General features: G+C 73.6%; 47 protein-coding genes and 1 pseudogene (2 of these 48 running past the window's edge). 24 read left to right on the top strand and 24 right to left on the bottom strand.

Going from position 1 to position 57,671, the window contains the following annotated elements; translation table 11 throughout:
• The 4 genes from BLR33_RS08765 to BLR33_RS08750 form a co-directional block, all read left to right on the top strand.
• Window positions 1–122, top strand: the 3' portion of a protein-coding gene (locus BLR33_RS08765; protein ID WP_093783705.1) for an isoprenyl transferase. 640 nt of this gene lie to the left of the window's left edge; only the last 122 of its 762 coding nucleotides appear in the window; its start codon lies beyond the left edge, outside the window; it ends in the stop codon at window positions 120–122.
• A gap of 276 nt (window positions 123–398) precedes the next feature.
• Complete coding sequence (locus tag BLR33_RS08760; protein ID WP_093783704.1) at window positions 399–1,718, top strand: PhoH family protein; 1,320 nt, start codon at window positions 399–401, stop codon at window positions 1,716–1,718.
• A gap of 422 nt (window positions 1,719–2,140) precedes the next feature.
• Entirely contained in the window at window positions 2,141–2,815 is a 675-nt protein-coding gene (locus BLR33_RS08755; RefSeq protein WP_245771265.1) for an aggregation-promoting factor C-terminal-like domain-containing protein, read from the top strand.
• A gap of 145 nt (window positions 2,816–2,960) precedes the next feature.
• Window positions 2,961–4,403, top strand: coding sequence for an AI-2E family transporter (locus BLR33_RS08750; RefSeq protein WP_093783702.1), 1,443 nt, complete (start codon window positions 2,961–2,963; stop codon window positions 4,401–4,403).
• Window positions 4,404–4,529: 126 nt separating this feature from the next.
• Here BLR33_RS08750 and BLR33_RS08745 read toward each other — a convergent pair whose 3' ends face one another.
• The 11 genes from BLR33_RS08745 to BLR33_RS08695 all read right to left on the bottom strand — a co-directional run bounded on the left by BLR33_RS08745 (window position 4,530) and on the right by BLR33_RS08695 (window position 18,851).
• Entirely contained in the window at window positions 4,530–6,950 is a 2,421-nt protein-coding gene (locus BLR33_RS08745; RefSeq protein WP_093783701.1) for an ABC transporter permease, read from the bottom strand.
• Window positions 6,947–7,636 (bottom strand): ABC transporter ATP-binding protein, encoded by a 690-nt coding sequence (locus BLR33_RS08740; protein ID WP_176930180.1) that lies wholly within the window; start codon window positions 7,634–7,636, stop codon window positions 6,947–6,949. The genes BLR33_RS08745 and BLR33_RS08740 overlap by 4 nt, the downstream gene beginning before the upstream one ends.
• Window positions 7,633–8,157, bottom strand: coding sequence for a PadR family transcriptional regulator (locus BLR33_RS08735; RefSeq protein ID WP_093783699.1), 525 nt, complete (start codon window positions 8,155–8,157; stop codon window positions 7,633–7,635). The genes BLR33_RS08740 and BLR33_RS08735 overlap by 4 nt, the downstream gene beginning before the upstream one ends.
• 84 nt (window positions 8,158–8,241) lie before the next feature.
• Complete coding sequence (locus tag BLR33_RS35975; protein WP_093783698.1) at window positions 8,242–8,589, bottom strand: hypothetical protein; 348 nt, start codon at window positions 8,587–8,589, stop codon at window positions 8,242–8,244.
• Window positions 8,586–9,545 carry an SPFH domain-containing protein gene (locus tag BLR33_RS08725; RefSeq protein WP_407639651.1) on the bottom strand — a complete coding sequence of 320 codons (960 nt, stop codon included), beginning with the start codon at window positions 9,543–9,545 and terminating at the stop codon, window positions 8,586–8,588. The genes BLR33_RS35975 and BLR33_RS08725 overlap by 4 nt, the downstream gene beginning before the upstream one ends.
• A 203-nt stretch (window positions 9,546–9,748) precedes the next feature.
• Window positions 9,749–11,206, bottom strand: coding sequence for a catalase (locus BLR33_RS08720; protein WP_093783697.1), 1,458 nt, complete (start codon window positions 11,204–11,206; stop codon window positions 9,749–9,751).
• A 169-nt stretch (window positions 11,207–11,375) separates the two neighbouring features.
• Complete coding sequence (locus BLR33_RS08715; RefSeq protein ID WP_322987147.1) at window positions 11,376–13,202, bottom strand: ATP-binding SpoIIE family protein phosphatase; 1,827 nt, start codon at window positions 13,200–13,202, stop codon at window positions 11,376–11,378.
• A 711-nt stretch (window positions 13,203–13,913) separates the two neighbouring features.
• Window positions 13,914–14,603 carry a class I SAM-dependent DNA methyltransferase gene (locus BLR33_RS08710; protein ID WP_245771264.1) on the bottom strand — a complete coding sequence of 230 codons (690 nt, stop codon included), beginning with the start codon at window positions 14,601–14,603 and terminating at the stop codon, window positions 13,914–13,916.
• A gap of 329 nt (window positions 14,604–14,932) precedes the next feature.
• Window positions 14,933–15,616 carry a cytidylyl-2-hydroxypropylphosphonate hydrolase gene (fomD, locus tag BLR33_RS08705; RefSeq protein WP_093783695.1) on the bottom strand — a complete coding sequence of 228 codons (684 nt, stop codon included), beginning with the start codon at window positions 15,614–15,616 and terminating at the stop codon, window positions 14,933–14,935.
• Between the two features lie 23 nt (window positions 15,617–15,639).
• Window positions 15,640–17,046 carry a class II fumarate hydratase gene (locus tag BLR33_RS08700; protein WP_093783694.1) on the bottom strand — a complete coding sequence of 469 codons (1,407 nt, stop codon included), beginning with the start codon at window positions 17,044–17,046 and terminating at the stop codon, window positions 15,640–15,642.
• Between the two features lie 125 nt (window positions 17,047–17,171).
• Window positions 17,172–18,851: a fumarate hydratase gene (locus BLR33_RS08695; protein WP_093783693.1), complete on the bottom strand. Its 1,680-nt coding sequence runs from the start codon at window positions 18,849–18,851 to the stop codon at window positions 17,172–17,174.
• Between the two features lie 213 nt (window positions 18,852–19,064).
• Here BLR33_RS08695 and BLR33_RS08690 point away from each other — a divergent pair, with 213 nt between their 5' ends.
• On the top strand, window positions 19,065–19,727 hold the full coding sequence (locus BLR33_RS08690) for a DUF1707 SHOCT-like domain-containing protein (protein ID WP_093783692.1): 663 nt from the start codon (window positions 19,065–19,067) through the stop codon (window positions 19,725–19,727).
• Window positions 19,728–19,935: 208 nt separating this feature from the next.
• Complete coding sequence (locus BLR33_RS08685) at window positions 19,936–20,289, top strand: WhiB family transcriptional regulator (protein ID WP_093783691.1); 354 nt, start codon at window positions 19,936–19,938, stop codon at window positions 20,287–20,289.
• Window positions 20,290–20,581: 292 nt separating this feature from the next.
• Here BLR33_RS08685 and glpX read toward each other — a convergent pair whose 3' ends face one another.
• Window positions 20,582–21,613, bottom strand: coding sequence for a class II fructose-bisphosphatase (glpX, locus tag BLR33_RS08680; protein WP_093783690.1), 1,032 nt, complete (start codon window positions 21,611–21,613; stop codon window positions 20,582–20,584).
• Window positions 21,614–21,773: 160 nt separating this feature from the next.
• Between glpX and BLR33_RS08675 the strand changes: the two genes are divergently transcribed.
• Window positions 21,774–22,316: a DUF4245 domain-containing protein gene (locus tag BLR33_RS08675; protein ID WP_245771263.1), complete on the top strand. Its 543-nt coding sequence runs from the start codon at window positions 21,774–21,776 to the stop codon at window positions 22,314–22,316.
• Window positions 22,317–22,325: 9 nt separating this feature from the next.
• Here BLR33_RS08675 and BLR33_RS08670 read toward each other — a convergent pair whose 3' ends face one another.
• The 3 genes from BLR33_RS08670 to xseA all read right to left on the bottom strand — a co-directional run bounded on the left by BLR33_RS08670 (window position 22,326) and on the right by xseA (window position 27,133).
• Window positions 22,326–22,574, bottom strand: coding sequence for an exodeoxyribonuclease VII small subunit (locus BLR33_RS08670; protein WP_093783688.1), 249 nt, complete (start codon window positions 22,572–22,574; stop codon window positions 22,326–22,328).
• Window positions 22,575–22,617: 43 nt separating this feature from the next.
• Window positions 22,618–25,740, bottom strand: a complete 3,123-nt coding sequence (locus BLR33_RS08665; RefSeq protein ID WP_176930179.1) for a glycosyltransferase — start codon at window positions 25,738–25,740, stop codon at window positions 22,618–22,620.
• 178 nt (window positions 25,741–25,918) lie between these two features.
• Complete coding sequence (gene xseA / locus BLR33_RS08660; RefSeq protein ID WP_093783686.1) at window positions 25,919–27,133, bottom strand: exodeoxyribonuclease VII large subunit; 1,215 nt, start codon at window positions 27,131–27,133, stop codon at window positions 25,919–25,921.
• 56 nt (window positions 27,134–27,189) lie between these two features.
• On the opposite strand from xseA, the gene BLR33_RS08655 reads away from it, so the two are divergent.
• Window positions 27,190–28,173: a 4-hydroxy-3-methylbut-2-enyl diphosphate reductase gene (locus BLR33_RS08655; protein WP_093783685.1), complete on the top strand. Its 984-nt coding sequence runs from the start codon at window positions 27,190–27,192 to the stop codon at window positions 28,171–28,173.
• A 48-nt stretch (window positions 28,174–28,221) separates the two neighbouring features.
• Complete coding sequence (ppgK, locus tag BLR33_RS08650; protein WP_093783684.1) at window positions 28,222–28,959, top strand: polyphosphate--glucose phosphotransferase; 738 nt, start codon at window positions 28,222–28,224, stop codon at window positions 28,957–28,959.
• Here ppgK and BLR33_RS08645 read toward each other — a convergent pair.
• The gene (locus BLR33_RS08645) at window positions 28,880–29,665 is read right to left on the bottom strand and encodes a DUF6542 domain-containing protein (protein WP_093783683.1); all 786 of its coding nucleotides are present in this window, start codon (window positions 29,663–29,665) and stop codon (window positions 28,880–28,882) included. The two genes, ppgK and BLR33_RS08645, sit on opposite strands and share 80 nt — an antisense overlap.
• 258 nt (window positions 29,666–29,923) lie before the next feature.
• On the opposite strand from BLR33_RS08645, the gene ychF reads away from it, so the two are divergent.
• A complete protein-coding gene (gene ychF / locus BLR33_RS08640) occupies window positions 29,924–31,012 on the top strand; it encodes a redox-regulated ATPase YchF (protein WP_093783682.1) in 1,089 nt (362 codons plus the stop codon).
• Window positions 31,013–31,232: 220 nt separating this feature from the next.
• On the opposite strand, the gene BLR33_RS08635 is transcribed toward ychF, so the two are convergent.
• From BLR33_RS08635 to BLR33_RS08620, 4 genes and pseudogenes are all read right to left on the bottom strand, one after another.
• A complete protein-coding gene (locus BLR33_RS08635) occupies window positions 31,233–31,865 on the bottom strand; it encodes a DUF6000 family protein (RefSeq protein ID WP_176930178.1) in 633 nt (210 codons plus the stop codon).
• A 3-nt stretch (window positions 31,866–31,868) separates the two neighbouring features.
• Window positions 31,869–32,237 carry a hypothetical protein gene (locus BLR33_RS08630; RefSeq protein WP_245771262.1) on the bottom strand — a complete coding sequence of 123 codons (369 nt, stop codon included), beginning with the start codon at window positions 32,235–32,237 and terminating at the stop codon, window positions 31,869–31,871.
• Between the two features lie 179 nt (window positions 32,238–32,416).
• Window positions 32,417–32,788 (bottom strand): antibiotic biosynthesis monooxygenase family protein, encoded by a 372-nt coding sequence (locus BLR33_RS08625; protein WP_093783681.1) that lies wholly within the window; start codon window positions 32,786–32,788, stop codon window positions 32,417–32,419.
• Window positions 32,789–32,958: 170 nt separating this feature from the next.
• Window positions 32,959–33,336: pseudogene (locus BLR33_RS08620) on the bottom strand (VOC family protein); the annotation flags it as partial.
• A 109-nt stretch (window positions 33,337–33,445) separates the two neighbouring features.
• Here BLR33_RS08620 and BLR33_RS08615 point away from each other — a divergent pair.
• Complete coding sequence (locus tag BLR33_RS08615; protein WP_245771294.1) at window positions 33,446–34,414, top strand: Lrp/AsnC family transcriptional regulator; 969 nt, start codon at window positions 33,446–33,448, stop codon at window positions 34,412–34,414.
• A gap of 215 nt (window positions 34,415–34,629) precedes the next feature.
• On the opposite strand, the gene BLR33_RS08610 is transcribed toward BLR33_RS08615, so the two are convergent.
• Window positions 34,630–36,147: an endo-1,4-beta-xylanase gene (locus BLR33_RS08610; RefSeq protein WP_143031657.1), complete on the bottom strand. Its 1,518-nt coding sequence runs from the start codon at window positions 36,145–36,147 to the stop codon at window positions 34,630–34,632.
• A gap of 586 nt (window positions 36,148–36,733) precedes the next feature.
• Between BLR33_RS08610 and BLR33_RS08605 the strand changes: the two genes are divergently transcribed.
• The 6 genes from BLR33_RS08605 (at window position 36,734) to BLR33_RS08580 (ending at window position 42,956) form a co-directional block, all read left to right on the top strand.
• Window positions 36,734–38,188, top strand: a complete 1,455-nt coding sequence (locus BLR33_RS08605) for an extracellular catalytic domain type 1 short-chain-length polyhydroxyalkanoate depolymerase (protein ID WP_093783678.1) — start codon at window positions 36,734–36,736, stop codon at window positions 38,186–38,188.
• A gap of 343 nt (window positions 38,189–38,531) precedes the next feature.
• Window positions 38,532–39,392 (top strand): class II fructose-bisphosphate aldolase, encoded by an 861-nt coding sequence (locus BLR33_RS08600; RefSeq protein WP_093783677.1) that lies wholly within the window; start codon window positions 38,532–38,534, stop codon window positions 39,390–39,392.
• Window positions 39,393–39,398: 6 nt separating this feature from the next.
• The gene (locus tag BLR33_RS08595; RefSeq protein WP_093783676.1) at window positions 39,399–40,268 is read left to right on the top strand and encodes an HAD-IA family hydrolase; all 870 of its coding nucleotides are present in this window, start codon (window positions 39,399–39,401) and stop codon (window positions 40,266–40,268) included.
• Window positions 40,269–40,282: 14 nt separating this feature from the next.
• A complete protein-coding gene (gene dhaL, locus BLR33_RS08590) occupies window positions 40,283–40,942 on the top strand; it encodes a dihydroxyacetone kinase subunit DhaL (protein WP_093783675.1) in 660 nt (219 codons plus the stop codon).
• A gap of 43 nt (window positions 40,943–40,985) precedes the next feature.
• Window positions 40,986–41,981 (top strand): dihydroxyacetone kinase subunit DhaK, encoded by a 996-nt coding sequence (gene dhaK, locus BLR33_RS08585; RefSeq protein WP_093783674.1) that lies wholly within the window; start codon window positions 40,986–40,988, stop codon window positions 41,979–41,981.
• Between the two features lie 183 nt (window positions 41,982–42,164).
• Window positions 42,165–42,956 (top strand): hypothetical protein, encoded by a 792-nt coding sequence (locus tag BLR33_RS08580; RefSeq protein ID WP_093783673.1) that lies wholly within the window; start codon window positions 42,165–42,167, stop codon window positions 42,954–42,956.
• A 341-nt stretch (window positions 42,957–43,297) separates the two neighbouring features.
• Here BLR33_RS08580 and BLR33_RS08570 read toward each other — a convergent pair whose 3' ends face one another.
• Window positions 43,298–44,236 carry a LysR family transcriptional regulator gene (locus tag BLR33_RS08570; protein ID WP_093783671.1) on the bottom strand — a complete coding sequence of 313 codons (939 nt, stop codon included), beginning with the start codon at window positions 44,234–44,236 and terminating at the stop codon, window positions 43,298–43,300.
• Between the two features lie 117 nt (window positions 44,237–44,353).
• Between BLR33_RS08570 and BLR33_RS08565 the strand changes: the two genes are divergently transcribed.
• From BLR33_RS08565 to BLR33_RS08540, 6 genes are all read left to right on the top strand, one after another.
• Entirely contained in the window at window positions 44,354–45,184 is an 831-nt protein-coding gene (locus BLR33_RS08565) for an oxidoreductase (RefSeq protein ID WP_093783670.1), read from the top strand.
• 127 nt (window positions 45,185–45,311) lie between these two features.
• The gene (locus BLR33_RS08560; RefSeq protein ID WP_093783669.1) at window positions 45,312–46,334 is read left to right on the top strand and encodes a DUF4190 domain-containing protein; all 1,023 of its coding nucleotides are present in this window, start codon (window positions 45,312–45,314) and stop codon (window positions 46,332–46,334) included.
• Between the two features lie 129 nt (window positions 46,335–46,463).
• Window positions 46,464–47,216: a GntR family transcriptional regulator gene (locus BLR33_RS08555; protein ID WP_093783668.1), complete on the top strand. Its 753-nt coding sequence runs from the start codon at window positions 46,464–46,466 to the stop codon at window positions 47,214–47,216.
• Window positions 47,217–47,368: 152 nt separating this feature from the next.
• Window positions 47,369–47,623: a hypothetical protein gene (locus BLR33_RS08550; RefSeq protein ID WP_093783667.1), complete on the top strand. Its 255-nt coding sequence runs from the start codon at window positions 47,369–47,371 to the stop codon at window positions 47,621–47,623.
• A gap of 238 nt (window positions 47,624–47,861) precedes the next feature.
• Window positions 47,862–50,339, top strand: coding sequence for a SpoIIE family protein phosphatase (locus tag BLR33_RS08545; protein WP_093783666.1), 2,478 nt, complete (start codon window positions 47,862–47,864; stop codon window positions 50,337–50,339).
• A gap of 379 nt (window positions 50,340–50,718) precedes the next feature.
• Window positions 50,719–53,271 (top strand): SpoIIE family protein phosphatase, encoded by a 2,553-nt coding sequence (locus tag BLR33_RS08540; RefSeq protein WP_093783810.1) that lies wholly within the window; start codon window positions 50,719–50,721, stop codon window positions 53,269–53,271.
• 48 nt (window positions 53,272–53,319) lie between these two features.
• Here BLR33_RS08540 and BLR33_RS08535 read toward each other — a convergent pair whose 3' ends face one another.
• Together BLR33_RS08535 and BLR33_RS08530 are read right to left on the bottom strand one after the other, a co-directional pair.
• Window positions 53,320–54,033 (bottom strand): PspA/IM30 family protein, encoded by a 714-nt coding sequence (locus tag BLR33_RS08535; protein ID WP_093783665.1) that lies wholly within the window; start codon window positions 54,031–54,033, stop codon window positions 53,320–53,322.
• Window positions 54,034–54,500: 467 nt separating this feature from the next.
• Entirely contained in the window at window positions 54,501–56,657 is a 2,157-nt protein-coding gene (locus tag BLR33_RS08530) for a TPM domain-containing protein (protein ID WP_245771261.1), read from the bottom strand.
• A gap of 742 nt (window positions 56,658–57,399) precedes the next feature.
• On the opposite strand from BLR33_RS08530, the gene BLR33_RS08525 reads away from it, so the two are divergent.
• A protein-coding gene (locus BLR33_RS08525; RefSeq protein ID WP_093783663.1) for an ABC transporter family substrate-binding protein crosses the window boundary here: on the top strand, window positions 57,400–57,671 show its start. 1,525 nt of this gene lie beyond the right edge of the window; the window shows 272 of its 1,797 coding nt (coding positions 1–272); it begins with the start codon at window positions 57,400–57,402; its stop codon lies off the right edge, out of view.

Genomic DNA, 57,671 nt, shown 5'->3' with positions numbered 1-57,671 from the left:
TCTGGCAGAGCGCGCACTCCGAGTACTACTTCTGCGAGGTCTTCTGGCCCGCCTTCCGCAAGGTGGACTTCCTGCGGGCGCTGCGCGACTACTCCGCCCGGCACCGCCGCTACGGGTCCTGAGGCCGGCGCCGCGCCGCCGCCGGCCGGACGGAGCCCGGAAGTGCCGGGAAGGAGCCTGAAAAAGGCCCGGAGAAGGCCCGGGAAGGGCCCCGGCGTGCGCCTCGCCGGGCCGTGGGTGGCCGGTGAGCGGGCCGTGACCAGGCGATGACGGTCCGGTGTCCGTCCTGGCCGCTCGCATGGCGGCATGATTTCCAGGGCATACCACTGGCAGACCGGCATCCGGACCGCGGGCGCCGGGACGCAAGACTCACCTCTCCCGAGGGGGTTCGTCCACACGTGGTGACCAGCAAGAATCGCCGTGATCACGACCGGCGTACGTACGTACTCGACACCAGCGTGCTGCTCGCCGATCCCGGCGCCCTCACCCGTTTCGACGAGCACGAGGTCGTGCTGCCGGTCGTCGTGGTGTCGGAGCTGGAGGCGAAGCGCCACCACCCGGAGCTCGGCTACTTCGCGCGCCAGGCGCTGCGGATGCTCGACGAGCTGCGGATCCGGTACGGCAGGCTCGACGCGCCGATCCCGATCGGCGACGTCGGCGGCACCCTGCGGGTCGAGCTGAACCACTCGGACCCGGGCGTGCTCCCGGCCGGCTACCGGCTCGGGGACAACGACGCGCGGATCCTCGCCGTCGCCCGCAACCTGCAGGCCGAGGGGTACGACGTGACCGTCGTCTCCAAGGACCTGCCGCTGCGGGTCAAGGCGTCCTCGGTGGGCCTGCTCGCCGAGGAGTACCGCGCCGAGCTCGCCGTCACCTCCGGCTGGACCGGGATGGAGGAGCTGCACATCGCGGCCGAGGACGTGGACGCCCTCTTCGCCCAGGAGACGGTCGACCTGCCCGAGGCGGCGGGCCTGCCGGTGCACACCGGCCTGGTGCTGCAGTCCGAGCGCGGCAAGGCGCTCGGCCGGGTGACCGCGGACGGCAGCGTGCGCCTGGTGCGCGGCGACCGCGAGGCGTTCGGCATCCACGGCCGCAGCGCCGAGCAGCGGATCGCGCTCGACCTGCTGCTCGACCCGGAGGTCGGCATCGTCTCGATGGGCGGCCGGGCAGGCACCGGCAAGTCGGCGCTGGCGCTGTGCGCGGGCCTGGAGGCCGTGCTGGAGCGCCGGCAGCACCGCAAGGTGATGGTCTTCCGCCCGCTGTACGCGGTGGGCGGCCAGGAGCTGGGCTACCTGCCGGGCACCGAGGCCGAGAAGATGAGCCCCTGGGCGCAGGCGGTCTTCGACACCCTCTCGGCGGTGACGTCCAAGGAGGTCATCGAGGAGGTGGTGGCCCGCGGCATGCTGGAGGTGCTGCCGCTGACCCACATCCGGGGCCGCTCGCTGCACGACGCCTTCGTGATCGTGGACGAGGCGCAGTCGCTGGAGCGCAATGTGCTGCTGACCGTGCTGTCCCGGATCGGCGCCGGCTCGCGGGTGGTGCTCACCCACGACGTGGCCCAGCGCGACAACCTGAGGGTGGGCCGGTACGACGGCGTGGTCGCGGTGGTGGAGAAACTGAAGGGCCATCCGCTCTTCGCCCACGTGACGCTGAACCGCTCCGAGCGCTCGCCGATCGCCGCGCTCGTCACCGAGATGCTGGAGGACGGCGTCGGCTGACGCACTGCCCCAATCTGTCCGATATTCACATGAGTTGAGGCTGCTGTGCCCGGTGGAACGGGCGCAGCAGCCTAGCGTTTCTCGGGCTCCCGCGCGGAGATTTACCGCCGTCCGCAGCATGTGAAGTTTGCCACTCAACCGGAAATTGCCGCAGCGCGTCCCCGTACGGCAGGGTGTGAGGCTGTCAGGCCCCGCTCATGGCACTCCTGCGCCCCCTCGGGGGAGCCGGACGGCACCACCACAAATCCACATCGCACGCCATGAGCCGCCCGAGCAGTACGCGGAATCCGCAACGGACTTCGCACCGGGCCCGCACCCCCGTGACCGACCGGCCCGTACGGCGGACCGGCCCGAGGGGTCAGCGCCAGGGGCACGATTGCGTCCGTGCGGTCACCAAGCGGGCGCTTCCGGAAGGAAACCGTGTGAGCCGGATCTCGGTCCGGGGACTCGCGGTGGCTTCGGCCACTGCGGTCACCACTGTGGGCGCCGTCGTGGGCGTCGCGTCGGGTGCGGAGAACAGCGGGCCTGCCGAGCAGCCCGTCGAAGCCGCCGGTACGACGACCCTCCTTGCCGACATCCCCGCTGGACAGCAGGTGCAGCAGGCTTCGTTGACCGAGCAGATCCAGGCTCAGTCCGACGCCGCTGACGCGTCCGCCCGGCAGTCGGCAGAGCAGGCCGCCCGCGTCCAGGCCGCCAAGGACGCCGCCAAGAAGAAGAAGGCGGAAGACGAGGCGGCCAAGCAGAAGGCGGAGGCGGCAGCCGACCACGGCAACCCCGACGCCAGCTTCCCGGTGAGCGCGTCGTACACCATCGCGCAGGTCCAGGCGATGGCCAAGCAGATCGTGGGCTCGGGCCAGTACGCCTGTTTCTCCAACATCGTGACGCGCGAGTCCGGGTGGAACTACACCGCGACCAACGCCTCCTCCGGCGCCTACGGCCTCGTCCAGGCGCTGCCGGGCTCCAAGATGTCCTCCGTCGGCGCCGACTGGCGGACCAACCCGGCCACGCAGATAAAGTGGGGCCTGAACTACATGAACAGCCGCTACGGCAGCCCCTGCGGCGCCTGGCAGTTCTGGCAGGTCAACCACTACTACTAGGCCGACAGGCCGCGTAGCGGGCCGAGTTGCTCCCCTGCCGGTGACGGGATCGGGCCGCCCCCGCGCGGCCTGATCAACCTCCGCCCCGGGTAACGTCGTCCTTCACAGCAATACGACAGACGGCACCACGGGTCAGGGGAGAGCCATGCCGGACAAGCGCCACTGGAGCGCAGCGCTCGCTTCCGGGTTGGCGAACCTCGCCGGGCGCCTCGACGAACGGCACGCGACCATTTCGGCCCGCGACGCCGCCGACCGCGGGGAGGACACCGAGGACCCCTCGGCGGCTCCCGCCGAGGCCGGCCCCACCGAGCCGCCCGAGCGCGCTGCCGCACCCGCCGCCGCTCCCGCTGTCAGGCGCGAGCGGCCCGCGGTGCCCGTGCAGCGCGCCAAACCCGCCATGGACCCGGTCGCCGTGGTCCCGTGGAGCATGCGGGTCGCCGCCGAGGTCGGCTGGCGGCTGCTGGTGCTGGCCGGCACCGTCTACGTGCTGATGCGGGTGATCGGCGCGGTCCGGCTGGTCGTCCTCGCCTTCGTCGCCGCCCTGCTCATCACCGCGCTGCTGCAGCCCTTCGTGGCCCGCCTCAAGCGCCGCGGGGTGCCGCGGGGACTGGCCACCGCGATGGTCTTCATCGGCGGGTTCGTCGTGATGGGGCTGGTCGGCTGGTTCGTCGTCTGGCAGGTGATGGACAACATCGACAACCTGTCCTCCAGCCTCCAGGACGGCATCAACCAGGGGAAGCGCTGGCTGCTGCACAGCCCCTTCCACGTCACCGACGACCAGATCAACCAGGTCGCCAACAACCTGAGCAACGCGCTGAGCCACAACACCAAGCAGCTCACCGACGCCGGCCTGCAGGGCGTCACCGTTATCGTGGAGTTCCTGACCGGCGCCCTGCTGGCGATGTTCAGCACCCTCTTCCTGCTCTACGACGGCGCCAACATCTGGAACTGGGTGCTGCGGCTCTTCCCCGAGGGCGCCCGGGACGGGCTGGCCGGCGCCGGGCCCCGCGCCTGGCGCACCCTCACCCTCTACGTCCGCGGCACCGTCATCGTCGCCCTCATCGACGCGATCTTCATCGGCATCGGCATCTTCTTCCTGCGGGTGCCGATGGCGGTGCCGCTCGCCGTGGTGATCTTCCTGTGCTCCTTCGTGCCGCTGGTCGGCGCGGTCGCCTCCGGCGCCATCGCGGTGGTCGTCGCCCTGGTCACCCAGGGCCCGTTCACCGCGCTGATGGTGCTGGTGGTGGTGCTCGCCGTGCAGCAGATCGAGGGTCACATCCTGCAGCCCTTCATCCTGGGCCGCGCGGTCCGCGTCCACCCGCTGGCCGTCGTGCTCTCCGTGGCGGCCGGTTCGCTCATCGCGGGCATCGGCGGCGCCATCAGCGCCGTGCCGCTGGTCGCGGTCCTCAACACGGTGGTCGGCTATCTGCGCCAGCGCGCCAAGGACATCGCGGCCCTCCAGGAGGAGACGGAACTCGCCGAGAGCGCCGAGGAGGCCGCGCCCGCCGAGAAGAGCGCCGGCGAGCCGCCCGAGGACGGCTCCCCGGAGGAGCCCGCCTCCGACGAGCAGCCGGCGTCCGTGAGCTGACCCCGCGCGAGGCCCGGGAGAAAACTCCCGGGCCTCGCGCGTGTGCGCTGGCGGGTGCCGGTCGGGGCGCTCGAGTACCCGCCGGGGCCGGCGCGGTCGGCCGCCCGCCGAGCGGCCGGCCGACGCCTATTCGGTCCGCAGCCCGTCCGGCCGCATCATCCGCCACAGCGGCGGGAGGCTGACCAGCGTCACGGCGAAGACCACGCCCGCCCCGACGAGGGAGAGCAGCCCCACTTCAGGCCAGTCCGTCCGGAACGGGTGCCCGACCATCGCCAGCAGCGCGGCCCCGAGGGCCGTGCCGCCGCCGACCGCCAGCAGCAGCCCCAGGACGACCGGCACCGCCGTCTGCCACAGCACCGACCAGGCCAGCGCCGAGCGCTTGGTGCCGAAGGCGACCAGCACCGCCAGCAGTTTGCGCCGCTCGCGCAGCTGCTCAAGCATCGTCACCAGCAGGCTCGCCCCGATCAGCGCCATCGTCAGCGTCGCCCCGGCGAACAGGCCCCGCCGCAGTTGCGTGTACTGCGACTTGGCGTGGGTGTTGCTCAACTCGTAGACATAGGTGCCGATGCCGAACCCGGCCGCGGTGTTGCGCACGTACTCGATCGCGTCCGGCTGCTTCGGCGCCAGGGCGACCATGATCTGGGCGTTCGGCGCGCGCAGCCGGGCGGCGTCCAGCGCCTGGGGAGCGGCGAAGATCCCCCACTCCTTGTCGCCCGCCGGGTCGGTGCGGCCCGCGACGGTGGGCGTGCCGGCCGGGACCGTCCACAGCCGGGGCGTGCCCGTGTAGCCGCTGCCTTCCGGCGGGTTGAGGTCGATCCGCATGCCGGGCCTGGCGTACCGGGCGAGGTCGTCGCCGAAGTCGCCCGGCGGCGGCACGACGAAGGTGCTCGTCGGGGTGCACCGGGTGATGCGGGCCAACTGGCGCAGTGTCGCGCAGTCGCCGACGACCACCGGGAGGTAGGCGGCGTCCGCCGTGTCCTTCAGCTTGCTCGCCCCGCCCTGGGTGGCCTCGGACTGGGTGTAGCCGAAGACCTCGGCGGCCCCGCGGGTCGCCTTCAGCCTGCGGACATCGGCCGCGGTCTGGGCGCCGTCGGTGATCCGGGTGCTCACGTGCACCTGCGCGCGGCTGACGTCGGCGCCGGTGGAGGTGACGAACTCGCCGTTCACGCTCTGGAAGAGCATCTGCAGCGCTATCGCCCCGGCCACCGCCACGGTGACACCGCTGACCATGCGCGCGGCGGCGTTGCTGCTCAACTGCAGCCTGCGGGTGGCCAGCTGCCAGGCCACCGGGCCGCCGCGCAGCCGGCCCACCACCGCCTCGACGATCCACGGCAGCACCGCCGTCACCCCGAAGAGCATCAGCACCGCGCCGGCGGCGACCTGGTACTGGTTGATGTGCCCGGTGCCCTGCGCCTTGCCGAACAGCGGGGCCAGCAGCGCGAGTCCGACCGCGGGCAGCAGCAGCCGCCACCACAGCCGGCGCGGCCGCCCCACGCCCTGGCGGACCACGCCCAGCGGCTCGACCACGGTGCCGCGCAGGCTCAGCAGGGTGACCGCGACCGAGGCGGCGGGGACCGCCACCGCGATCAGCACCGCGAGTCCGGTGCCGGGCCGCAGGTCCGAGGGGTAGGCGGAGATGTCCCGTATCGTGACGTGCGGGGCAAGGTGCCGGCCGACCAGGAAGAAGAGCGAGCCGAGGGCCAGGCCGAGGAGGGCGCCGAGCAGCGCCTCGCCGGCCGCGATCCTGCGGGTGGTCCGGATGTCGGCGCCGACCAGCCGCAGCGCGGCCAGCCGCCGGTCCCGGCGCTCGCCGCCGAGCCGTACCGCGGTGCCGACGAAGATCGCCACCGGCAGCAGCAGCACCACCAGCACCATCACCAGCAGCAGGTCGAAGACGGGGCCGAGCACCTCGGGGCTGCTGCCGCGGCCGAAGCCGGTGGCGCGGTCGGCGTTGCCGCCGTTGTCGGCATCGCCGGCGGTCAGCCGGCTGTCGCCCGCGTAGAAGTAGAGTTCGGCCGGGCCCAGCAGCCCGGCCGGCTCGATGGTGCCGGTGATCCGGTACGGGATGCGCTCGCGCAGCAGCGGTGAGGCGGCCAGCAGCTTGCGCAGGGCGGGGGAGACCACCATCCGGCCCGGCCCCGGCAGCTGTTCGACCCCGGGCGGGCGTTCGGGGGCCGGGCCCTCGGGCCGTAGGAGCACGCCGGTGATGTCCCGGCCGTGGTACTCGGTGTTGGCGTCGGCCACCAGCAGGGAACCGGGCGTGGGGTGCTGCAGCGTGGCGGTGACCGAAGGCGTCCGGTCGGTCTCCTTGCGGTCGCGGGTGTGCAGCATCGCCGGCGCGGCTGCCGCGAGCAGCAGCAGCGCCACGCCCATCGCGACGCCCACGGCGGTCAGCGCCGTACGGGTCCAGCCCTCGCGGCCGCTGACGGCGAAGCGTGCGCCCAGGGCGAGGTCGCGCGCCCAGGTGCGCAGGTCCGGCTGCGGCTCCCGGTCGCGGGCCCCCGAGGTCGTGTCGGAACCGGCGAACGGCTCGTGCGGGGCGCTCATGACACCTGTTCCAGGTCGCGCGACTTCCCGTCCCGCACGACGATCTCCCGGTCGGAGTAGGCGGCCACCCGCGGCTCGTGGGTGACCAGGACGACAGCGGCGCCGGTGTCGTGCGCGGCATCGGTCAGCAGCCGCATCACCCGCTCGCCGTTGAGGGAGTCCAGGGCGCCGGTCGGCTCGTCGGCGAAGACCACCCGGGGGCTGCCGACCAGCGCGCGGGCCACTGCGACCCGCTGGCCCTGGCCGCCGGAGACCTCGCCGGGCCGCTTGCCGGCGATCTCGCCGACCTCCAGCCGCGCCAGCCACTCGGCGGCCTGCGCCTCCGCGGCCCGCCGCCGGGTGCCGGCCAGCCGGGCAGGCATCGCCACGTTCTCCAGGCAGGTCAACTCCGGCACCAGCTGGCCGAACTGGAAGACGAAGCCGAAGTCGGTACGGCGCAGGGCGCTGCGCTCGGCGTCGGACATCGCGGTGAGGTCGCGGCCGCGGTAGCACACCCGGCCGGAGTCGGCCTGCACGATCCCGGCGAGGCAGTGCAGCAGGGTGGACTTGCCCGAACCGGAGGGGCCCATCACCGCCACCACCTCGCCCGCGCGCACGGTCAGGTCGGCCCCGTCGAGGGCGGGGGTCCGGCCGTAGGACTTGCGCAGCGCGGTGGCCTGGAGCAGCGGCTCCGCGGCGGCGGTCACGATGTCACCGCCTTCGCGAGTTGGTCGAGCCGGGCGGCGGTCAGCTCCAGCCAGCGCAGGTCCGCCTCCAGGTGGAAGAGGGCGTGGTCGCAGATCAACTGGTCGGCCAGGTCGCCGGACTTCTTGCGGCGGGTCAGCTCCCGCATCAGCCGCAGGTGCTCGGCCCGCTGGGTGTCCAGCAGGTCGGCGGCCGGGCGGCCGGTGAGCAGCGCGAGGACCACCTTGGTGTAGAGGGTGGTCTGCAGGTACGGCTCGGGCTTCTCGGGCTGCCGCAGCCAGGCGTCGACATCGGTGATGCCGGCGTCGGTGATGGCGTACCGCTTGCGCTCCGGGCCGCCGCCGGGCTCTATCCCGTCGACCTCGACCAGGCCGTTTTTCAGCAGCCTGGCCATCGTCGAGTAGACCTGGCCGTAGGCGAGCGGCCGGTCGTGTCCGAAGCGTTCGTCGAAGGCGCGCTTGAGGTCGTAACCGTGGCGCGGCCCGGACTCCAGGAGCCCGAGCAGAGTGTGGCCGATTGACATGCAGCGCACACTACACCACGGGTATACATCGCGTGTATACCCGCTGTGGATAATCGGGATCCGGGCTGTCCCCGCAGGTCGTGACTACCCGTCGGCTGCCCTCTCGGCGCCCTTGCCGTCCTGGTCGGCCCCGCCGTTCCGGTCGTCCTGGCTGTCCTTGTCGTCCTTGCCGTCCTGGTCGGCCCGGCTGCTGCGGCCGTCCTGCGCCGGGACCGCGCTCGCGGGGTCCTTGGGCGGGCGGCCGCGGCGCGGGATCGGGCGGGCGCCGGCCGGCAGCCGGCCGGCGTCGGCGAGCGCGCGCCGCAGCAGGTACTCGATCTGCGCGTTGGTGCTGCGCAGTTCGCCCGCCGCCCAGGCGGCCAGGGCGTCGTGGACGGCCGGGTCGAGCCGCAGCAGCACCTGCTTGCGGGCCGGGCGGCCGGTGTCGGTCACTGGTAGAGCGTCCCGGTGTTGAGGACCGGCTGGGCGGCCCGCTCACCGCAGAGCACCACGAGCAGGTTGCTCACCATGGACGCCTTGCGCTCCTCGTCCAGGTCCACGATGTCCTGCTCGGCGATCCGCGACAGCGCCGCCTCCACCATGCCCACCGCGCCGTCCACGATGGTGCGGCGCGCCGCGACGATGGCGCCCGCCTGCTGCCGCTGGAGCATCGCCGAGGCGATCTCGGGCGCGTAGGCGAGGTGGGTGAAGCGGGACTCGATGATGCGCACCCCGGCCGACTGCACCCGGGCGGCGATCTCGGCGGACAGCCGCTCGGTGATCTCCTCGGCGTTCTCCCGCAGGGACAGCCCGTCGGTGTCGTAGCGGTCGTAGGGGTAGCTGGTGGCGATGTGCCGGACGGCGGTGTCGGTCTGGAAGGAGACGAACCGCGGGAAGTCGTCCACCTCGAAGACCGCCTGCGCGGTGTCCTCGACCTGCCAGACCACCACCGCGGCCAGCTCGATCGGGTTGCCGTAGGCGTCGTTGACCTTCAGGGCCGCGGTCTCGTGGTTGCGCAGCCGGGTGGAGATCCGCCGCCGGCTGGTGAAGGGGTTCACCCAGCGCAGGCCGTCCTGCCGGATGGTGCCCTGGTAGCGGCCGAACAGCTGGCAGACCCGGGCCTGGCCCGGCGCCACCTGGGTCAGCCCGAACAGCGCGGTGAAGGCCGCGAGCAGCAGCACCACCCCGACACCCACCAGGCTCCCGGCGGTCGCCCCGCTCTGCCCGGCGCCGACCGCGATCAGTGCCACCCCGCCCGCTGCCACCAGCAGCGAGACCAGCAGCACCGGCAGTCCGGGCGTGCCGGCCGCCCGCCGCTCGTGCACCCGCGGCCGCGGCATCTCCGGCACGTCCTCGCGTACCGCGGCCAGCGCGTCCCGGCTCGGACCCCGGCCTGTTCCCTCGTCCATGGCATTTCCCCCATCACAGTGATTGCTCTTTCTATCTAAGTGTAATCACATTACCGTGGGTGGGGAAGGGAGGTGCCGACTCACAGGATGCGAGCAGCCCCGGGCCACGGGAGGACACACGTGGCCCGGGGCTGCGCCTTCGGGGGCGTTCGCCAGGGCGGAACCTGCACGGATCCGCGACGGTGACGGCCGCAGGGGGCGGCTCAGGGCCGCTTGACCGCCGCCGCGATCCGGTCGCCGATCTGCTGGTCGATGCTGCGCCAGTACGCCAGCGCCCGCTCCAGCACCGGCGCGCTCACCCCGTCGCTCAGGTGCCCGGCGACGTTGCCGACCAGCCGGTCGCGGGCGGCGTCGTCCAGCACCTCGCGCACCATCGTGCCCGGCTGCCCGAAGTCGTCGTCCTCGCGGTGCCGGGTGTACGCCTCGCGCACCATCTCGCCGGCCGCCTGCCAGCCCGCGATGTCGCCGTACGCCTGCGCGGACGCGGCCGGCCCGCCGTAGGAGTTCGGCGCGTACGGGGCGCCGGTGCGGGCCGGCTCGAAGCGCATGGGCCCGTCCTTGGCGTAGGAGTGCACCGGCACGTGCGGCCGGTTCGGCGGCAGCTGGGCGTAGTTGGGCCCGATCCGGTAGCGGTGGGTGTCGGGGTAGGAGAAGAGCCGGCCGAGCAGCATCTTGTCCGGCGACGGGCCGATGCCGGGCACCATGTTGGACGGCTCGAAGGCCGCCTGCTCGATGTGGACGAAGTAGTCCTCGGGGTTGGTGTCCAGCGTCATCCGGCCGACCTCGATCAGCGGGTAGTCGCCGTGCGGCCACACCTTGGTCAGGTCGAACGGGTTGAACCGGTAGTCCGGCGCGTCCTCGAACGGCATCACCTGCACATAGAGCGTCCAGGACGGGTGGTCGCCGCGCTCGATCGCCTCCCACAGGTCCTGCCGGTGCGCGTCGGCGTTCTGCCCGGCGAGCTCGTCGGCCTCGGCCTGCGTGAGGAAGTCGATGCCCTGGTCGGTCTTGAAGTGGTACTTGACCCAGAACCGGGTGCCGGCGCCGTTGACCCACATGTAGGTGTGGGAGCCGTAGCCGTTCATGTGCCGGTAGGTGCGCGGGATGCCGCGGTCGCCCATCAGCCAGGTCACCTGGTGGGCGGACTCCGGCGACAGGGTCCAGAAGTCCCACTGCATGTCGTTGTCACGCAGGCCGTTGTCCGGGCGGCGCTTCTGGCTGCGGATGAAGTCCTGGAACTTGATGGTGTCGCGGACGAAGAACACCGGGGTGTTGTTGCCGACCAGGTCGTAGTTGCCCTGCTCGGTGTAGAACTTCAGCGCGAAGCCGCGCGGGTCGCGCCACGTGTCGGGGCTGCCCTGCTCACCGGCGACGGTGGAGAAGCGGGCCAGCATGCGGGTGGTCCGGCCGGGCTGGAAAAGGGCGGCCTTGGTGAACTGGCTGACGTCGTTGGTGACCTCGAACCGGCCGTAGGCGCCGCTGCCCTTGGCGTGCACGACCCGCTCCGGGACGCGCTCCCGGTTGAACTGCGCCATCTTCTCGATCAGATAGTGGTCCTGGAGCAGGATCGGGCCGTCCGGGCCGACCGTCAGCGAGTGCTCGTCGCTCTCCACGGCGATGCCGGCGTTGTTGGTGGTGTGCTGGACGTCGGGTGTGCTCATCGGGATGATTCCTCCCGTACGGCGCGGGGACGCCGTGACTCGGGTCGTGTACGCGGGGTCTGCTACCCAGACTGGGCGCTTTTGCCCCCGCGTGCCTCCCCGGCGCGGCCCCCGCCGCCCCGCGTCACCCCGGTGCCGGTACCGGCACCGCTCCCGGCTCTGCTCCCGGTCACAACCCCAGCTCGAACCAGACGACCTTGCCCGCGCCCAGACGGGTGGCGCCCCAGCGCTGCGCCATCCGGTTGACCAGGTACAGGCCGCGGCCGCCCTCCTCCTCGGGCGCCGCGTGCCGCATCCGGGGCAGCAGCGGCGCGTCGTCGCCGACCTCGCAGCGCAGCACGTCGGTGCGCAGCAGCCGCAAGGTGACCGGGCGTTCGGCGTACCGCACCGCGTTGGTGACGACCTCGCTGACCAGCAGCTCGGCCGCGTCCACCTGCTCGTCCAGGCCCCAGCGGCGCAGCGCCTGGCGGACCAGGCGGCGGGCCCGCCCGGCCGTTTGCGCCTGCGGCTCCAGGAACCAGTAGGCGACGTCGCTGGGCGCGATCCCGGCGAACCGCGCCGCCAGCAGCGCGATGTCGTCGTCGCGGTCGCCGGGGCCGAGGATCTCCAGCACCTCGTCGCACAGCGGCTCCAGCGGCGGCGGGGAGACCACGGTCGCGGCGTCGTGCAGCCGCTCGCGCAGCAGCTCGATGCCGCCCCACACGTCCCGGCTGCGGGACTCGACCAGGCCGTCGGTGTAGAGCAGCAGGGTGGCCCCGGCCGGGGCGGGCAGCTCGACCGCCTCGAAGGGCACCCCGCCCACGCCGATGGGGGCGCCCGGCGGCACCCGCAGCACCTCGGCCAGGCCGTCCGCGTGCAGCAGCACCGGCGGCGGGTGCCCGGCGTTCGCCACCACCAGGCGGTGCGCGATCGGGTCGTAGACGGCGTACACGCACGTTGCCATCCGGTCCTGGCCGAGCCGCTGGGCCTGCTCGTCCAGGTGGTAGAGCACCTCCTGCGGAGCGAGGTCCAGGCCGGCCAGGGTCTGCACGGTCGTGCGCAGCTGGCCCATGATCGCCGCCGAGGTCATGGAGTGGCCCATCACGTCGCCGACCACCAGGGCCACCCGGCTGCCGGGCAGCGGGATCGCGTCGTACCAGTCGCCGCCGACCCGGGCGGACTCCGCCGCCGGCAGGTAGCGGCTGGCCAGTTGGACGCCGGTGGGCTGCGGCAGCGAGTCGGGGAGCATCTCGCGCTGCAGGGCGTCGGCGATGTACGCCTCGCGGCCGTAGAGCACCGCCTTGTCGACGCCGAGCGCGGTGTGGGTGGCCAACTGCGCGGCCACCAGCAGGTCGTCGGCCTCGAAGGCCGGGCGGTCGGCGCGGCGCAGCAGCACCGCGGCGCCGATCACCCGGCGGCGGCCGCGCAGGGGCGCGAGCAGGGCGCGCCGCCCGGTCGGCAGCGGGCTCTCGGGGTAGCCCAGGAGTTCGGCGAGCGCGTCGGCGGCCCGCGGCGACTCGGCGAAGACCGGCCGCACCCCGCGCAGCACCTCCGCCAGCGGCCCGTCGCTGAGCACCCCGATCGACTCCGGCGCCCCGGTGTACGGGGTCTCCAGCGCCGGGAGGGTGCCCACCGGCACCTCCTCGTCCTCGCCGGGCCCGTCCAGGCCGCCGTCGGCCCGGCGCAGCCGCAGCCGCAGCGGGCCCGAGGGGCGCTCGTCGCCGACCGGCAGCGGCTCGCGCAGGTAGACCAGGATCGCGTCGGCGAAGGCCGGCACCGCCGAGCGGCACAGGCCGAGCAGGATCTCGTCCAGGTCGAGGCCGCGGGCGATCCGGCGGGTCGCCGCGCCCACGTAGCGCAGCCGGTCGGCCTCGGGCCCCGTCTGCACGGGCATCGGGATGCGCATGCCCACCGAGTCCTCGTCGCCGGGGTGCCCGGCCGCCTCCAGCGGCGTGCCCCGTGGCGGCGTGCTGACATACGCGCCCAACGCCTCGCTCCCCTCCGTCACTCGCGGCATCCATCCCGTTCCGTGCCCCGGGGCCGGAGGCGGTGGCTGGCCCTCGCCCAGCGGTCCGCCGGAGGCCCCTTCCGGCGGCGGCTGCGGGCTCGGCGGCGCCTCCTTGGCCCCACCGGGCGCTCGTCCCCGGCCGGGCGCCGGGGTGCCGTCGCTCCGCCGTGCACTGTACGCCCCGGCGGCACTCCCGCGCGGGCCGGCGGCGCCCGGCCCGGTCCCGGGGCGGCCCGTGGCGGGGGGCGATCCGGCGCCGTCCGGGCTCTCCGCCGGGTGCGCGTCGTGGCCGCGGGCGGCGTCGGGCCGGGTGTCGCGGTCGTGGTGGTCGGGCTCGGGCACGGCGGGGCCGGCGGGCGCGCCGGGCACCCCGGCCGGCTCCGCGGGATCCGCCTGCTCCTGCTCCGCCGGTCCGGGCGCGCGCAGGCCGAAGCCGCCGCGCGGGTCCTGCGGGGGCGGCGCGGCGGGCTCTCGGGGCGGGCGGGGCGGGTCCGTGGTCACGCGTGTCGGTCCATCCGTCGGTGCTCGGCCGTCGGCGTACGGCGGGAGGCGCGGGCCTGTGCGGGGGTCGGGTCGGGGTCGGTGAGGGTCTGCGAGGGTCTGTGAGGTCTGTTGCGTTCTGCCGGGGAGCGGGAAGCCGGGGCTCGGCGCCTCAGCCGGGGGACCGGGCCGGTCGGACCGGTGCCGGCGGGAACCGGCGCCGCCGGCGGGCGGCCGGGGTCACACGCGCCGGCAGTAGAGGAAGATCTGCTCCTCCGGCGGCACGTCGGCGCTCGCCGGCGCGTACGCGTACGACTCCTCCTTGATCACCTCGAAGCCCGCGTCGGTGACGACGTGCTGCAGTTCGTCGCGCAGGTAGCCCGAGACGCGGATGGTGCGGCCGAGGAAGGGGATCGACATGTCGTCCACGTCGGCCTCGACCATGCCGAGCGCCAGCAGGCCGTGGGGCACGAGCAGGCCCCGCACCGCGGCCAGCGCGGCCGGGATCTCGGCCCTGGGCAGCATCAGCAGGGTGAAGAAGGCCGCCACGGCGTCGAAGGAGCCCAGCGGCAGCGGCCCGCCCTCGACCAGGTCGAGCACATCGGCCTGGAGGAAGGCCGCGCCCGGCACATTGGCCCGGGCGAGCTCCAGCATGCCGGCCGACAGGTCCACCCCGGTGACGTCGAGCCCGGCGTCGACCAGCCGGCGGGCGGTGGGCAGGCCGGTGCCGCAGCCGAGGTCGAGCACGGCCGCGCCCTGCGGCAGCGACGCGGTCAGCCAGCCGCCGGCCGCGATCTGGCCCTCCTTGTGCGGGAACGCCTCGTCGTAGCGGTCGCCGATGGCGTCGAACGCCTCGGCCTGGCCGCTGCGGTCCCGGTCGGGGACCCCGGCAGGGGGTGCCTCGACGTACTCCTGGCCGCCGTTGTCCACTGCTCGAAGCCTCCCTGGCTGCGCTGTGCGAATCGTGGGGGTACGGGTGTGCCGCGGCCCTGCCGGACCGTGACGTGCCGTGCCGGGCCTCGCGATGGCGCCGTGGGGGGACGGGGACCGGGCCGGCACAGGCATGGCATATGCCGGACGCGGCACTCGTTTGTACCCCCGTGACGTGGCGTCAAACTCTAGGCCGTGCCAGGCAATTGTGCAGTCTTCCCGGGCCGATCCTACGGTTGCGGCCCCGCGCGGCGGCAAGGGGCCGCGCGGCGCGTCCCGCCCGCCTGCCGGGACGGCCCCGCGAGCGGCGGGGCCGTCCCCGCGCGGGCTCAGCGGGCCGGGCGGTCCCAGTCGGCGGGCAGCGCCGGCACCGTCCAGGAGGGGTCCGGGCGCCAGTCCTGCCAGCCGTCGCGGAACGGCGGGCCCCAGCGGCGCAGCACGGCGACCGCGGCCCGGCCGGCCTCGCGCACCCGCGCGGCCAGCTCGGCCGGCATCAGCCCGTCGGCCTGCGCCTGGGCGAACTCGTCCTCGTCGCGCCACTGCCAGCTGCGGTCGGGGTGCACGGAGATGTCGAGGAAGTGGTCCTCGGAGTCGACCCCGCCCGACCAGCGCCGCAGCGGCTCCTCCAGGTTCACGTACCAGCTGCGGAACTGCCAGCCCTGGTCCCAGAAGAGCCACACCGACCACGGGTCACCCGGTCGGGCGAGCTTGAGCACGCCGCCACCGAACCACTCCTCCACCGTCCGGGTACGCGGCTTGACGTACCGGGTGGCCAGCGGCTCGCGGTGCACCGGCGTGCCGTCGGCCATCACCGGCCGCACGCACGGGGTGCCCGGGGCGAGCCACACCGCCAGCAGTTCGGCGTCGTCGCGGACCACTGTCACCGGGCGGCAGATGTGCACCTCGTCCGAGCCGTTGCCGCGATAGCGCCAGAGCACGTGCTCGCCGGGGGCCCAGTAGCGCGCGGGCGGACGGGACCGGTCGGACGGGGTGGGGTCGAGGTCGGCTGTCATGGACGGAGTTTACGGACGCTCCGTCAGGGACGGGTCATCCGCAGGACGTCCAGCGCCTCGTCGAGCTGCGTTTCGGACAGCTGCCCGCGGTCGACGTACCCCTCCTCCAGCACCACCTGCCGGATCGTCTTGCGCTCGGCGAGCGCCTTCTTGGCGACCTTGGCCGCCTCCTCGTAGCCGATGTAGCGGTTGAGCGGGGTGACCACCGAGGGCGAGGACTCGGCGTACTCGCGGGCCCGCTCGGTGTGGGCGGTGATGCCCTCGACCGTACGGTCGGCCAGCAGCCGGGAGACGTTCGCCAGCAGCCGCACCGACTCCAGGATGTTGCGGGCGATCACCGGCAGCATCACGTTCAGCTCGAAGTTGCCCGCCGCGCCGGCCACCGTGATCGCCGTGTCGTTGCCGATCACCTGGGCGGAGACCATCAGCACCGCCTCGGGCACCACCGGGTTGACCTTGCCCGGCATGATCGAGGAGCCCGGCTGCAGGTCGGGCAGGCTGATCTCGGCCAGGCCGGTGCGCGGGCCCGAGGACATCCAGCGCAGGTCGTTGGCGATCTTCGTCAGGCCGACGGCGATCGTCCGCAGCTGGCCCGAGGTCTCCACGATGGCGTCCCGGGCGCCCTGTGCCTCGAAGTGGTTGCGGGCCTCGGTCAGCGGCAGCCCGGTGGTGCGGGCCACCTCGGCGATCACGGCCGCCGGGAAGCCGGGCGGGGTGTTGATGCCGGTGCCCACCGCGGTGCCGCCCAGCGGCAGTTCGGCCAGCCGCGGCAGCACCGCCGCCAGCCGCTCGATCCCGTAGCGGACCTGGGCCGCGTAACCGCCGAACTCCTGGCCGAGGGTGACGGGGGTGGCGTCCATCAGGTGGGTGCGGCCGGCCTTGACCACCTCGGCGAACTCCGCGGACTTCGCCTCCAGCGCCTCGGCCAGGCGGGTGAGGGCGGGGACCAGGTCGCGGGTGACCGCCGCGGTGGCCGCGATGTGGATGGAGGAGGGGAAGACGTCGTTGCTCGACTGCGAGGCGTTGACGTCGTCGTTGGGGTGCACCCGGCGGCCCAGTCGCTCAGTGGCCAGGGCCGCGATCACCTCGTTGGTGTTCATGTTGGACGAGGTGCCCGAGCCGGTCTGGAAGACGTCGATCGGGAAGTGCGCGTCCCAGTCGCCGGCGGCCACCTCCTCGGCGGCGGCCTCGATCGCGGCGGCGACGTCCGCGTCCAGCACGCCGAGCCCGGCGTTCACCTTGGCCGCGGCCGCCTTGATCCGGGCCAGCGCCTGGATGTGCGCGCGCTCGATCCGCTGCCCGGAGATCGGGAAGTTCTCCACGGCCCGCTGCGTCTGCGCCCCCCAGCGCGCCTCCGCCGGCACCCGCACCTCGCCCATCGAGTCGTGCTCGACCCGGTACTCCCCACCACTCTGCGTCTGCTCGTCCATACCCCCTACAGTGCCCCGCCCGTCCCCTTTGTTCCCCGCGTCGTTCGCCGGGGCGCCGCCGCCGCGGCCCGCGAGCAAGCGGGCACACGGACGGGCGCGGGAGTGAAGGGGACGGGCGGCGCGGGCTACGCGCCCTGGCGGACCGGGATGGAGGTGAAGGTGGGGGAGGGGGCCGGGTCCTGGAAGAAGTCGTTGCCCTTGTCGTCCACCACCACGAACGCCGGGAAGTCCTCGACCTCGATCTTCCAGACGGCTTCCATGCCCAGCTCGGGGTACTCCAGCACCTCGACCTTCTTGATGCAGTCCTGCGCCAGCCGGGCCGCGGGGCCGCCGATCGAGCCGAGGTAGAAGCCGCCGTGCGCGCGGCACGCGTCGGTGACCTGCTTCGAGCGGTTGCCCTTGGCGAGCATCACCAGGGAGCCGCCGGCCGCCTGGAACTGCTCGACGTAGGCGTCCATGCGGCCGGCCGTGGTGGGGCCGAAGGAGCCGGAGGCGTAGCCCTCGGGGGTCTTGGCCGGGCCGGCGTAGTAGACGGCGTGGTCGCGCAGATACTGCGGCATCTCCTCGCCCGCGTCCAGCCGCTCCTTGATCTTGGCGTGCGCGATGTCGCGGGCCACGACCATCGGGCCGGACAGCGACAGCCGGGTCTTGACCGGGTAGCGGGTCAGCTCGGCGCGGATCTCGTCCATCGGCCGGTTGAGGTCGATGCGCACCACGTCGTCGTCGAGGCCCGCGGCGGAGCCGCCGGTGAGCGCAGCATCGGTCGTCTCCGGCAGGAAGCGCGCCGGGTCGGTCTCCAGCTGCTCCAGGAAGACGCCCTCGGCGGTGATCTTCGCCAGCGCCTGGCGGTCCGCCGAGCAGGACACCGCGATCGCCACCGGGCAGGAGGCGCCGTGCCGCGGCAGCCGCACCACCCGCACGTCGTGGCAGAAGTACTTGCCGCCGAACTGCGCCCCGATGCCGATCTTCTGGGTCAGCTCGAAGACCTTCTGCTCCAGCTCCTTGTCCCGGAAGCCGTGCCCGGCCGGCGATCCCTCGGCCGGCAGCTGGTCCAGGTAGTGCGCGGAGGCGTACTTGGCGGTCTTCAGCGCGAACTCCGCGCTGGTGCCGCCGACCACGATCGCCAGGTGGTAGGGCGGGCAGGCGGCCGTGCCCAGCGAGCGGATCTTCTCCTCCAGGAAGCGCATCATCGACGCCTCATTGAGCACCGCCTTCGTCTCCTGGTAGAGGAAGGACTTGTTGGCGCTGCCGCCGCCCTTGGCCATGAAGAGGAACTTGTAGGCGCCGCCGTCGGTCGCGTACAGCTCCACTTGGGCCGGCAGGTTGGAGCCGGTGTTCTTCTCCTCCCACATCGTCAGCGGGGCCATCTGGGAGTAGCGCAGGTTGAGCTTGGTGTAGGCGTCGAAGATGCCCCGGGACAGGGCCTCCTCGTCGCCGCCGGAGGTGAGCACGTTCTGGCCGCGCTTGCCCATGACGATCGCGGTGCCGGTGTCCTGGCACATCGGCAGCACGCCGGCGGCCGCGATGTTGGCGTTCTTCAGCAGGTCCAGCGCCACGAAGCGGTCGTTGGGGCTGGCCTCCGGGTCGTCCAGGATGCGGCGCAGCTGGGCGAGGTGGGCCGGGCGCAGGTAGTGCGAGATGTCGTGCATCGCCTCGGCCGCGAGCCGCCGCAGCGCCTCGGGCTCGACCTTCAGGAAGGTGCGCCCGCCCGCCTCGAAGGTGCTCACGCCTTCGGCGGTGATCAGGCGGTACGGCGTGGGGTCCTCGCCGAGGGGGAGCAGATCCGTGTAGGCGAACTCGGGCATCAGGGGCAGTCCTCACTCGGCAGCGTCGATGCGGTGAAAGCCCCTTCAGGGTAGAACGTGGCCGCCCCGCCGCCGCTGTGAGGTCCCCCGCACCCGGCCCGCACCCGGCCGCCACTCGCCCCGCGGTGGGGGACGGGCGGGGGTGTCCCCTAGGGGAACGCGGTGCGGACTTCGGGGTAGTCGCGATCTATCGCGTCTGTGTACGGTGGTGCGGTGGACGAATCCCAGCTCCAGAAGCGCTCCCAGCCGCCGTCCGCCCCGGTCGCCGAGGGCGAGTTGAGGGCGTCGGACGCCGACCGGGACCGCGTCGCCGACATCCTGCGCGAGGCCCTGGCCGAGGGCCGGCTGGACTCCGCCGAGCACGCCGAGCGGCTCGACCGCCTCTACGCCTCCAAGACCCTCGGCGAACTGGAGCCGCTCGTCCGCGACCTGCCCGGCGTCCGCGGCCCGGCGCCGGCCCCCGGGCCGGTCGCGTACACCGCCGACCCCACCGGTGAGAACCCGCACCTGGTCGGCATCCTCGGCGGCGCCGAGCGCAAGGGCCGCTGGCGGGTGGGCAGCCGCATCACCGCCGTGGCGATCATGGGCGGCGTGGAGATCGACCTGACCGAGGCCACCTTCACCTCGCCCGAACTCGTCATCCACTGCACGGCGATCATGGGCGGCATCACCATCAAGCTGCCGGAGAACGTCACCCTGCGCGGCGGCAGCGTCGTCGGCATCATGGGCGGCTCCGACGTCAAGGCGTTCGAGGCGCCCGAGCCGGGCGCGCCCTCGGTCCGGGTGGACGGCATCGCGTTCTGGGGCGGTGTGGAGGCCAAGGCGAAGCGCGGCAAGAAGGTCGCCGACTGGACGAAGAAGCGACTGGAGAAGTAGCCCGGGACGCACGGGGAGCGTGCGCGGGATGCGAACACCGGGCGAACACGGTGCGCATGAAGTCGCGCACAGCGGGTAGGGGAAACGCACGCCGCCGCACGGCACTTCCGGCCCACCCTCGCCCGGATGCGCCGGCGACAGGCAAGCGTGGCAATGGCCCCCAGAGCTGCGCCTGGGGGTACCCGAACGCCGTCGTCAGGAGTATCCCGTGCTTCAACCGATCGAGCCCGTCAAGGAGACCGCGCTCCCGCCTGGCCATCCGCGGGATCTGGGCGGCCCATGGCACTCGGAGGCCGCCTGCCGCAGCGACGAGGCGGGGATGTTCTTCGCTCCCTCCAAGGAACCCACCGCGGCCCGGCTGTCACGCGAGGAGGCGGCCAAGCGGGTGTGCGCCCGCTGCCCGGTGATGCTGGAGTGCCGCGAGCACGCGCTGCTCCTGCCCGAACCGTACGGGGTGTGGGGCGGGATGACCGCGGCGGAGCGCCGGGTGGTGCTCGCCCGCCGCCGGCGCCGCGAGGTCGAACTCCAGCGCCCGGCCGCGCGGATAGCCGCCGCGGGCTGAGCGCAGGCCGAGGGGGGCCGCCCCGGGCCGGGCACGCCGGGGGAGGCCGAGGGAATGCCGAGGGAAGCACGTAAGAACAGAGGGAAGCCGTAAGGGAGTGCGTCCCGCCGGGTGCCGGCGCACCCGGCACCGCGCGGGACCTGCGCGCCCCGGCCGCCCGCCGCCGCTGCCCGGGATCACGGGGCCCGGGCAGCGGCCGCACAGCCGGCTGTGTGCTCTCCCGTGCTCTCCTGTGCTCTCCCGCGCGTCCGCGACTGCCCCGGCCCGGGGGCCGACGGGCGCAGGGGAGCGGTCAGTTGGCCCGGTCGAAGTCGATCGAGCTGTACGCGCGCAGCTTCGACAGCCGGTGCACGGAGTCGATCTGCCGTATGGTGCCGGACTTCGAGCGCATCACCAGGGACGAGGTGGTGGCCGTCTCCGCGCGGTAGCGCACCCCGCGCAGCAGCTCCCCGTCGGTGATGCCGGTGGCCACGAAGAACACGTTGTCGCCGTCGACCAGGTCGCGGGTGTGCAGGACCCGGTCCAGGTCGTGCCCGGCGTCCAGCGCCTTGCGCCGCTCGGCGTCGTCCTTGGGCCACAGCCGGCCCTGGATGGCGCCGCCCAGGCAGGCCATTGCGCAGGCGGTGATGATGCCCTCCGGGGTGCCGCCGATGCCGAGCAGCAGGTCCACGCCGGTGCCCTCGCGGGCCGCCATGATCGCGCCGGCCACATCGCCGTCCTGGATGAACTTGATCCGCGCGCCCGTCTCGCGGATCTGGCGGGCCAGCTCGTCGTGCCGGGGCCGGTCGAGCAGCACCACGGTGACGTCCTCGGGCGAGCCGCCCTTGGCCTTGGCGACCCGGCGGATGTTCACCTCCGGCGGCGCCGTGATGTCCACGAACTCGGCCGCCTCCGGGCCCACCACCAGCTTGTCCATGTAGAAGACGGCCGACGGGTCGTACATCGCGCCCCGCTCGGCCACCGCGAGCACCGAGACCGCGTTCGGCATGCCCTTGGCGGTCAGCGTGGTGCCGTCCACCGGGTCCACGGCGACGTCGCACTCCGCGCCGCTGCCGTCGCCGACCCGCTCTCCGTTGTAGAGCATCGGCGCCTCGTCCTTCTCGCCCTCGCCGATGACGACCACGCCGTTCATCGACACAGTGTGCACCAGGGTGCGCATCGCCTTCACCGCGGCGCCGTCGGCGCCGTTCTTGTCGCCGCGCCCCACCCACCGGGCGGAGGCCATGGCGGCGGCCTCGGTGACGCGGACCAATTCCAGGGCCAGGTTGCGGTCAGGGTCCTCCGGGCTCACTTCGAGCTGGGGCGGCAAGTGCTGTTCGGTCATCGCAGCGCACCTTTCTGTACGAGGACGGCCGGAAATGAGGGTGCTGCGACCCTATCGGCAGACCGCGAGAATGAGCAGGGCGTGTGTCACATGAGCGGAGCTTCCCTGTGCGGGTACCCGGCAGCCGGAACACAAACGCCCATGGGGGACCATGGAGGGCGTGGCAGCGGACAAGCGTGGCAACAAGACGGTGCGGGACCTGGCCCTGTCGATGGTCGTGCTGGGCGTCGTCGTCTTCGGGATCTACCTGTTCGTCCCGCACGGCAACGGCAAGCGGGACCCGGTGAAGACGGAGACGGTCAGCTACAACGTCGAGCTGGAGCAGGCCCGCAGGGACGCCCCCTACCCGGTGCTCGGCCCCACCGGGCTCGGCGCGCGGTGGCGGGCCACCTCGGTGCAGTACAGCGGCGCCGACCGCCGCAACGTCACCTGGCACCTCGGCTTCGTCGACCCCGAGGAACAGTACGTGGCCCTGGAGCAGACCAACGGCGCCGCCAAGGCGTTCGCCGCCCAGGTCACGATCGGCTCGCACCCCGACCCGGGCAGCGGCGTGGCCGTCGCCGGTGCCACCTGGCAGCACTGGTCCGGCGGCCGCTACGACGCGCTGGTCCGCACCGACAAGGGGGTCACCACGGTGGTCATGGGCACGGCGCCGCAGAGCCAGCTGGTCCGCCTGGCGACCTCGCTGCGGCCGACCGGCTGAGGCCGCCGCCTACTCCTCGCCCTCGGCGCCTTCCTCCTGCGCTTCCTCCGCCTCCTCGGCGGCCAGCGCGGCGTCCAGGCGGGCGCGGGCGCCCTCCAGCCAGCGGCGGCAGATCCGGGCCAGCTCCTCGCCGCGCTCCCACAGGGCGAGCGACTCCTCCAAGGTGGCGCCGCCCGCCTCCAGCCGGCGGACGACGTCGATCAGCTCGTCCCGCGCCTGTTCGTACCCGAGCGTCGCCCGGGCGTCCTGGTCAGCCATGCCCGCAAGAGTAGGGGGTGCGTCGGACACGCCGGGCGACCCCTCAGGCGGAGCCGCGCATCCGGCGCAGGGCGCGGGCCAGCGGATTGCGGGTCCGCGGCGGCGCGGGCTGCCGGGGCTGCGGCGGCTTCGGACGGCCCACGCGCAGCGAGAGGTCGCTCCCGGGGGTCGTCCAGTAGGGGGTGACGCGGCGGTCGGAGCCGTCCGGGTGGGGGCGCCAGGACAGGGCGTCCGTCACCTCGGGCAGGCGGCCGGAGCCCAGGCGGGCCGACGCCGTCCAGCCCAGGGCGGTGAGGCGGACGTGGAAGTCCCAGGCGCCGTCGCCGAGGACCGTACCGGGGACGACGGCGCCCGGATCGAGGACCGCGGTGCCGGTGACGGCGAGGGTGTCGAGGGCTTCGGCGCCGCCGTCCGCGGGCACCGGCTCCCGGACGGCCTCGTACGCGGTGGGCAGCGGGTACTGCGCCCCGGTCGCCCGCTCCCGCAGCACCAGCACCGCCGTGGCCCGCGCGGGCTCGGCCGCGCCGGTCAGCGACTCGGCGGCAAGCCGGCCGCGCAGCTCGGGCGGCAGGCCCGTAGGACTCAACCGGTCCTGTCCCGCGAGGAGTTCCAGCGGGCGGCCGTCCGCGGCCGGCCGGGCGGTGAACGCGACCGCCAGGGTGCCGTCGTCCCGCCACTCCACCGAGCGCAGCAGCGGCAGGCACGCCACCGTCCGCTCCCAGCCGGACAGCGCCAGCAGGTCTGCGGTGCGGCCCTCGGCCAGGAGCGCGAGCGCCAGCCGCTGCCGCGCGGGCAGGCCCGCGGCCGCGGTCGGCGACAGGTGCGGCAGCGTCTCGCGGATCTGCCCCAGCAGCTCCTCGCGGTCCGCCTCGGCCATCTCCGCCAGCCGAGTGCCGCCGATCCGGTCCAGGACCTCCACCCGCAGCCACCGCCGGTGCAGCCGGTCCCGGGCCGGCCCCGGCACGGTCAGGCCGTCCGCGACCGCGGCAAGCTCGCGCAGCCGTGCGTAGAAGGGCCCGGGCCGCACCGGCTCGGCCTTGGCGAGCGGGGCGTAGGAGCAGCACACGTAGGAGCCGAGGACCGCGGTGCGGCGGGCGTGCAGCAGCGCCCGGACGGTGTACTCCTGCTCCCGCAGCGGCCGTCCGTCCGGGCCGAAGCGCAGGCCGTGCCGCTGCGCCATGGCCCGGTCGACGAGCTTGTCCGCGGTCAGGCTGTCGCCCAGCGGGTCCTTGGCCAGGCTCGCCGCGGGCCGGTCGCGGGCGTACAGCTCCTTCGGCACCGGGCGCCCCTTCGCGCCGGCGAGCCGGCCCGCGACGACATCGGCGTCGTGCTCCAGCCCGTAGCCGTACAGCCGCTCCAGTGCCTCGGGTCCCAGGCGGTCGCCCGGCCGCAGGAAGTAGAGGTAGTCGCCGCGGGCCGCGGCCGCGCCGGTGTCCCGCCGGTCGCCGCCGCCCTCGTGCCGCACCACGCGCACCCCGGCCGGCAGCGGGTCGGGCACGGCCTGGACGGCGTCGGCGACCAGCACCGTCTCGAACCGCTCCGCGGGCCAGGACTGCCCGGCCAGCGACGCCAGGCTCGCCGCCAGCAGCTCCGCGTCCTCGCCCGCGGGCAGCACGACACTGACCGAGGGGGCCGCGGCCCTTGGGGACGGCTCGACGCCGGTCTGCGTGGCGAGGACGAGTACGCCGTCACCCGCCGCCTGCGACACGCGGGTGCCGGCCGCCGCACCGGCCGGGACGGCGGGGGCGCCGCCCGGGACCGCGAGGTCGGTGGTGCGGTCCAGCCCCGGACCGAGCACCCGCACCTGCAGGTCCCACTCGCCGGCGGGCAGCGGCTGCCCGCCCGCGGCCCGGCGCGGGTCCACCGCCACCGTGCCGCGGACCACCGGCGCCACCCCGCCGCCGGGCTGCTCCTCCCACACCACGTCGAGGTCGCGCGGCAGCATCCACTTCACGGCGGTCTCCCGGTTGTGCAGCAGCACGTCCACCCGGAAGCGCGTCAGCTCCTCGCTGACGTCCACCCGCTCCACGCCGAGCCCCTCGGTCAGCGCCGCGGGCAGCAGGTACCGCCCGCCGTCGCGCTCCAGGGCCAGCGGCTCGCCGCCGTAGGTGAAGGACGCGTCGAAGGACAGCCGCAGCCGCTCGCGGTGCCAGTAGGCGCCCGTCAGTTCGGCCCGCGCCCCCATCCGGGCCGCCCGCGCGGCCAGTTCGGCGACTTCGGCGGTGCGGCCCGCCCGCACCAGCGCGGCCCGCGGCCGCTCCAGGCCGAGCAGGCCCGCGTACACACCCTCGGTCAGGTACTGCGCCGCCACCTCGCGGAGGGCCTGCAGGAGCCGGTCGCGGTAGTCGTCGTCGGGGTAGGCGGGGAAGATCGGTTCGCTGAGGTACTTCACCATGTCCGCGCGCCAGAAGCGCCGCAGCCACGTGTCGCGCGCCGGACCCGGCTCGGTCTCGGCGAGCAGCGCGTCGAGGATCTCCCGCAGGTTGCGCGCGTAGCTCGCCGGGTCCAGCAGGTCGGGCGTGGCGTGCCCGCCCTCCTCGCGCTCCAGGTAGAAGTAGCAGGGGTAGTCCCCGACGATGGACACCGACCGGGCCCGCAGCACCGCGGGCACCATGAACAGCAGGTCCTCGCCCACGTAGTGGCCCACCGGGAAGCGGATGCCCTGCTCGCGCAGGAACTGCGTCCGGTACATCTTGTGCACGGTGAGGCTGTCGTGCAGCGGCGCCGTCCGCCACGTCACCGACTCGCGGGTGCGCGACATCAGCGCCTGGGGAGCGCCGCGCAGCCGGTGGGTGATCGTCACCTTGCCGATCACGTAGTCCGAGCCGTTGCGGGCACCGATGGCGTACATCCGCTCCAGTGCCTCGGGGCCCATGCTGTCGTCGTGGTCCACGAACTGCACGTACTCGCCGCGGGCCTGCTCGATCGCCACGTTGCGCGGCCGGCCCGGCCAGCCGGAGTTCTCCAGCCTGATCACCCGGAACAGCGGGTCGCGCGCGGCCAGTTCCTCCAGCCGGTCCGGCGTGCCGTCGGTGGACCCGTCGTCAACGAAGAGCACCTCGAAGTCCTCGGCGGGCAGCGTCTGGCGCTTCATGGAATCGATCAGCGGCCCCACCACGTCGCCGGAGTTGTAGGTGGGAACGACCACGGTGACCTTGAGCGACACGCTGCACCCCACAACCGCCGGCGGGGGCACCCCGGGCGGACCGCTGACACGACCGGCCACATCCTAGTCACCCGCCGGTCACCGCAGGTCCGTCCGCCGGACAGCGGCCCACCCGCCCACCTGGGCCGATATCGCGGGTCAGTCGGGATCGGCCGGGATCGGCCGGGGGCAGCCGGGGTCACTCGTCGGGCGCGACCTCGACGCCGAAGGCGCCCCCGGCCACCCGGGCGCGCAGCGGCTCGCGCGCGCCCAGCCCCTCCGGGGTGCGGACCACCGAGCCGTCCTCGCGCTGGAGCACCGCGTAGCCGCGGTTCAGGGTGGCCGCGGGGGAGAGGGCGACCACCCGGGCCAGGGTGTGGGCGAGGTCCCCGTCCGCCCGGTCCAGCAGGTGGCCCAGGGTGCGCCGGGCACGGCCGAGCCGGTCGGCCACCTCGCCCTCGCGCTCCTCGACCATCCGGTACGGGGCCGCCAGCGCCGGGCGGCTCAGCGCCGCCTCCAGGCCGCGCTCCTCGCGCTCGATGATGCCCCGCAGCACCCGCAGCGCCCGGTCCCGCACCAGCCGCACCCGCGCCAGCTCCTCGCGCACGTCCGGCACGATCCGCTTGGCGGCGTCCGTCGGCGTCGAGGCGCGCAGGTCGGCCACCAGGTCCAGCAGCGGGCTGTCCGGCTCGTGCCCGATCGCCGAGACCACCGGCGTCGCGCACTCCGCCACCGCCCGCACCAGCCGCTCGTCGGAGAAGGGCAGCAGGTCCTCGACACTGCCGCCGCCGCGGGCCACGACGATCACGTCCACCTCGGGGTGCGCGTCCAGCGACCTGACCGCCTCGATCACCCGCGGCACCGCGGTCGCGCCCTGCACCGGCACGTTGCGCACCTCGAAGCGCACCGCGGGCCAGCGCAGCCGCGCGTTCTCCCGCACGTCCCGCTCGGCGGCCGAGGCCCGCCCGGTGACCAGGCCGATCAGCCCCGGCAGGAAGGGCAGCGGGCGCTTGCGGGCGGGGTCGAAGAGCCCCTCCGCCGCCAGGGCCTTCTTCAACTGCTCCAGCCGCACCAGCAGTTCGCCCATGCCGACCGGCCGGATCTCGCTCGCCCGCAGCGACAGGGTGCCGCGCGGCCCGTACCACTCCGGCTTGGCGTGCACCACCACCCGCGCGCCCTCGCCGACCACATCGGCCACCTGCTCGTACACCCCGCGGAAGCACGTCACCGACAGCGAGACGTTGCGCGAGGGGTCGCGCAGGGTCAGGAAGACCACACCCGCGCCCGGGCGCCGCGACAGCTCGGTGATCTGCCCCTCGACCCACACCGCGCCCAGCCGGTCGATCCACCCCCCGATCAGCCGCGACACCTCGCCGACCGGGATCGGCGCGTCCGCCGAGGTTTCCAGAGCCATGACCGCACCCTAGTGCGCCCCTCGGACAGCGCGGGGCAGCCCCGTACGATGGGCCCATGAGCTCTGACTCCACCCGCCGTGTCCTGCTCGCCGCCCCCCGCGGGTACTGCGCTGGCGTGGACCGTGCCGTCATCACCGTCGAGAAGGCGCTGGAGCAGTACGGCGCCCCGGTCTACGTGCGCAAGCAGATCGTGCACAACAAGTACGTCGTGCAGACCCTGGAGAAGAAGGGCGCCGTCTTCGTCGACGAGACCGAAGAGGTGCCCGAGGGCTCCATCGTCATCTTCTCCGCGCACGGCGTGGCGCCCGTCGTCCACGACGAGGCCGCCGAGCGGAAGCTCGCCTCCATCGACGCGACCTGCCCCCTGGTCACCAAGGTGCACAAGGAGGCCGTCCGGTACGCCAAGGACGACTACGACATCCTCCTCATCGGCCACGAGGGCCACGAGGAGGTCATCGGCACCATGGGCGAGGCCCCCGAGCGCATCCACCTGGTCGACGGCCCCGCCGACGCCGCGGGCGTTCAGGTGCGCGACGAGTCCAAGGTGGTCTGGCTCTCCCAGACGACGCTGTCGGTGGACGAGACCATGGAGACCGTCGACGCGCTGAAGGACCGCTTCCCGCAGCTGGTCTCCCCGCCCAGCGACGACATCTGCTACGCCACCCAGAACCGCCAGGTCGCGATCAAGCAGATCGCCGCCGAGGCCGACCTGGTGATCGTGGTGGGCTCGCGCAACTCCTCCAACTCGATCCGGCTGGTGGAGGTCGCCCTGCAGGCCGGCGCCGGCGCCGCGCACCTGGTGGACTTCGCCGAGGAGTGCGAGGAGGGCTGGCTGGAGGGCGTCTCCACGATCGGCGTCACTTCCGGCGCCTCGGTGCCCGAGATCCTGGTCGAGGGCGTCCTGGAGTGGCTGGCCGCCCGCGGCTTCGGCGATGTGTCGGTGGTGACCTCGGCCCGCGAGTCCATCCAGTTCTCGTTGCCGAAGGAACTGCGGCGGGACCTGCGTGCGGAGCTCGCCGCCGGGGAAGCCAACAGGTGACGAGACTCGGACAGGTGCGGATCAGCACCCGCCCTTAACGTGGAGGCCATGAACGTGTTCGGTGTGGACATCGGCGGTACGGGGATCAAAGGCGCGCCGGTCGACCTCGACCGCGGCGACCTGTCCGAGGAGCGCTGCAAGGTGCCCACACCGCACCCGGCCACGCCGGAGGGTGTCATCGAGGGCGTGGCCGAGGTGGTCGCGCACTTCGGCTACCGCGGCCCGCTCGGGGTGACCTTCCCCGGCGTCGTGGTCGACGGCGTGACCCGCACCGCGGCCAACGTCGACCACGGCTGGATCGGCGTGGACGCCCGCAAGCTGCTCAGCGAGCGGCTCGGCGGCCCCGTGGTGGTGCTCAACGACGCGGACGCCGCCGGCGTCGCCGAGATGACCTTCGGCGCCGGGCGGGGCCGTGGCGGCACCGTCATCCTGCTCACGCTGGGCACCGGCATCGGCAGCGCCCTGTTCGTGGACGGCAAGCTGGTGCCCAACACCGAGCTGGGCCACCTGGAGCTGCACGGGCACGACGCCGAGCGGCGCGCCTCGGTCAAGGCCCGCGAGGACGAGGAGCTGAGCTGGGAGCACTGGGCGCACCGGCTGAAGAAGTACCTGGCGCACGTGGAGATGCTCTTCTCGCCCGACCTGTTCGTGATCGGCGGCGGGGTCAGCCGCAAGCCCGACAAGTTCCTGCCGCACATCCACGGGATCAGCGCGGAGATCGTCCCCGCGGAGCTGCAGAACAACGCCGGGATCGTCGGCGCCGCGATGGCTGCCGCAAAGCTCTGACGCCGACGATGACGGCGGCCAGCACGGTGCCGGTGTAGAGCCAGCCGGTCATCAGGGCGAGCCCGGTGAAGACGGCCACCAGGTGCCCGACGAGGCCGCCGCTGCCGCCGTCGGCGGTGAGCACGATGCCCAGGGCGAAGGCGATGGGCGCGGCGACGGGCGCGGCCACCAGGTCGTAGGGCCGTACGTAGACCGCGGCGGCCGCGCACACCAGGACGAAGACGACGCCGAAGAACGTGCCGGGGCCGTGGAAGAGCAGGGAGTCCAGCAGGCCGGCGAGCACGGTGACCACGGTGACGAGGGCGGCGGTGCCGAGGCCGGTGAGGCGGGGGCGGAGGCGGGCGGTACGGGTGCGGGTGCGCGCAGCGCGTGTCGTGCCGGTGGCGCGGGGGGTTTGGGCGCGGGCGGCGCGGGTCGGGGCGGCGCTGCCGACGGTGCCATCGGTGCGGGGGGTGCCGGTGCGGCCGGTGCCGGCTGGGCGGCTGGTACGGGTGGTGCCGGCTGTCCAGGCCTGCGTACCGCTGGTTACCCCCGTACTGTCGGCGCCCCCAGCAACGCCGGTACCTCCCGTGCCGCCGGTGCTGCCGCCGCCGGGCAGGGTGCGCAGCCGTCGTACGGCGGCCGCGACCGGCCCGGCCGGGCGGACCGGGACGGCGGCCGGGGCGGGGCGGGGGGCGGTGCCCGTACGCGTACTGTGTTGGTCCACCTACCCAACGTAGGCACGAAAAGTGGTGTACGCAGGGCCGGGACACGCGGATTCGCCCGGCTGGGCGCGCTGTTCGAGACGCGCGGCCTGGTCCGGTGCCCGGTGGGCGTCCCGGTGGAGCGGTGCCGCGAGTGCCCGCGTGGGTGTCTGGGAACCCGGGCGGGCGGGTGTCGGGGCGCTCGGCCGTCCGGGTGAGGCGGGCCCGGCCCGTAGACTTGGAGCCGGTCCACCCCCTCCGCGCCTACGGGAAGTCGTCACGTGTCGCTCACCATCGGAATCGTCGGTCTGCCGAACGTCGGCAAGTCGACGCTCTTCAACGCCCTGACCAAGAACGACGTGCTGGCGGCCAACTACCCGTTCGCCACCATCGAGCCGAACGTCGGCGTGGTCGGCGTGCCGGACCCGCGGCTGGACCGGCTGGCGGAGATCTTCGGCTCGGCCCGGGTGCTGCCGGCCACGGTGGACTTCGTGGACATCGCCGGCATCGTGCGCGGTGCCTCCGAGGGCGAGGGGCTGGGCAACAAGTTCCTCGCCAACATCCGCGAGTCGGACGCGATCTGCCAGGTCATCCGGGCGTTCAAGGACGAGAACGTGGTCCACGTGGACGGCAAGGTCTCGCCCAAGGACGACATCGAGACGATCAACACCGAGCTGATCCTCGCCGACCTGCAGACCATCGAGAAGGTGCTGCCGCGGCTGCAGAAGGAGTCGCGGATCAAGAAGGACGTGGCGCCGAAGGTCGCGGCGGTCGAGGAGGCGAAGGAGATCCTGGACAAGGGGGACACCCTCTTCTCCCAGGGCGTGCTCCAGGGCACCGAGCGGGCCGCGCTCCTGCACGACCTGCACCTGCTGACCACCAAGCCGTTCCTCTACGTCTTCAACGTGGACGAGGAGGAGCTGACGGACGAGGACTTCAAGGCAGCGCAGCGGGCGCTGGTGGCGCCGGCCGAGGCGATCTTCCTCAACGCGAAGCTGGAGGCGGACCTAGCGGAGCTGGACGACGCGGACGCCCTGGAGCTGCTGGAGTCGGTGGGCGCGCAGGAGCCGGGCCTGGCGACGCTCGCCCGGGTCGGCTTCGAAACGCTCGGCCTGCAGACGTACCTCACCGCGGGCCCCAAGGAGGCCCGCGCGTGGACCATCAAGCGCGGGGCCACGGCTCCCGAGGCGGCGGGCGTCATCCACACGGATTTCCAGCGCGGCTTCATCAAGGCGGAGGTCATCTCCTACGACGACCTCGTAGCCGCGGGCTCCGTCCCCGAGGCCCGCGCCCGCGGCAAGGCCCGCATGGAGGGCAAGGACTACGTCATGCAGGACGGCGACGTCGTGGAGTTCCGCTTCAACGTGTAGTCATTCGAGCGGAAGGCCGTCTGTCAGTCATCAAGCGGCTCGGGCCCTGGACAGGTGCGGGACCCACGTCGTGATCCCGGTCAAGTGCTCGGGCCTCGGTCCCTTGGCCGTCAACCGCTCCACGAACTCATCTGCGGTGGCCCATTTTGAGCCGCTGAAGTCCATGTGGGCCGGCAGCCAAGGGGGTCCGTGGAGTCGTGCTGCAGCTCATCGGCTGCGGCTACGGCCTGGTCCAGCCGTTGGCGAAATCGCATTGGAGGTCCGTCCGGCGGTGACACGCGACAGGGGCGAAGGCGGGGTGGTCGCGGAGGTGAGCGAGGGCATTGACCCACTGCTCCCACAGGCCACCGGGCTGGGTGAAGCGGTCGGCTCGGTGGGTGCCGAGGTGGGCGTCGAGGCGCAGGAGGGCACCCAAGGCGGCGGGTTGGTCGTAGCGGAGGTCGGTGCGGGGGAGGTAGTGCTCGAGATAGGCGGTGAGGATCTCGGCGTCCGCGTGGGTGCCGAAGCGGGCCAGGGCGAAGCAGTAGGCGCCCCCGGAGAAACAGAACTCGCCGGCCAGGAGCAGGTCGCCGAGGCGTTCGCGAAACGTGGCGCGTCGGCCCACGCCGATCAGCCAGGCGGCGGTGAGGCGTGAGCGCCACTCGTATCCGAGGAGGGCCTCCAGTTCGGCATCGGTGATCGTGACCGAGTCGTCGATGAGGTGATGGGCGAAACGTTCGGCGTGAGGCCACTCGGGCCGCAGGAATCGACCACTTTTCAGGACGAGGTAGCGCGCGCGGCCCGGGTCCTTCCTCGTCACGTAGCGCTCGATGACGTAGCCGTAGCCGATTTCCTCGGGGTGCTGGGACGGCATCGGTCACCTCTCCGGGTACAGGTCGGTACGGTCCATCCACGTGGGGGCGACGAAGATGGTGTCGCCGACGGGGGCTTCGGAGGCTTCCAGCAGGGACCACGTGCGGGACTCCTCGACCAGGTGCTCCCAGGGCGCGGTCCAGTCGAGTTCCCAGTCCAGACCGGTGCCGGATATGCCGTCTGTGCGGCCGGCGTCCACCCGCCAGAACTGCGAGTAGAGGATCACCTGGGCATGGTCGGCCAGGTCGTTGACGACCTCGGCGAAGTGGGTCGAGGGCAAGCCTGGGGCGTCGTCCGCGGCGGCGGCTCGTAGGCGCGCGGTGAGCGGCGGGACGACGGGGGTGCGGGCGCCGAGTTCGGTCAGGGCAGCCACACGCGGTGCACGCAGCAGGGGTAGGGGTGTCGGTCACTCACCCCCGGAGTCTCGTTGAGGGCTCGGCTTGGGCACCACGCCTTTTCGCTTCCGCGGCCCGCCCGACCGGTCCGCAGCCTGTCCGCAGGACAGCCGTGAACCCCCGTCGGAACCCAATGCACACCTTGGCTGCCGTGGGTTCAGGCGACGCAGATTCCTGGGACGGGGTGTTTACGGAAGAGGTGGGGGGTGGCGGTGAGGCTGGGCGGGTAGAGGGCGCGGGCGGCTGCTCGGGTGGTGGTGTCGAGGCGGGCCGTCCGGTAATGGGCCGTCGACTCCCATACGGCGTGGTTGAGGAAGGTGCTGCTGCCGGCGATGCCGCGGTACAACTGGGTGGAGATGAAGCCGGGTTGCTTCTTCAGGGCGGCCGCGTCGGTGGACCAGGCCAGGAGCAGTTGGTCCACGTCCTCGGGGGCCACACGCAGGATGTTGACCAGGACGACCGGGCCGCCGCCCTCGTCCAGCTGGTCGGCGAGGGTGACGCGCGGGTCCAGTTCGGTGAATCGGGGCATGGCACGGCTTTCGGATGGGGTAGGGATGGGGCTGCTCGCTCGGGAGTTCGGTGGCCCGGTCGGCGGTGCGCTCAAAGATTCGCTCAACGGCCCGGTGCGGGAAGGTCCGGGAGCTTCCCGTTCGCCGTCAACTCTTCGGTGAGCAGCGGGTTGACGTGCTCGGCGGTGAGGCCCCCGCTGCCGTACGGGCGCGTGATGATCTCCAGCTCATGGCCGCTCGGGTCGTCGAAGTAGACGCCGCGGCCGTCATCGAGGCGGTTGACGGCTCCCGCGAGCTGGTGGCGTGGGTCCGCCCAGTAGGCGAGGCCGCGCTCCTGTATCCGGCCGAAGATCGCGTCGAACTCGTCCTCGCTGACCAGGAAGGCGTAGTGCTGGGGCGCGATGGTGTCCTCGGTCGTCATGAAGTCGAAGGTGACGTCCGGGCTGACCTGCACCATCACGAAGTGGCCGAGGGATACCGGGGGTTCGAAGCCGAGCATGTCGGCCAGGAAGCGGGCCGAGGCCCCGGCGTCGCGGGACCGGACGATCTGGTGGTTCAAAACGCTCATGGGCCGATTGTTGGCCACACGGTCCCGGTCGCCCCAGGGGTCGGGCGATTTGCAGCAGCTACTTCCATGAAGTCGCGGAGAACACGTCTAAAATACGCCCGTGGACGTCATGGATCAGCAAATCCTCCAATCTCTGATGCTCGACGGCCGGGCCCCGATGCGGCGGATCGCGGAGGTGGTCGGGGTGTCGGAGCAGACCGCCACTCGCCGCTACCGCGCCATGCACGAGGCGGGGGTGCTCCGCGTACTGGTCAGTGAGGCGACTGCCTCGGCCCGGCGCGGGCTCTGGCTGCTGCGGCTCCAGTGCCGGCCGGCAGCCGCAGCCCACCTGGGCGAGGTGCTCGCCGCGCGCGACGACGTCTCCTGGGTCGCGCTGCACTCAGGCGGTGCCGAGTTGATGTGCACGACGACCCTCCCGGCCGACGCCGCCTGTGGAACGGGAGTGCTGCCGCGGATCTCGCACACGGCGGAGGTGCTCTCGTTCAGCACGTACCTGGTGCTGCACTCGTACTCCGGAGGCCCCGCCGAGTGGTCCGGGTTCGACGAGCCGCTGGGCGAGGAGGCGAAACGGCATCTCCTGCAGGGGCGCGATCCCTCCCGGCGGCAGGAGGCGTACGGTCATGTGCTCGCCGAGGACCGTGCCCTCATCGATGAGCTGCGCCGAGACGGCAGGGCCACCGCGTCCGCGCTGTCCCGTACGCTCAACTGGCCGCTGTCCCGCGTCAGAAGCCGGCTCCAGACACTCCTGGACAGCGGCGCGGTCAGCGTGGACGTGGACGTGATGCTGGAAGCGTTCGGCTACCGGATCTCGGCGACGCTGCTCCTCCAGGTCGCCCCGAACCTCATCGTCCCCGTCTGCGAGGCACTGTCCTCGCACCGGCAGACCAGCTGGGTCGCCGCGGTGACGGGTTCGGCGAACGTCGTGGCGGCGGTGACCTGCCGCGACAGCGCGGAGCTCTTCACTTACGTCACCGAACAGCTGGGCGGCCTCCCCGGAGTCCTCCACGTCGAGGCGGTCCCCCTCCTCACCAGGCTCAAGCAGTCCGCCACCCGAGTCTCCAACGGCCACTTCGTGTAGCTGTGTCGCTCACGAAGCAAGGCCGACGAGGAGCACGACGTCATGGAGATCGTCTCCGACTCGTGGCTCGCTGCCACTGCTGGCTCGCCGGGTTTGTTTTGGTGGTGGGCGGCGCGGCGGGGTGGGGGGCCCGTCGCGCCGCTGTTCACCGTGGGGGGATCACTGTGGGGGGATGACCGGGGTTGGTGGGTGGTGCGGTGGGTGCTGTGGGGGGGTCAGTTTGTGGTGCAGGTGAGGGTGGGGGGTGGGGTGGGGGTGCCGCCGTTGACGACGTAGCCGAAGGTGGTGGAGGCGTTGGGGGCGAGCTGGCCGTTGTAGGGGGCGTTGGTGGCGGTGGTCTGGCTGCCGGAGGTTCCCTGGACGGCGTTCCACAGTGACGCGATCGTGGAGCCGGAGGGTTGGGTCCAGGCGACCTTCCAGCCCGAGATGGTGCTGCTGCTGGTGTTGGTGACCGTGACCTGTGCCTGGTAGCCGCCCGTCCAGGCGTTCACCGACGCGAACACCGCCGAGCACCCCGACCCACCGGAACCACCCGTCGTACCCGAGGTCGTGCCGCTCGTCGTACCCGAGGTCGTGCCGGACGTGGTGCCGCTCGTCGTACCCGACGACGTACCGGACGAAGTCCCGGACGTCGTGCCCGAACTCGTACCCGCCGACGTACCCGAACTCGTGCCGCTCGACGTACCGGACGACGTACCGGACGAAGTCCCGCTCGACGTCCCCCCGTTCGTCGCCCCCGTACCCGTACCGTTCAACGCGTTCAGCACCGCCGTGTACGACGGCTTCTTGCTGTAGTTGCCGTCGAACAGCAGGGGCGTGTCGCTGCTGCGCCACGAGTACTTGTCGGTGATGCCCCACACCGTGATGCCCGTGCAGCGCTGGATCGCCATGCACGCCTGGACGACCTTGGTGTAGCTGTCGGCCTGGGCGGTGCCGGAGCCGGCCACGTCGAGTTCGGTGATCTGGACGTCGACGCCGAGGTCGGCGAACCGCTGGAGGTTGGCCTGGTAGTCGGACGTCATCGGCGAGGCGCTGTTGAAGTGCCCCTGGAAGCCGACGCAGTCGATCGGCACGCCGCGCGCCTTGAAGTCCTTGACCATGTTGTAGACGGCCGTGCTCTTCGCGTTGATGCCGTCGATGTTGTAGTCGTTGTAGCAGAGCTTGGCGTTGGGGTCGGCGGCCCGCGCGGTGCGGAACGCGTGCTCGATGTAGCCGTCGCCGAGCTTGTCCTGGAAGGGCGAGCTGCGCCGGGCGCCGCTCCCGCCGTCCTGGAACGCCTCGTTGACCACGTCCCACGCGTAGATCTTGCCCTTGTAGTGGGTCATCAGCGACGTGATGTGGTTGTCCATCGCGCTCTGCAGCGCGCTGGCCGACAACCCGCTGACCCAGCCGGGCAGTTGGGAGTACCAGACCAGCGTGTGCCCACGGATCTTCATGTTCTGGGCCTGCGCGTGGGCGACGATCTGGTCGGCTGCGGAGTAGGTGAAGACGCCCTGGGTGCTCTCGGTGGCGTCCCACTTCATCTCGTTCTCGGGGGTCACCGCGTTGAACTCGGTGTCCAGCGTGGACGCGTACTGCGCCTCGCCCAGGTGGCTCGCGGCCACCGCGGTGCCGAAGTAGCGGCCCGAGGCGGCCGCGGAGGCGCCCAGGGTACTGGCGGCGTGCGCGGTGCCGGCCGTCGTCAGCAGGCCGGCGGCGGCCACCGCGCCGGCCGTGACCGCGCCGAGTGCCAGCCGAACGCCCTTGCGGCGTACGCGTCTTGCGCCCGGCTCCAGGGGGTGGGGGGATGCAGGGATCACTACGACCTCGTCTTCCGGTTGGCCCGGTCCGGCGTTGCTGGTGAGGGCGACACCGGGTGGGCGAGTGGGGGGAAACCATTCGCGAGGGTGCGGCCGACCACGGGAGGAGGCCGCTGCACGGCGTGGTCGGGTGTCGATCGCTGACGAGTCTGGCTCCGCACCGGGCCGAACGTCAACGGTGCGTTTCCGAAATCGCCGGGAAACTTACGACCCGCCAGCAGTAGTTCGGGTCGCACCGGCTGAACCGTCCATTGCCCGGCCGATATTGGGGAGAAGCGCACGGGCGACGCCCAACTTCGGGCGCAGCAGCAGGACTTTGAGTGACGGCTCGCTTCACACCGTCGTCACACGCCTTGACGCGCGCCCGCGGCGCCCCTACCGTTTCCCGAAACATTCGCAGAGGTGTCGAAACTTTTCGCCGCGGCCGCAAGGCCGACCATCCCCCCACAACACGCCGTCCGCCGCCGGGAAGGAGAGGCCCGTCGGCGGACGGCGGGTCCCGGAAAGGACACCATCCGCCATGCCCCGGAAGAGGAGCAGCAGACGGCTGCTCGTCGCCCTGCTCATGGGTGTCGTGCCGCTGATCGCGGCGCTCCTGCTCGCCGCGACCTCGGCCACCAGGGCCAGCGCGGCCTCGCTCACCGAGGTCACCGGCTTCGGTGACAACCCCAGCAACCTGCGCATGTACGTCTACGTGCCGAACAGCGCCCCGGCCCATCCGGCGATCCTGGTCGCCGTCCACCAGTGCACCGGCTCGGGCCCCGGCTTCTACTCGGGCACCGAATTCGCCTCACTCGCCGACCAGTTCGGCTTCATCGTCGTCTACCCGTCGGCCACCCGCAGCGGCAGCTGCTTCGACGTCTCCTCGCCGCAGGCGCTCAAGCGCGGCGGCGGCAGCGACCCGGTCGGCATCATGTCGATGGTCACGTACACCGAGCAGCACTACGGGGGCGACGCCTCACGCGTCTACGTCACCGGCGCGTCCTCGGGCGCGATGATGACCAACGTCCTGCTCGGCGACTACCCGGACGTCTTCAAGGCCGGCGCCGCCTTCATGGGGGTGCCGTTCGGCTGCTTCGCCACGACCGACGGGTCGTCCTGGAACAGCACGTGCTCCAGCGGCCAGTCGATCAAGACCCCGCAGCAATGGGGCGACCTGGTACGGGCGGCCGACCCTGGCTACAGCGGCCCGCGGCCGCGCATGCAGCTGTGGCACGGCACCGCGGACACCACGCTCGCCTACCCGAACTTCGGGGAGGAGATCAAGCAGTGGACGAACGTGCTCGGTGTGAGTCAGACGCCGGTCCTCACCGATCACCCCCAGTCCACCTGGACCCGCACCCGCTACGGTGACGCGGGCACGCAGCCGCCGGTCGAGGGGATCAGCGTCCAGGGCGCGGGCCATGTGCTGCCGACAAGCGGCATGGCGGCGAAGGCGATCGCGTTCTTCGGCCTGGACGGCACGGGGGCGACGAACGGGGGTACGTCGAGCGGGACTTCGTCCGGTACGTCGTCCGGTACGTCGAGCGGCACGAGTTCGGGTACGTCGGCGGGTACGAGTTCGGGCACGACGTCCGGTACGTCGAGTGGGGCGTCGTCGGGTACGACGAGCGGCACCACGTCCGGCACGACCTCGGGTACGACGTCGGGTTCGACGGGTGGTTCCGGTGGGTCGGGGTGCTCGGCGGTGTTCGCGTCGGTGAACGCCTGGACGGGCGGCTACCAGGCACAGGTCACGGTCACCAACACCAGCAGCAGCACCATCTCGGGCTGGAAGGTCGCCTGGACCCAACCGTCGGGCTCCACGATTGCCTCACTGTGGAACGCCGTCCAGGGCACCTCGGGCAGCCAGACCACCGCCACCAACGCCCCCTACAACGGCCAGCTCGCCCCCAACGCCTCCACCACCTTCGGTTACGTCGTCAACGGCGGCACCCCCACCCCACCCCCCACCCTCACCTGCACCACAAACTGACCCCCCCCACGGCACCCACAGCACCCACCGCACCACCCACCAACCCCGGTCATCCCCCCACAGTGATCCCCCCACGGTGAACAGCGGCGCGACGGGCCCCCCACCCCGCCGCGCCGCCCACCACCACCACCAGCGCGTGAGCGCTCCCGGCAGGGCTCGACGGACACCGCGATCCCAGCCGCCCCCTTCACAACCGCGGCGCTCGCAGGAAACGCCGTACTCGCCGCCACCGCACCAGCGTGCACCCCTCCTGCCCGCGGGGAGCGCTTCGTGTTCGAGTGGCGGGGTGGCGGGCGGGGGCGTCGAATGGAAGTGGCCCGGCCCCCGAGCGCTGGAGGCGAATGTGTCCGTCGTGCCGCTGCGAGAGATCCTGGCTGACGCGTTCGACAAGCGGTACGGCGTGCCGGCCATCAACATCTTCAACGACCTGACGCTGGAGGCCGTGCTCGCCGCGGCCGTGGAGCGGCGCTCGCCGCTGATCGTGCAGACCTCCGTCAAGACGGTGAAGTCGATCGGCAGCGACGTGCTGTACCGGATGTGGACGGCGATGACGGACGGTATCGACGTCCCCGTCACCCTGCACCTGGACCACTGCCCGGAGCGGGCCGTGATCACCGAGTGCCTGGAGCGCGGCTGGAACTCCGTGCTCTTCGACGCCTCCCGGATGCCGGTGGCCGAGAACACCCGGCAGACCGTCGAGGTCGTCGCCGAGGCCCGCCGGCACGGCGCCGACGTCGAGGGCGAGATCGAGTCGATCACCGGCGTGGAGGACGACATCGGCTCCGACACCGCCGCCGCCCAGCAGGACCTCGCCGTCGCGCTGGACTTCCTGCGCACCACCGGGGTGGACGTCTTCGCCCCCGCCATCGGCAACGCCCACGGCTCCTACAAGCGCGCCCCCGTCCTGGACTTCCAGCGGGTCTCCGACCTCGTCGCGGCCCACCCGCTGCCCATCGCGCTGCACGGCGGCAGCGGGCTGTCCGACGAGCAGTTCCGCGACCTGATCGGCCGCGGCTGCGCGAAGGTCAACATCTCCACCGCGCTGAAGGAGACGTACATGAAGTCCAACCTGGCGTTCCTGCGCGCCGCCGAGGAGAAGGACAAGTGGGACCCGCCCTCCCTCTTCCGCGCGGTGCGGGCCGACGTCGTCGAGCTGGCCGGCTCCCTGATGACGCTCTTCGGCAGCGCCGGCCGGGCCGGGTGACGCGCCGTGCCGCCCGCGCTGGTCTTCGACTGCGACGGCGTCCTCGCCGACACCGAGCGCTACGGCCACCTGCCCGCCTTCAACCAGACCTTCCAGGAGTTCGGGCTGCCGGTGCGCTGGAGCGACGCCGACTACGCCGAACTGGTGAAGGTCGGCGGCGGCAAGGAGCGCATGAAGACGCTGCTGACCCCGGACTTCATCGCCAAGGTGGGCCTGCCCTCCGACCCCGACGCGCTCGGCACCGAGGTGGCCCGCTGGCACCGGCGCAAGACCGAGATCTACACCGGCATCATCGCCGGCGGCGCCATCCCGCCCCGGCCGGGCGTACGCCGGATCGCTGCCGAGGCGCACGCCGCTGGCTGGCCGCTCGCGGTCGCCTCCACCTCGGCCGAGCCCTCCGTACGGGCCGTGCTGGACTTGGCCGCCGGGCCCGAACTGGCCGCGCACTTCAGCGTGTTCGCCGGCGACGTGGTGCCGCGCAAGAAGCCCGCGCCGGACATCTACGCCTACGCGGCCGAGCGGATGGGCCTGGACCCGGCGCAGACCATGGTGGTCGAGGACAGCCGCAACGGGATGCTCGCCGCGCTCGCTGCCGGCCTGCCCTGCACGGTCACCACCAGCGCCTACACCGGCCAGGAGGACTTCACCGGCGCCGCGCTGGTCGTCAGCACCCTGGGCGACCCCGCCGGACCCGAGGCGGGCGGCGCGGGCACCCAGGATCTGCGGGGCGGGGACGGCCCGGACGGTTCCGGCGCCGTCACCACCGAGGTCCTGGCCGACCCCTTCGGCATCGACCCGCGCCCCTACGTCCGCCTGGCCGACCTCGCCGCCCTGATCGGCCTTGCCGCCAAGAACCCCGGAACCGGGCCGCACTGAGGAGCCGGAGAGCCATGTCATCACCCTCGTCTTCCCCCAGCGACCTGGAGTTCGTGGTCGCGACCATCGCCCACACGGCCGTGGACAACGAGCGCGTGTTCGGCGAGCTGGACGCGGTCGCCGGCGACGGCGACTTCGGCTACTCGCTGGCCCGCGGCTTCGAGATCGTGCTGGCCGACTGGGACACCCTCGACCGCGGCTCGCCCTCGGACTTCCTCAAGCAGACCGCCCTGGTGATCTCCAAGCGGGTGGGCGGCACGTCGGGCCCGCTGTGGGGCACCGCCTTCCTGCGGGCGGCCGGCGCGGTACGGGACCGGGCCTCCTTTGCCGACCTGACCGGCGACGACGCCGTGGCGATGCTGCGGGCCGCCGCCGAGGGCATCAAGGCGCGCGGCAAGTCCGACCTCGGCGACAAGACGCTGCTGGACGCGCTGATCCCGATGACCGACGCGCTCGACAAGCAGCTGCACTCCGGCGGGGGCGGCGGTGCGGAGCTGGCCGCGGTCGCCGCGTCGGCGGCCCGCAGCGCCGCGGACGCCACCACGCCGATGCTGGCCAGGCGCGGCCGGCAGAGCTACACCGGCGAGCGCAGCATCGGCTCGCCGGACCCGGGCGCGGTCGCGGTGGCGGTGATGGCCGAGCGGATCGCGGCGGAGTGGGGCGCCCGCGGCTGACGCGAGGCCCGAAGGCACTCGGGGAGAGTGAGGGAGCGAGCCCATGAAGAAGTTCGTCAACGACCCCAAGAACTACGTGGCGGAGATGCTCCAGGGGCTGGCCCTGGCCAACCCGGACACCCTGCGCTACGTGCCGGAGTACAACCTGATCATGCGTGCGGACGCGCCCCAGGAGGGCAAGGTGTCCATCGTGCAGGGCTCGGGCTCCGGCCACGAGCCGGCGCACGTGATGAGCGTGGGCCCGGGCATGCTGGACGCGGCCTGTCCCGGCGACGTCTTCGCGGCGCCGCCGGCCGACTACGTCTACGAGACGGTCAAGCTCGTCGCCTCGCCCAAGGGCGTGCTGCTGCTGGTGAACAACTACACCGGCGACCGGATGGCCTTCGAGATGGCCGAGGAGCTGTCGCAGGCCGACGGGATCGACGTGCGCACCCTGTTCGTGGACGACGACGTGGCCGTGCAGGACTCGACGTACACCGTCGGGCGGCGCGGGGTGGCCGGCAACTTCTTCGTGCTGAAGGCGGTCGGCGCGGCGGCCGAACGGGGCGCGGACCTGGACGAGCTGGTGCGGATCGGCGAGAAGGTCAACTCCGTCACCCGGACGATGGGCATGGCGCTGACCGCCTGCACCCCGCCGGCCAAGGGCTCCCCGCTCTTCGACCTGCCCGCCGACAAGGTGGAGATGGGCGTCGGCATCCACGGCGAGCCGGGCCGCCGCCGCGAGCCCCTCCAGCCGGCCGAGGCGCACGTGCGCGAGCTGCTGACCGCGGTGGTGGACGACCTGCCGTTCGTCTCCGGCGACCAGGTCGCGCTGATGGCCAACGGCCTGGGCGGCACCCCGATCGGCGAGCTCTACCTCGTCTACGGCCTGGCGCACCGGCAGTTGGCCGAGCGCGGCATCGAGGTCCGGCGCTCGTACGTGGGGGAGTACTGCACCTCGCTCGACATGGCCGGCGCCTCGCTGACGCTGGTCCGCCTGGACGACGAGATCGCCGACCTGCTGGCCGCGCCCGCGCAGACCCCGATCCGCGTCTTCTGACCGCCGCCGCAACGCCCCAGCCGGCCCGGGCCCGCCGCCGCACCCCGCCGTGCGGTGGCGGGCCCGCGGCCGTTCGGGTCCGGAGCCGTTCGGGTGACGTTCGGTAGGCGTCCGGTTGCGGTCGGTGCGTGTCGGACTTTGACTTGTGCCGGACGGGGGTAAGGCGGTCGAGAGGAGTACACGATGCTGTCGGTGCGCGGACTGTTCACGGCGATCCTGGACAATGACGACGCCTATCGGCTCTTCTGCTCGATCGCGGCCAGCGGCGAGGCGCAGGGCGGCTGGGAGAACGGGCGGATCGCGGCCCTGGTGCCGCCCACCCAGCGCGAGCTGGCGCCCAAGATCGCCCGGCACGGCGCGGACGAGGACAAGCACGGCCGGATCTTCACCGGGCTGCTGCGCAAGCGCGGCCTGGAGCCGGTGGCCGTGCCGCCCGAGACGGACTACACGATGCTGCTGGAGCGGGCCGGGATCGGCCTCGCCCACGCGCGGCTGCGGCGCGACGAGCCGCTGACCGAGCTGGACATCGTGACCTACCTCGCGCACAGCCGGGTCACCGAGCAGCGCGCCTCGGAGCAAATGGGGCTGCTGGAACGGCACTTCGCCGACCACCCGGAGATCGGCAAGGCGGTCCGGCAGATCTCGGCCGACGAGGACAACCACCTCGCCTACTGCCACGAGGAGCTGCTGCGGCTGTCCGCCGAGGGGCACCGGGGGACGATCCGGCGCATCCTGCGCGAGTGCGCGCTCGCGGAGATCCGGGTGCACCGCGAGGTGAGCCTGGCGGTCATGGCCCGCATGGGCCGCATCCTCGGCTGGTCGGCGGCCACCGCCGCCGCCCTGCGCGCCGGCATCCACGCCACGTATCTCTACGAGCGCGTGCACGGCTGGCGCCGCATGACCACCCTCACGATGCCGGCCCGCCGCAACGCCCTGGGCACCCCGGCCACATCCGAGGCAGCCGCGGGCATCTAGGACCGGGGCACCGCCGGTCGTCGGAGCCCGACTCCCGCTCGCGGGAAGGGGGAACCGTGCGGGTCGGCCCGAGACAGTGGCTCGCATGCTTCCGCTGCCGGAGCTGCCGGAGCTGCCGGAGCTGCCGGAGCTGCCGGAGCTGCCGGAGCTGCCGGAGCTGCCGGAGCCCTCCGTGGGCCCTACGGCAGGGGCAGTGCCGGTCGCCGGAGCCCGGGTCGCCGGAGCCCCCGTCCCTCGCGGTCAGCGGGACCCGCGCGGGACGTCCGCGGCCCTGGGGCCGCACACTTCCGCTGCCCGAGCCGCCCGCCCCTCCTGCACGGCAACGCCGCCCGCTCGGCGGTTCACGGTCCGCCGGGCGGCTCGTCGTGGTCCCCGGGGGTCGTCCCGGTGGCCAGGCGGGCCGCGGTGACGTACGCGCGGACCAGGGGGCCGGCCTTGCCGCGGGGCCAGGCGACGGCGAAGCGGCTGGGGGAGATGCCCCGCACCGGCCGGGTGCGCACCCCGCCGAGCGTGATGAGCGGCGCGTTGCCGGCCGCGAGCAGGACGACGCCGAGCCCTGCGACGAGCGCCTCGTACGTCTCCTCGTTGGACGCGATCTCCGCCCCCACCCGGGCCGGGTGGCCCCCGCGGGCCTCGAGCGCGAGCCAGTAGTCGCGCAGCGGGCCGGCGGAGGGCGGCAAGGCGAGGAACGGCTCGTCCAGCAGCGCGGCGAAGTCCACCGGCTCGCTCGGGTCCGCGGCCGCGAGCCGGTGCCCGTCGGGGAAGGCGACCAGCCGCGGCTCCTCGGCGACGACCGCGTACCCGTAGCGGTGCTCGTCGGGCAGCGGCAGCCAGACGAAGGCGACGTCGCTGGTGCCGTCGGCCAGGCCCGCGGTCGGGTCCTGCCAGCCCACGTGGCGCAGCCGCAGCGACGCCTCGGGGTGCGCCGCGGCGAACCGCGAGCGGACGGCGGGCAGCAGGCCGCCGCGTCCCGGGCTCGTGCTCATGCCGACCACCAAGGTGGCGCGCTGCGCGGCCTTGGCCGCCTCGACCGCCTGTGCGGCCTGCTCCCAGGCGGCGAGCACCGCCCGCGCGTGCGGCAGCAGCGCGGCGCCCGCCGCGGTGAGCGCCACCCCGTGCCGGTCGCGCACCAGCAACTCGGCGCCCAACTGCCGCTCCAGCGCCCTGACCTGCTTGCTCAGCGCGGGCTGCGAGACGAACAGCCGCTCGGCCGCCCGGGTGAAATGCAGCTCCTCGGCGACGGCCACGAAGTAGCGCAGGTCCCGCCCGTGCACGTCCATAACCGATGGTTATCACCGTGGGTCTTGGACCGGCAAGGGCCGCCCCCGGCAGGGTGGTCACCGAGAGGGGCCGGCGCCGGAAGAGGCGGCGGACCCGCGCACACGAGGGAGTGGACGATGAGCAGGGTATGGCTGGTCACCGGCGCCAACAGCGGCTTCGGCCGGGCGATCGTGGAGGCGGCGGTCGCCGCCGGGGACGTCGTGGTCGCGGCCGCCCGCAGGACGCAGGCGCTGGACGACCTGGTGGCCGCCCACCCCGACCAGGTGGACCCGGTGCGGCTCGACGTCACCGACACCGCGGCGATCGGCCCGGCCGTCGCGGACGTGCTCGCCCGGCACGGCCGGATCGACGTCCTGGTCAACAACGCCGGCCGCACGCACGTCGGCGCCTTCGAGGAGGACACCGACGAGCAGCTGCGCGACCTGTTCGACGTGCACGTCTTCGGCCCGGCCGCTTTGGTGCGCGCGGTGCTGCCGGGTATGCGCGAGCGCCGCTCGGGTGCGATCGTGCAGATGAGCAGCATGGGCGGGCAGATGTCCTTCGCCGGCTTCTCCGCCTACAGCGGCACGAAGTTCGCGCTGGAGGGGATGACGGAGGCGCTGCGGGACGAGGTCGCGCCGCTCGGGATCAGGACGCTGATCGTGGAGCCCGGCGCCTTCCGCACCTCGCTGATGGGCAACCGCACCCTCAGCCACGAGGAGTTGGCGGACTACAAGGACACGGTCGGCGCCACCCGGGCGATGGCAGCCGCGGCCGACGGCAGCCAGCCCGGCGACCCGGCGAAGGCGGCCGCGCTGATCCTCGAGGCGCTGGCGGCCGACGAGACGCCGCTGCGCCTGCCGCTCGGCGCGGACGGGGTGGACGCCGTTCTCGGCCACCTCGACCAGGTGCGGGCGGAGATCGCCGCCTGGGAGAGCAGGGCGCGGGCGACAGCGTTCGAGGGCTGAGGCTCCCCCCGGGTCGGGGCCTGGCTCCGGGAGCACCCCTGGCCACCTCGCACCAGGGGCAGGGCTGATGACCCCCGGTGACCCCCGGGCCCCTTTTGCGGTCACCAACGAACCGTAAACTCCCCTGGTGGACATACCGCCGCCGCCTCCGCCGCCGCCCCTCGGGGACGAGCCGCCGCACGACCAGAAGCCCTCGGCCCACCCGGCGGGCCCGCCGCCCTACGGCTACCCCCAGGACGCGGGGCCCTCCTACGGCTACCCGCAGGCCGCCCCCTACGGCCCGCCGCCGGCGTACGGCCAGCCGCAGCAGCCGCCCGGGTACGGGGCGAACCCGTACCAGCAGAACCCGTACGCGGCCCCCGGCCCGCCCGGATACCCCGCGGCCCCCGGCTACCCGGGTGCGCCCGGCGTCCCCGGCTACCCGCAGCCGTACCCGCAGTATCCGGGGCAGCAGGGCTGGTTCGCGGTGGAGCGGACCACCAACGGCCTGGCCATCGCCTCGCTGGTGACCGCCTTCACCTGCATCCCCTTCCTCGCCCTGGGGCTCGGCATCGGCGGCCTGCGGCAGATCAAGCGGCGCGGGCAGCGCGGCCGCGGGCTGGCGATCGCCGGTGTGACGCTCGGCTCGATCGGCACCGCGCTGATCGCCCTGTTCGTCGTCCTCGGCGTGACCGGCGTCTTCGACGAGGGCAACACCAAGGTCGCCGACATCAAGGCGGGCCAGTGCTTCAACACCGTGGGCCGGCACCTGTCGCAGTACGGCGACGGCGGCAAGGTGTCCACGACGGTCGACGTGGTGGACTGCGGCAAGGCCCACGACGCGGAGGCGTACGACGTCTTCCCGGTCGACTCCGCGACGGGCGCGTACCCGGGCGTGCCCGTCATCTCGGGCGAGGCGAGCGCCAAATGCCCGGCGGCCGCCGAGGACTACCTGGACGGCAAGACGCTGCCGGCTGGCATGGGCTACTTCAGCTACATCCCGCCGGCCTCCGCCTGGGCCCGCGGCGACCACTCGGTGACCTGCTTCTTCGGCAGCCCCGGCGGCAAGGTCACCGGCTCGGTGCGCTCGGGCGTCACCGGGGGCGGTTCGGACGGCGGTTCGGACGGGGGCCCGGACGGGGACGGTTCCGACGGCGGGGTGGGCGTCTGACCGCCGCGAACCGGGGTCCGGCTACCCCTCCACACCCGCCACACGGTCCGTAAGGCTCACGGCAGAGCTTGCGGACGAGTACCCAGGGTTGCGAAGCTGTCGCACACAGTCAACCCCTGGGAGGGGCACGTGGCCTTCGGTGAGCAGCCCGCCTACCTTCGCGTGGCCGGAGACCTGCGGCGGAAGATCCTGGATGGCACTCTGCCGCCGCACGCCCGGCTCCCCTCGCAGGCCCGCATCCGCAGCGACTACGGCGTCTCGGACACCGTCGCCCTGGAGGCGCGCAAGGTGCTGATGGCCGAGGGCTACGTGGAGGGCAGGTCCGGCTCGGGCACCTATGTGCGCGAGCGTCCCGTGCCGCGGCCGGTCGTGCGCAGCGGTTTCCGGCCGACCGGCGCCCCCAGCCCGTACCGGCAGGAGCAGGCGGACGAGGCGAGCAAGGGCACCTGGGAGTCGCACACCGTGCAGGAGGACGCCTCCCCGCAGATCGCGCAGCGGCTCGCGATCGCGCCGGGCGACCGGGTGATGCGCACCCACTACCTCTTCCGCACCGAGGGCGAGCCCTCCATGCTCTCCACCTCCTGGGAGCCGCTGGCGCTCACCGCCCGCACCCCGGTGCTGCTGCCCGAGGAGGGCCCGGTCGGCGGGCAGGGCGTGGTGCCGCGGATGGCGGCGATCGACGTGGTGGTCGACCACATGGCCGAGGAGGTCGGCGCCCGGCCGGGCCTGGCCGAGGAGACCGCCCTGCTCGGCGGGGTCCCCGGCCACATCGTGATCGAGATCCGCCGCACCTACTTCGCCTCCGGCCGCCCGGTGGAGACCGCCGACGTGGTGCTGCCGGCCGACCGCTTCCGGGCCGTCTACCACCTGCCCGTGCGCTGAGCGCCCGCCGGGAGCAGGCGCGCCCGGGGAGTCTGATGCCGTGTCACGTTTCCGGTCGAACGGCTGGCCGGATCGATACCTCTTCGTGTCATCCCGTGCCCGGTCCGTGAACCTCGGGCGTAGGGTCGGGGCATATGCAAACGGTCGGGCATATGCACGAAGGAGGGGGCGGCGCAGTGACGTCCGAGCTCGGATGGGTCCTGATACGTCAGGACGAGGGCGGCAACCGCTACCGGGTGGGCCGGTACGCGACCCGGGCGGAGGCCGAACGGGTCGCCGGCACCCTCGTAGGGCCCGCGGCCCGGTCCGGCGCGGCCACCGGGCAGAGCGCCGAGCAGGCCCCTGAGCAGGCCCCCGAGCGGATCTACGTCATCGAGCCGGTGTCCCCCCGCCCCGCCGACTCCTGAGCCGGGACCCCGTACGCGCCCTGCCTGCCCCCATGGACGCCCTCACGTCGCTGCGGGCCCTCCTCGCCGGCCCTTGAGACCGGTCACCGCACGTCACCGCCCCCGTATCCGCCGCCCGCCCGCGCGCTCCCGCGGGCACAACCCGGACCAAAGAGGCAGTATCGGGTAAGAAGAGGGAAAAGCTCTCTTGGTGGCCGGGACGCGCGGGCCCGGCCCGACCCGGTCGGGGGTGCAACCGATGAGCGCCAGCGGCGAGCCCCGCCCCGGCACGCTGCTCGACACCCTGCGCGTCGCCGTGGTCATGCTCGACACCTCCGGCCGCGTCCTGCTGTGGAGCCCGCTCGCCGAGGAGGTGCTGGGGTGGTCCGGCGAGGACGTCGTCGGGCGCCGGGTCGGCGGCCTGTTCGGCCCCGCCGAGAGGCCGCCCGAGGACACCCCGGGCAGCGGCACCCCGAAGGTCGGCGCCCGCGGCACCCCGGTGTCCGCCGAGCGCATCCTCGCCGAGCTGATGCGGTACGGCCGCTGGAGCGGCATCCTCGCGCTGCGCCACCGCGACGGGCACAGCGTGCAGGTCGAGACCCGGGCCAGCCTGCTCGTCGACGGCGAGGGGCGACCCTTCGTGCTGGCCTCCATGGTGGAGACCAGCCGGCTGCGCACCCTGGAGCACGACTTGGCCGCGCTGGACGCGCTCTTCGACTCCTCGCCGCTCGGTGTCGCCATCTTCGACACCGACCTGCGCTATGTGCGGATCAACGCGGCGCTGGCCGCCATGAACGGCGTCCCGCCCGCCGACCACATCGGCCGCACCGTCCACGACATCCTCGACCCGGCGGTGGCCGGCCGGATCTCCGAGCTGCAGCGCGAGGTGCTGACCACCGGCCGTCCCGTGATCGACCTGGTCGCCGCCGCCCCGGGACCCTACGGCCACCGCTCGCTCTCCTACCACCGGCTGGTGGACAGCGCCGGCCACGTACTCGGCATCAGCGCCACCGTCATGGACGTCACCGAGCGGGTGCGCGACGCCCGCAAGGCCGAACGCGCCCGCCGCCGCCTCGCCCTGCTCAACCACATGGGCGCCCGCATCGCCGGCGTGCTCGACGTCACCCGGGTCGCCGAGACCGTCGCCGAGTCCCTGGTCCCGGTCTTCGCCGACTACGCGGGGGTGATCCTGCGCGGCGAGGTCGTCACCGGCGGCGACCTGCCGGTGACCGGCTACCGCGAGGGCACCCCGCTGCGGCAGCTCGGCACCGCGGCGGTGCGCTGGACCCCGCAGGTGGAGCGATGGCTGCGGCGCGGGCAGGCGATCTCCTTCACCCAGGACTCCGCCTTCGGCCGGGTGCTGGCCGGCGGCGACGCCCGGATGGTCACCGGCGAGCAGGAGCTGCTGGCCACCACCTACCCCGGCGATCCCAAGGTGTACGCGGCCCTCGAACTGGGCGTCACCTCCATGCTGGTGCTGCCGCTGCGCGCCCACGGCACCGTCCTCGGCCTGCTGGTGGTGGCCCGCTCCGGCGCCCGCGAACCGTACGAGCAGGACGACCTGGCGCTGGCGAACGAACTCGCCTACCGCGCCGGCGCCGCCCTGGACAACGCCCGCCTGTACGCCCGCGAGCGCGAGGGCGGCCTGATGCTCCAGCGCAGCCTGCTGCCGCGCACGGTGCCCGAGCCGCCCGGCATCAACGTCGCCTACCGCTATGTGCCGGCGGGCAGCGGCGCCGAGGTCGGCGGCGACTGGTTCGACGTCATCCCGCTGGCCGGCGGCCGGATCGCCTTCGTCGTCGGCGACGTGATGGGCCACGGCCTGCCCGCGGCCGCCGCCATGGGCCGACTGCGCACGGCGGTGCGCACCCTGGCCGGCTTCGACATGCCGCCCGACGAACTGCTGCGCCGGGTCGACGCCCTCGGCGACGACCTCGCCCCCAGCAACGCCGGCGGCTGGCTGGCCACCCTCGCCTACGCGGTCTACGACCCCTCCACCCGGCACTGCGCCATCGCCCGGGCCGGCCACCTGCCGCCGGTGCTGGTCGAGCAGTCCGACGGCCCCGAGCAGTGCCGGGCCCGCCCGCTCGACCTGCCGACCGGGGCACCGCTGGGCGTCGGCGGGGTGCGGTTCGAGAGCATCGAGCTGGACGTGCCCGACGGCGCCGTGCTCGTGCTCTACACCGACGGCCTGGTCGAGGCCCGCGGCATGGACATCGGCACCGGCATCGACCGCCTGTGCGCCACCCTGTGCCGGCGGCTGGACTCCCTGGAGGACGCCTGCGACGAGCTGCTGGCCGAGCTGGACCCGACCCGCGAACCCGACGACGTGGCACTGCTGATGGCCCGGCTCGGCGGCCTGCCGGCCGACTCCACCGCCTCCTGGACCTTCCCGGCCGAGGCGAGCGCGGTGCGCCTGGCCCGCCGCCGGGTGCGCGACACCCTCGTCAAGTGGGGCCTGGCGCCGCTGATCGACGTCACCGTGCTGCTCGTCAGCGAACTGGTCACCAACTCCCTGCGGTACGCGCACGGGCCGATCGGGGTGCGGATGGTGCGCGGCGGCTCGCTGCTCGTCGAGGTCTCCGACCCGCTGCCCGACCCGCCGCGCGAGCGGGTGGCCGCCGAGGACGACGAGGGCGGCCGCGGGCTGCAGTTGGTGGCCCGCTCCGCGCACCGATGGGGCACGCGGCACGGCGCGCTGGGCAAGACGGTCTGGTTCGAACTCGCCCTGCCCTGAGGGGTTTCGGGCCCGGCTGCGAATTCCTCCGCCGCTTCTGTCCCGGGCCGGTTCCCGTCCTGGCCCGCTCCTGGCCCGCCGCCGTCCCCGCCCGGACCGGCCCCGGACCGGGCGCCGTTCGGGCCGTCGGCACAGCCGAACGGCCACCGCGCGCGCCACGGCGGCCCCCGGAGCGCGATGGTTCGGACCGAGTGTGCCGGGTATGCCGAAGGGGCGGGAGAGAGAGGTGCGACCGAGGGGTCCGGGGACGCCCGTGTACCCCACGAGCTGAGATGATGCTGTGATCGACAAGACCGTGTGCTGGATGGTCGCCATGCTGAATACTCGGCTTCAACCGGTCCATGTGTGCTGAGCTGGAGGGGTCGGGCGAGTGAGCGACATGCCAGCCGGGGCGGTTCCGCCCGGGGACGACACGGACACGGCGATTGCCGGCGTCTGGCAGTCGAGCCCGCCCGGATCGCTTTACGACTACATACGTGTCGCCTCCTTCTCCCTCGACCGCAACGGCCGCATCGACCAGTGGAGCCGCCGGGCCACCGAGTTCTTCGGACTGGCGGCGGACGAGGCCGTCGGCAAGGACCCCGTCTCCGCGTTCGCCCCGCCCGGCGTCCAGGTCCGCGGCCACCAGCGGCTCGCCGAGATCCTCGACGGCCGCGAGTGGAACGGCGTGGTGCCCTACCGCGACGCGGCCGGCGGCGAGGGCCTCGCCGAGGTCTATGTCATGCCCTCCGACGAGGGCGCCCTGTGCGTGGCCGTCGACGTGGCCGCGCTGCGCCAGATCGAGACCGATCTCGCCGCCTCCCAGGCGGTGTTCGGCCAGTCGCCGATGGGCTTCGTGCTCTTCGACACCCATCTGCGCCTGGTGCGGGTCAACGAGCGCTTCGCCGCGGTCTTCGGCCGGCCCGCCGAGGAGCACCCCGGGCGCGGCCCGCACGACTTCCTCTCCCGCGTGGAGGCCGACCGGCTGTCGGCGGCGCTGCGCCAGGTGCTGGAGACCGGCGAACCGGTGCTGGACATGCCGCTGGTGGGCACCGTCCCCGGCGACCCAGCACGCCGCCGCTGGTCCATCTCCCTCTACCGCCTGCACAGCAACTCCGGCCGCCCGATCGGCGTCGCGGGCCTGGCGATGGACGTCACCGGCCGCCAGCGGGCCGAACGCGAGGCCGCCCACGCCCGCCGCAACCTCGCGCTGCTCAACGAGGCCGGCTCGCGCATCGGCACCTCGCTGGACCTGGAGACCACCGCCCGCGAACTCCTCGACGTGGCCGTGCCGCACTTCTGCGACCTCGCCTCGGTGGACCTCTACCAGGCGCTGCTGTCCGGTGCCGAGGAACTGGTGGGCACCACCGACGGCAGCGGCCAGGTGCGCCGGGTCGCCTTCGCCAGCGCGGTGTCCGACGCGCCCGTGGTGATGGCCGGCGACGACGACGTGGACCCCAGCGAAGGCCCCGTCTCGGTGGGCGCGGTGCACCGCTTCCGCTTCAACTCCGCCAGCGCCCGCGCCCTGCGCACCGCCCAGCCCCAGGTGCTCGACGGCGACGGCGGCCACGACCTGGGCGGCGCCCCGCTGGTGCAGTCCACCCTCGTGGTGCCGATGGTCGCCCGCGACACCGTGCTCGGCCTGGTGCAGTTCTCCCGGGCCAAGGGCAGCGAGCCGTTCACCGAGCGGGACCGGATGCTCGCCGAGGAACTGGCCGCCCGCGCCGCCATCTTCCTCGACAACGCCCGCCTCTACCGGCGCGAGCACGAACGCGCCCTGATCCTCCAGCGCTCGCTGCTGCCCCCCGACGACCCGGAGGCGGCCGGCCTCGACATCGCCTGCCGCTACCTGCCCGGCAGCATGGAGACCGAGGTCGGCGGCGACTGGTTCGACGTCATCGAACTGCCCGGCCACCGCACCGCCCTGGTCGTCGGCGACGTGATGGGCCGCGGCCTGCGCGCCGCCGTCGCCATGGGCGAACTGCGCACCGCGCTGCGGACGCTGGCCATGCTCGACCTCGAACCCGCCGAGGTGCTCACCGCGTTGGACGAGGTCGCCAGCGGCCTGGGCGCCCCCGCGGCGGGCCGCGCCCGCCGCTCGAAGAGCCCCACGGACGCCGACCCCGGCGAGGTCTACCTCGCCACCTGCGTCTATGTCGTCTACGACGCGGTCACCCGGCGCTGTTCGATCGCCAACGCCGGGCACCTGCCGCCGGTGGTGGTGGAACCCGACGAGCCGCCGCTGCTGCTGGAGGTGCCCAGGGGCGTCCCGCTCGGGGTCGGCGGCGAGCCCTTCGAAGAGATCGAGGTGCAGCTCGCCGAGGGCGCGCTGCTCGCCCTCTACACCGACGGCCTGGTCGAGTCCCGCAGCCACGCGCTCGACGAGGGCCTGGATGCCTTCCGCGCCTCGCTCGCCGACTCCGCCCGCCCGCTGGAGGATGTCTGCGACCACGTGCTCGCCACCTTGGACACCGCCCACGGCGAGGACGACATCGCGCTGCTGATGGCCCGGATCGAGGGCCTGCCGGCCGACCAGGTCGGCGACTGGACGCTCGCCCCGCAGCCCACCTCGGTCGCCCGCGCCCGCGAACTCGCCCGCGACCAGCTGCTCGCCTGGGGCCTGGACGACCTGGTGGACACCACCGAACTGCTCGTCAGCGAGCTGGTCACCAACGCCCTGCGGCACGGCTTCGGCGACATCCGGCTGCGGCTGCTGCTGGAGCGCACCCTGGTCTGCGAGGTGTGGGACAGCGCGCTGCTCCAGCCGCGCCGCCGCCGCGCCCGCGACACCGACGAGGGCGGCCGCGGCCTTCAGCTGGTGGCGATGCTCAGCCAGAGCTGGGGCAGCCGGCGCACCCACCGCGGCAAGACCGTCTGGTTCGAACTCGCCCTGCGCGGCGACAGCCACGGCTCCCAGGGCCCTTCGGTGGACGACCTGCTCAACATGTTCTGAGCGCCCGCGGGCCCTTCGGGGAGCCGGGGAACCCCCTTCGGCCGGCCGTCAGGAGACCGCCTTCAGCCGGGCGAGGCGCGCCTCGACCTCGTCGGCGTCGGCGAGCGACTCCAGCGACTCGAACCGGCCGTCCAGCGCGGAGGGGGCGAGCTCCTTGCTCCCCTGGGCGCGCGCCTCCTCGCGGCGGACCTTCTCCTCGAAGCGGGTCAGGTCGCTCGTCGGGTCGAGGACGTCCACGCTGCGCACGGTGTCCAGCATCGTGTGCTGCGCCGGAGCGGTCCGCGAACGGGTCACCAACTCCTCGCGCTTGGCCTGCAGTTGCGCGAACCGCTCCTTCATCCTCGCCAGCCCGTCGCGCAGGTCGCCCACCAGCTCGGACTGCGCGGCGATCACCGGCTCCGCGGCCCTGGCCTCCTTCTCGGACTGCAACTGGCGGCCGAGCGCGATCCTGGCGAGGGCGTCGAAGCGGTCGGCCGCGGCCGCGCTGCCCGCCCGGCGCAGCTCGTCCGCCTTGCGGCTCGCGACGGCCGCCTTGCCGCCCCACTCGGCGGCCGCGGCGATGTCCTCGGCGTGGTCCTGCTCCGTCATCCGCAGGTTGCCGATGGTGCCGGCCACGGCGTCCTCGGCCTCCTTGATGTTCTCCCGGTAGTCCCGGACGAGCTGGTCGACCATCTTGTGCGGGTCCTCCGCCTGGTCGAGGAGCGCGTGGATGTCGGCCCGCGCCAGCTGTGCCACCCGTCCGGTGATCGTCTGCTTCGTCATACCTGCTGCTCCCTGATCCGAGGGTTTTCGACGTTGTGGCGGCCCACTACGTGCCCGCCCCGCGCCCGCGCGCCGCGGGTCCCACCCCGGCACCGGCTGCCCGGCGTCCGCCCGAGCATGCGACGGGCCCGCACCCGGCGGTATCGGTCGACGCCGGCCTGGACCGGCGTGCGACCGGGCCTGCGGCCGACGGGTGGTCGGCGGGTGGTCGGCGGGTGGTCGGCGGGTGGTCGGCCTGGACCGCCCCCCCGCCGACGCTCGGTCGGCTCGCAGGGCTGCACCGGGCTGCACCGGCCTGCTCCGTTGTGCAGCCCGCGCAGCCAGCAGGCGTCGGCCCGCACCGGCCCGCGTCCGCCTGCGGCCTGCCACCGGCCCGTAGTCGGGCTGCGATCCGCGTCCGGCCGGCGGGTGGCCGGCCTGCACACCGGGCGGCGGGTCGGCTGCGGCCTGGGGGCCGGGGCGGGGGGTCAGGGCCGGCCTCCGCCGCCCATGCGGCCGCGGGTACGGCCGCCGCCGAAGCTGCCCGGGCCGGCGCCGCCGAAACCGCCGCCCAGGCCGCCGCCGAAACCGCCGAAGCCGTAGCCGCCACGACGGCCGCCGCCGAGGAGGTCGCCGAGCAGGATGCCGCCGAGCACCGCGCCGCCCATGCCGCCGGCCCCCGTGGGCGCCCGGCCCGTACGGTCGGGCCCGAAGCCGCTGACGTCGTCGCGGGCGTGCGCCTGGGCGTCGCGGGCCAGCCGGTCGGCGGCCCGGGCGTGCTCCAGCGCGGCCGCGGGGTCCCCGGCGGTGGCCTGCTCCGCCTGCCGGAGCAGCCGTTCGGCCTCGGCGAGGCGGGTACGGGCCCGGCTGCCGACCGCGCCCCGATGGGTCGTCACCGCGTCCCGCGCGGCGGCGACCTCGCTGCGGGCGGCGAGCATCGCCTGGCCCAGCAGAGCGGTGGCCCGCCGCCGCACCGCCTCGTCCTCGCGGACCCCGGTCAGCGCGCGGTCCAGCGCCTGGTCGGCATCCTGCACCCGGCGCAGCGCGGCGATCGGGTCCGGCCGCCCGGTCGCGGCCTCCTCCCGTACGGCGGCGAGCACCGCCTCGGCCCGCGCCACCCGCCCGCGCAGCTCGGCGTGCGCGCCGCCCGCCCGGCCGGCCACGTCGCCGTACACCCCCGTCCCGCCGCCGGCGCCGTACCGGCTCGACCCGCCGGGCCCCTGCACGCCCGCGCCCAGCACCGCCCGCGCCTCGGCGAGGTCGGCGTCGGTCTCGGCCAGGGCCGCGCTCAGCGCCGCCTCGGCCGCGTGCAGCTCCTGCTCCCGGCGGGTGACGGCGTCGGCGAGCGTCGTCGCCTGGTCCAGCGCGCCCTCGGCGGCCCGTACGAACACGGCGGTCCTGCCGTGGTCGGTGCCGAGCGAGGCCCGCGCCTGGTCCAGGCTGCCGCGGGCGAAGTCCAGCCGGTCGCGGGCCTCGGCCGGGTAGCCCGCCACCGGCTCGAGCGCGCTGTCCGCGTAGCGCGCCGCCAGCGGGCCGAGCAGCGACTCGGCGGCGGCTATCCGGCCCGGCAGCGCGGCCGCCTCCGCCTCGGCCCGCTCCAGAACCTGGGGCGCGTTGGCCTCCATCGCCCGCAGCCGGTCGAACGCCTCGGACTCCGCGTCCAGCCGGCGGTTCGCCTGCGTGCAGCGTGACAGGATCTCGTCCAGCATCTGCCGCCGCACGGCGTCGTCCTCGGGGAACGCGTCGTCCAGCTTCTGCCGCAGCCGGAAGGCCGCGGTCAGCTCGCCCTTGGCGTACGCCACCGCCTCCGCGAACGGCTCGACCGCCTCGTCGCCGAACTGCGCGGACGCGAAGCCGACGTCCTCCTCGCTGGTGCGCACCGCGTCGTCGGTGGCCACCAGCAGCTCGCGGGCCTGCGCGTCCAGTTCCGGCAGCGGGGTGACCGGCACCGGCAGCCGCGGGCGGCCCTCCCAGCGGGCGGCGCCCCTGCCGGCCGAGGTGCGCACCGGGCGCGGCTTGGGGCGGCGCCGGCGGTACGCCCACAGGGTGAGCAGCCCGGCCGCCGCGAGCGCGGCCACCGGGACCCACACCGCTCCCGTCGTCCCCCCGCCGGTCCGGCCCGGGTCGGGCGGGCCCGGTGTGACCGCGGGCCGTACGACCGGGCGGCCGGAGAGCACCGCGTCGTACCCGCCGGCGGCGCCGACCGCGGCACCCGCCCAGTCGTCCTGGCGCAGCGCGGGCTCGATCGCCTCGTCGCCCACCCGGTCGAGCTGGGCCCGCGTCAGCCCCGACTGCGGGTCGGCGGAGACGGCGTACCGGCGGTCGTGCGTGGCGACGGCGAGCAGGATGTCCTTGCGGCCCAGCCCGTTGAGTGCCGCCGTCCGGTCCGCCCACGCCTGCGGCGGGCTGCCGGAGAAGCCGGTGACGTACACGGTGAAGAGCTGCAACCGGTGGCGGGCGTACAGGCCGTCGAGCGCCACGGCCACCTCCGGGCGGCGGTCGCCGAGCGCCCCCACTCGGTCGGTGATCTGGCCGATGCGCGCGAGCGGTACGGGCGCGTCCGCGCGCCCGGCCCCCACGAGCGCCGCCAGCGCGGCGAGCGCCGTCGCGAGTACGGCGGGGAACGCTCGTCGTGATATCCGCACGGTTCGCTCCGCGGGCTGCAGGGGGGAGCGGGGGTGCCCCGCTGGGCCTTTCTGGAGCGTATGCGGGGGTTTCTTTGCCCGCGACTTGAGAAGCCCAGTTGCTGGCTTCTCGCCGTTGGAGTTCCTGTCTCGTCGCCGACTGCCGCACGGCTGTGGCTGTGGGGGTGCCCCCTCTGGGGGAGCAGTTCCTCCCCCAGCGCCCCCAAGAAACGGCAACCCGCCGTAGGGGCCTCCGCGCGTTCCCGGCCGCCGTCCGGTCCTGGGCTTGTCGCGCAGTTCCCCGCGCCCCTGAAAAACCTCGCCGTTCGCGCGAAGGGCGAGCACCTCAGGGGCGCGGGGAACTGCGCGAGCAACCAACCACCGGCCTCGGGACGGCATCGGACCCCGTGGCGCAGACGGGAACCCGAAAGGGGCGCTGGGGGTACCCCCAGGCGAAGCTCTGGGGGAGGAACTGCGCGACAAGCCCAGATGGTGCGGTAGACGGCAATGGCGGGGAACCCCGACGGCGAGTAGCCGCCCCGTAGCCCCTTCGCCGCGGCTGTCGGCGACGAGACAGGAACCCCAGCGGTGGGGAGCCGCACCCGCAGCGCCCCCGGCGGGAACCCGCACGGCCCCCGGAGGGGAGCCGTTCGGGTGGAAGGGCGGCGGGGGAGCGTCGGCGCCGTGGAAGAGCGGGCACGCTCCGTTCGTGTCGGGGCGGACGCCCCGCGACTCAGCGAAGCGCCCGGAGGTGTTCGAGCCCATGACCCGCACGAACCCGCCCGCCGCCCCCCTGGCGGGGAACCGGCGCGGCCTGTCCGCCGCGGCACGTGCCGCGCTCGCGCTGGCGGTCGGCGCCGGCGCGCTGGCCGCCTGCTCGTCCTCCTCCGGCGGCGGCGCGGCCGGAAGCGCGGGTGTGGACGTGGCTGCCGTGTCCCGCGCGGGAGTGCGCGACGGCGGCACCCTCACCTGGGCGGTCGACGAGATGCCGCACACCCTCAACGCCTTCCAGGCCGACGCGGACGACGCCACCTC

The sequence above is a fragment of the Actinacidiphila guanduensis genome, assembly GCF_900103985.1.
GTDB classification, from domain to species: Bacteria; Actinomycetota; Actinomycetes; order Streptomycetales; family Streptomycetaceae; genus Actinacidiphila; species Actinacidiphila guanduensis.
This window is presented reverse-complemented; position numbering and strand designations above follow the sequence as displayed.

Bases quoted from the DNA above. Each gene is read 5' to 3' on its own strand.
- BLR33_RS08545 (WP_093783666.1), top strand. From the start codon at position 47,862: ATGAGCGCCAGCGGCGAGCCCCGCCCCGGCACGCTGCTCGACACCCTG.
- BLR33_RS08540 (WP_093783810.1), top strand. From the start codon at position 50,719: ATGCCAGCCGGGGCGGTTCCGCCCGGGGACGACACGGACACGGCGATT.
- dhaL (WP_093783675.1), top strand. From the start codon at position 40,283: ATGTCATCACCCTCGTCTTCCCCCAGCGACCTGGAGTTCGTGGTCGCG.
- BLR33_RS08745 (WP_093783701.1), bottom strand. From the start codon at position 6,950: ATGAGCGCCCCGCACGAGCCGTTCGCCGGTTCCGACACGACCTCGGGG.
- ppgK (WP_093783684.1), top strand. From the start codon at position 28,222: ATGAACGTGTTCGGTGTGGACATCGGCGGTACGGGGATCAAAGGCGCG.
- BLR33_RS08570 (WP_093783671.1), bottom strand. From the start codon at position 44,236: ATGGACGTGCACGGGCGGGACCTGCGCTACTTCGTGGCCGTCGCCGAG.
- glpX (WP_093783690.1), bottom strand. From the start codon at position 21,613: ATGACCGAACAGCACTTGCCGCCCCAGCTCGAAGTGAGCCCGGAGGAC.
- BLR33_RS08565 (WP_093783670.1), top strand. From the start codon at position 44,354: ATGAGCAGGGTATGGCTGGTCACCGGCGCCAACAGCGGCTTCGGCCGG.
- BLR33_RS08615 (WP_245771294.1), top strand. From the start codon at position 33,446: ATGGATCAGCAAATCCTCCAATCTCTGATGCTCGACGGCCGGGCCCCG.
- BLR33_RS08735 (WP_093783699.1), bottom strand. From the start codon at position 8,157: ATGTCAATCGGCCACACTCTGCTCGGGCTCCTGGAGTCCGGGCCGCGC.
- BLR33_RS08625 (WP_093783681.1), bottom strand. From the start codon at position 32,788: ATGCCCCGATTCACCGAACTGGACCCGCGCGTCACCCTCGCCGACCAG.
- BLR33_RS08580 (WP_093783673.1), top strand. From the start codon at position 42,165: ATGCTGTCGGTGCGCGGACTGTTCACGGCGATCCTGGACAATGACGAC.
- BLR33_RS08670 (WP_093783688.1), bottom strand. From the start codon at position 22,574: ATGGCTGACCAGGACGCCCGGGCGACGCTCGGGTACGAACAGGCGCGG.
- BLR33_RS08695 (WP_093783693.1), bottom strand. From the start codon at position 18,851: ATGCCCGAGTTCGCCTACACGGATCTGCTCCCCCTCGGCGAGGACCCC.
- BLR33_RS08750 (WP_093783702.1), top strand. From the start codon at position 2,961: ATGCCGGACAAGCGCCACTGGAGCGCAGCGCTCGCTTCCGGGTTGGCG.
- BLR33_RS08535 (WP_093783665.1), bottom strand. From the start codon at position 54,033: ATGACGAAGCAGACGATCACCGGACGGGTGGCACAGCTGGCGCGGGCC.
- BLR33_RS08720 (WP_093783697.1), bottom strand. From the start codon at position 11,206: ATGAGCACACCCGACGTCCAGCACACCACCAACAACGCCGGCATCGCC.
- BLR33_RS08550 (WP_093783667.1), top strand. From the start codon at position 47,369: ATGCACGAAGGAGGGGGCGGCGCAGTGACGTCCGAGCTCGGATGGGTC.
- BLR33_RS08715 (WP_322987147.1), bottom strand. From the start codon at position 13,202: ATGCCGCGAGTGACGGAGGGGAGCGAGGCGTTGGGCGCGTATGTCAGC.
- BLR33_RS08725 (WP_407639651.1), bottom strand. From the start codon at position 9,545: ATGGACGAGGGAACAGGCCGGGGTCCGAGCCGGGACGCGCTGGCCGCG.
- BLR33_RS08605 (WP_093783678.1), top strand. From the start codon at position 36,734: ATGCCCCGGAAGAGGAGCAGCAGACGGCTGCTCGTCGCCCTGCTCATG.
- xseA (WP_093783686.1), bottom strand. From the start codon at position 27,133: ATGGCTCTGGAAACCTCGGCGGACGCGCCGATCCCGGTCGGCGAGGTG.
- fomD (WP_093783695.1), bottom strand. From the start codon at position 15,616: ATGACAGCCGACCTCGACCCCACCCCGTCCGACCGGTCCCGTCCGCCC.
- BLR33_RS08635 (WP_176930178.1), bottom strand. From the start codon at position 31,865: ATGCCGTCCCAGCACCCCGAGGAAATCGGCTACGGCTACGTCATCGAG.
- dhaK (WP_093783674.1), top strand. From the start codon at position 40,986: ATGAAGAAGTTCGTCAACGACCCCAAGAACTACGTGGCGGAGATGCTC.
- BLR33_RS08655 (WP_093783685.1), top strand. From the start codon at position 27,190: ATGAGCTCTGACTCCACCCGCCGTGTCCTGCTCGCCGCCCCCCGCGGG.
- BLR33_RS08700 (WP_093783694.1), bottom strand. From the start codon at position 17,046: ATGGACGAGCAGACGCAGAGTGGTGGGGAGTACCGGGTCGAGCACGAC.